The sequence below is a fragment of the Vibrio sp. 10N.261.51.A3 genome (assembly GCF_041471965.1).
GTDB classification, from domain to species: domain Bacteria; phylum Pseudomonadota; class Gammaproteobacteria; order Enterobacterales; family Vibrionaceae; genus Vibrio; species Vibrio crassostreae_C.
In genome coordinates this window covers 1-57,671 of record NZ_JBFRPK010000095.1, presented here as the reverse complement: position 1 = coordinate 57,671, position 57,671 = coordinate 1, and the positions used below count along the sequence as shown (strand labels likewise).

Genomic DNA, 57,671 nt, shown 5'->3' with positions numbered 1-57,671 from the left:
TCCATTAAATCATTGGGAATAGCTGTCAGATCATTTTCAGCGATGTAAGTGAAGCCACACTCCAAGCCACCTTCCGATCGCCAATGTGCTTGCCTGCCTTGAACTTCATTTTGAGCCACTTTCATCTGATGGAAAATGCTTCGATAGGAGCCTAGCGTCACAACTAAGGCTCCAAGCAAAAGCACAGATGTAATCAACAAAGTCACTACGCCATACTGCTTTGTATACCTCCTCATTGCCAATTCCTCTGCTTAATAGAAACAGACACTGACTTAGTCACCGCAGCAGTTGGAATTGATGCGGTTATACTAATATCTGTGAGCGTGCTCTTTATCGAGTTCTGCTCTAATACCCGAGACGTAATATTGAACTCATCGACATCCATAATGGTGTCATCAAACAATGAATAGCAGCCAGTCACCTGTTCAAACGTGGGGATCGCCTCAGATACTGTAGTGCCCTTCTCACATATTTGCAGCTTGGTGCCGTTTTTTTGGTAAACAATATTGCGGTGGTTTTTATTGCCGCTCGAACCCTCTCTGAAATAAACAAAACCCACCGCAGCGCCACCACTCACTTGAATCGTATTGCCTGCACCAGATAACTTGATTGAGTAGCCGTTTGAGCCATCGTATCCCGCTCGTTGAATGTCTTCTTTCATCACTTGTATGGTGCTGGTTAGGTTTTGTAGCAGCAGTAACTCAGTGCCTTTGTCCTTGGCTATTCTCTGCCCTGTAATAAAAACACTGCCGATAATAGAAATCGCGAACACGCCAATCACTGAGGCCACCATCAATTCAATCAGTGATGTTCCTCTTTGCTTGTTAGGCGCTGCTACTATCGGCTTAACACGCATCATAGCCATACTGCGCACTCGACTCACCACACACTTTTATGCGCCCAGGAGGGCTAGATAATTTAATCAATAAACGGTCGGTTGAAGATGCATTAGGAGAAAGGTAGATCGTGCCTCTTGCTGGTCTCCCCCTGACACTCTCAAAGCTGATTCTCGCCCCCGTATAGTTGTGAGAAAACGACACATCTCGAAACGGTTGACCCGATAACATCACCAGCGTTTCGCCAGAGAGATCTTCGGTCGGCTTCAACAACAGACTCCATTCCCCTGTTGATTGCTCCTCATTTTTATCCATAGAAAAATGCACCCAAAGATCTTGATTCCTTTTAACCGATTCAGACTTGGCCTGAATAAGAAAGCCATTCAACTCTCCGGCGAGTCGCTGCATCTTGACGGTTTCAGTAACCGAACTAAAACTCGGGGCAGCCGCAGCTATCAGTATCGACAGCACCGATACCGTTACTAACAGCTCTAATAAAGTAAACCCGCGAGTCATTTCCCAAATTCCTATGTAATTCAGTGCGTAACCGTATTTAATCTTGCAGCGATGCTACCACCAGAGAAGAATGGACAGAGTTATGAAAGGAAACTACTCGCGATGATTCGAAGAAATATATGCAACAGCAACAACATAAGCATGAGAGGGATGACATTGATCGAGTTATTGCTGGCTGTGGTAATCGTGGGGATACTCGGTGCCATTGCCTATCCAAGTTATACCAACCATGTTACCAAGGCTCATCGAGTTACAGCGATGGCCGACATGACCAAAATACAACTGGAGATAGAAACCCTATACACGGGAAACTATGCGTCGGCAGCAGTGAATATTATTTCTGGAGGAACATGCTTGTTTTGTGATACCGATTCTAGCCGATACACGTTCGCTATCTCAGCAAGCAGCAGCACCTATTCAATTCAGGCTGAGCCGCATGCACCACAGACAAGTGATGACTGTTTAGATTCGACGACTGATATTTTGGAATTGCACCACTCGGGCATTTCGGAGCCAGAAACGTGTTGGAAGTAACAAGAGCAACCACCAAAGGGCTCTAGAATTTATCTGATAAATCTCGACTCTTTCTTCTCGAGCTTCTTTCCCCCTGATCTACAGATACAAAAAAGCCTGCTAAACGAGCAGGCTTTTCCAACTTTATCAATAACTTAAATCATTAAAAACTCAAGGCATCAATAACCTAAGACATCAATAAATTGATTACTTAGTTAGGTCATCGAAGAAGTTTTTAACGCCGCTAAAGAAACCTTCAGACTTTGGCTTATGCTTGCTTGCCGCTTCACCACCACAGGTTTCTTCGAATTCACGCAGTAATTCTTTCTGGCGAGCGCTTAGCTTAACTGGAGTCTCAACCACTAGCTTAACGATTAGATCACCCACACCGCCACCACGAACGCCTTTCACGCCCTTGCCACGCATACGGAACATACGGCCCGTTTGTGTCTCTTCTGGTACCTTAAGGTTTACACGACCATCCAGTGTTGGAACTTCAACTTCACCGCCTAGAGCAGCCATAGAGAAGCTTACTGGAACTTCACAGTAAAGGTTATTGCCGTCACGCTCAAAGATGTTGTGCTCTTTTACGTGTACTTGTACGTACAGGTCGCCAGCCGGAGCGCCTTGCTCTCCCGCTTCGCCTTCGCCTGATAGACGAATACGATCGCCAGTATCAACACCAGCAGGGATCTTAACGTTAAGTGTTTTCGTCTTCTGTTTGCGACCTTGACCATGACATGAGTTACATGGGTCTTTGATGATCTTGCCTTTACCGTTACAAGTAGGACAAGTCTGTTGAACCGCAAAGAAACCTTGGCGCATTTGTACTTGGCCGTGGCCATGACAAGTGCCACACGTTTGTGCAGAAGAACCCGCTTTCGCGCCGCTGCCGTCACAAGTATCACACTCTACAAGTGTTGGTACTTCGATTTCTTTAGAAACACCACGAACCGCTTCTTCTAGAGAAAGTTCCATGTTGTAACGTAGATCTGAACCACGTTGTGCACGCTGTTGACCGCCACCACGACGACCGCCGCCGAAGATGTCGCCAAATACGTCACCGAAGATATCGCCGAAGTCACCTTGGCCACCGCCGCCGAAACCACCGCCGCCGCCCATGCCACCTTGTTCAAAGGCTGCATGACCGTATTGGTCGTAAGCTGCTTTCTTTTGAGAATCGGTTAGGATCTCGTACGCTACTTTTACTTCTTTAAACTTATCTGCTGCGGTCTCATCACCCTGGTTACGGTCCGGGTGGAATTTCATCGCTAAGCGTTTGTACGCTTTTTTAATATCGCGCTCTGATGCATCGCGGCTTACGCCTAATACTTCGTAAAAATCACGTTTTGACATGTTCTAGGTCACCAAAATAATTGCTACTACCGAATGATCACTTCAGTAGTCTGTGTATCAATCTAGATAAAAGTTCTGCCGGCTGAAATGCCGAATAAAGCTATTATCTAGATCGACAAGTCTAAATACAAATTTACGGGCGTGAGAGTTACCTCTGACGCCCGCAATAATAAGTCTTTGAGACAAATTTCTAAGAAGATAGCTTGAGTCCTAAGTGGAAGCGCGGAGCCTACGTTAGTAGGTGGACACTTCCGATAACGAAATCAGGCTACTCTGCGACGAACTTATTTTTTGTCTTCTTTAACTTCTTCAAACTCAGCGTCTACAACATCGTCGTCTTGCTTAGGTTGTTCACCAGCGTCAGCACCAGCTTGTTCAGCTTGAGCTTTCTGTTGAGCAATTTCCATTAGCTTTTGAGCTGCTTGCATAAGTTCTTGAACTTTAGCGTCGATAGCTTCTTTATCGTTACCAGACTTAACTTCTTCTAGTGCAGTGATAGCCGCTTCGATTTTAGCTTTCTCGTCTGCAGGTAGAGCTTCACCAGCTTCTTCTACTTGCTTCTTAGTGCCGTGAATCATTTGGTCAGCTTGGTTACGTGCAGTTACTAGCTCTTCGAACTTTTTGTCCGCTTCTTTGTTAGCTTCTGCTTCTTGTACCATTGCTTCGATCTCTTCCTCAGACAGGCCGCCTGATGCTTGGATAGTGATCTTCTGCTCTTTACCTGTTGCTTTATCTTTAGCAGATACGTTCAGGATACCATCAGCATCTAGGTCGAATGTTACTTCGATTTGTGGCATGCCACGTGGTGCTGGTTGGATACCTTCTAGGTTAAACTGACCAAGAGACTTGTTGTAAGTCGCTTGCTTACGCTCACCTTGAAGAACGTGGATAGTTACTGCGTTTTGGTTGTCTTCAGCTGTAGAGAACACTTGATCCGCTTTAGTAGGGATAGTTGTGTTTTTCTCGATAAGCTTAGTCATCACGCCGCCCATCGTTTCGATACCGAAAGATAGAGGAGTAACGTCTAGTAGTAGAACGTCTTTAACGTCACCAGCTAGTACACCACCTTGAACAGCAGCACCCATTGCAACAGCTTCGTCAGGGTTCACGTCTTTACGTGGCTCTTTACCGAAGAATTCAGTTACTTTAGCTTGAACCATAGGCATACGAGTTTGACCACCAACTAGGATAACGTCAGTGATTTCGCCTACAGATAGGTCAGCATCTGCTAGAGCTACTTTTAGTGGCTCAAGAGAACGTTGAACTAGGTCTTCAACTAGAGACTCAAGCTTCGCACGAGTCACTTTGATGTTCATGTGCTTAGGACCAGTCGCATCAGCAGTAACGTAAGGTAGGTTTACGTCAGTTTGAGTAGTAGAAGAAAGCTCGATTTTCGCTTTTTCTGCTGCTTCTTTAACACGCTGCATTGCTAGTGGATCAGCTTTAAGGTCGATACCTTGCTCTTTCTTGAACTCATCTACTAGGTAGTTGATCATGCGGTTATCGAAATCTTCACCACCAAGGTGAGTGTCACCGTTAGTTGAAAGAACTTCGAAAGTCTTCTCGCCTTCTACTTCATCGATTTCGATGATAGAGATATCGAATGTACCACCACCAAGGTCGTATACAGCGATAGTGCGATCACCACCTTGCTTGTCTAGGCCGTAAGCTAGAGCAGCAGCAGTTGGTTCGTTGATGATACGTTTAACATCTAGACCAGCGATACGGCCAGCATCTTTCGTTGCTTGACGTTGAGCATCGTTGAAGTAAGCAGGAACAGTTACTACTGCGCCAGTTACTTCTTCGCCTAGGAAATCTTCAGCTGTTTTCTTCATTTTCTTAAGAACTTCAGCAGATACTTGAGGAGCAGCCATTTTTTGGCCTTGCGCTTCAACCCATGCATCACCGTTGTCAGCCTTAACAATGTTGAAAGGCATGATTTCGATATCGCGTTGAACTTCTTCATCTTCAAAACGACGACCGATTAGACGCTTGATAGCGAACAGTGTGTTTTGAGGGTTAGTAACAGCTTGACGTTTTGCAGGTTGACCAACTAGCGTTTCGCCTTCTGTGTATGCGATTACTGATGCTGTTGTGCGTTCGCCTTCAGCATTTTCAATTACGCGTGGTTTGTCGCCGTCAAGAACAGCAACACAAGAGTTAGTAGTACCTAAATCAATACCAATGATTTTACCCATCAGGCCATCTCCGAAATATTTTCTATTAAGTTTTTGCTATACCCACATATGTGGGGGTGGTAATCAGGGAATCAACCCTAATACACAAAATTAAAGTGCAAATGTAATTTGCTTTCGTATGCACCATAGATAAGGGCTGCAAACTGGTTTTCAAGGGAATAAGTAAAAAAAATCTATTTTTTCCCGTATCTTTTTACATAAAGGTAAAAAGTGACCGATCCCTTGCCAATTAAGGCTCCAATGTTGAGAAACTCTCGCATTTGTCGCCACATTGAAACCTCAACCCTATTCCAGATGCCATAAAAAAAGACCTTCATGTGGAAGGTCTTTTTCAAATAGATATTAATCAGTTAAATATTGTTCAAATGGTGACTGATTCAGCCATATTATTGGTTGAGCACTAACTGGTAGAAGCTCGCTTGAGTGTAATCACCCGCTTCCATACCACGCCATTCACAGGCTGAGCTCGACTTCTTAGTGTTGCATTGATTGTATGCGCCCGCCTTGAAGTACATCCAGTCCTGTCCATAACCAAGGTCGATATCATGCCCCTGATACTTACCCTTGGCCAAATCAACATCATACGTCTTCACAATAGGATCGGCTGAGTTTGGATTCTTAGTAAAGGTTAAGTGCATGATGTTATCTTTGATATTCACATCGTATGAGAACACTTCACCTAGCTTGATGCCATCAGCAGGGTCCGAGCTGCCTTTTTTCAGATTGTATTGACCAAATACATCATGGCGAATGTCTTTACGAAGTTTCTTTCCGTTTTCATCCTTCGCGTTTTTCATCTCTGTCGGCGGGTTGAGCTCGTAGTTCCATGTTAATGAACCATGCTCATGCTCTGGTAGTTTACGGTAAACAATTTTAAGAGGTTCATTGTCCGAGCCGTGAATTTGCCCGATGACGACTGAAAATGCGCCTGTTTTATTGTAGTTACCACTGGTACTCACCTGATCGACAGAAAGCGTCGCCGTCATTTGGCCGCCAATAGAGCCAAACTCTTCCGCGTTCTTATGGCTTGAAATCGCGAAGTTGTTGCTCGGCGCAGAGTAGCTATCCGCTAGCATCGCTCTTAGCTCACTACGCGTGTTTTTACTGTTTGGCGTCGTTGGAGCTGTATTCGGAGCCACAAACACCATCGCACCAGATTCAGCATCCGTGTAGAACCATTTAGGGTGAACGTAAGGCGTGTCTACATTCGACAGTTCCTTTTTACCAATCTCCAGCGTTTTACCTTTTCTAGACCCTTCAGTCGTCAGCTCCGGTAAGTTAATTTTCCATTTAGATAAATCGAAGTTTTGTGCTGGTGCTTTTGCAGGGTCAAGATTGAACTGTTGACCAATATCGTGATTAGAAGCAAGAGCGGGAGCGGCTAAAAGGCTGGCAGTCAGTAGGCTAAGGTAAGACAGCTTCATTATTGGGTTTCCTTTATGTCGTCATAATGTAGGTTGCCAGAACAATAAAATAATATTGTATTATTATATGTGATCTATATTAAAGATTGAAAACTGATGGCCAATTCGGCACGAGTAAAAAGAAAAAATGAGACTTAACACCAATCAAAGATATTTTTAGCCAGGTTATCAGATAGCCCAAAGCACTTATCATCAGAAACAAAAAAGCCCCGCTCTGGTTGAGCGGGGCTTCGCAGTTATTGAGTCTTAATTAAGAATTAAACTTCTGCTTTTTGCAGCTCAGCTTCTTCGTTAGCTTCAACGCCAATTTCGTTTTCAGATTTAGCAACGATAGTGTTCACCGCTGTGTCACCCACTACGTTTGAAGAAGTACAGAACATGTCACAGATACGGTCAACAGCAGCAACAATCGCTAGACCTTCTGGTGGTAAACCTAGTTGGTGCAATAGAACACCGACCATAACCACACCACCACCAGGAACACCACCAGCACCGATAGAAAGTAGCAAGATAGTTAGACCTAGAGTAAAGATATCAGCAGTGTTGATTGGCTGACCGAATGCGTTTGCTACGAACATAGTTGCTAGTGCGATGTAGATAGATACACCAGACATGTTCATTGTTGCACCTAGTGGTACACCGAAACCTGCTACTGACTTAGATACGTTTAGTTTGTCAGTAAGAGTACGCATTGTTACTGGGATTGTTGCATTCGAACTTGCTGTAGATAGTGAGAATAGAACTTGCTCACGAGTTGCACGTAGGAACTGCTTTGGAGAAATACCAGTGAATGAACCAACCATCATTGGATAGAAGAAGAAAATCCAGAACACAAGCATTGCAACCACAAGCGCCACATAGCCAGCAACTGACATTAGCGTGTCTGCATCCAGTGTTGCGCCCAGTTGAATCATCAGAGCAAATACACCGTAAGGCGCCAAGCTCATTACTAGGCCGATAAGCTTCATCATGATTTCGTTAGCCATCTTGAATGTCTTGATAGCTGGGCCACCACGAGAATCAAGCGCTTGAATAGCAAGACCTGTCAAAATTGCCATGAAGATGATTTGTAGCATGTCGCCGCTTGCGAACGCTTCTACAGGGTTGCTAGGAACGATGTTAACAACAAGAGAGAAGATGTCTGGTGTTTCAGTTGTTGTAAGCGCAATTGTCTCAGAAACCGTACCCGCTAGATTCGCACCTGCACCTGGTTGGAAAATAAGACCAATCGTTAGCGCTGCTGAGATCGCGATGATGGTGTTAATAATGTAAAGACCAAAGGTTTTACCACCGAGACGACCAAATGAACGAATATCTTTTAGCTCAACAATACCGCAAACAATAGATACGTATACAAGAGGAACTACAAGTAACTTGATAAGTGATACGAACATACCACCAGCACCTTCTGCAGCACCAAGTAGATACGTATCAAAAATAGCAATACCGCTGAATAGGTACTGAATAGCAGTACCAATAAGTAGACCAGCAAACAAGCCTACAAAAATTTTACTTGAGAGCGATTTATCCATCGTTCTTCTCCAGTTTGTTGTGTTTGAAATTTGTACTTTTATAGTTATATATGCGATCAAAATCGCTATATGGCAGTGGATTTTACATACAAAGATAACAATTAAAAGTGTTTATTTACAAAAACATCACAAATGTGACATCAAAACATTTACTCAATAACAACCAGCTTCATAACACAAAACTCTAAATCGCTGATCTGAATGAAATAAAAAGAACGACATTCTTAATGCGGTTTTGATGCTTATTTACGTGGACTCTCAAGTTACAGGCATAAAAAAAGAGAGGCATATGCCTCTCTTTTTATTTTACGCAAACCAGTGATTTATTTTGTCGCTGCGACTAACTCAGTCAATGCACCAGTCAATCACTTGGCAACGTAATTCGTCATTACTTAGCAACCATAACCATCGCTGGGCGAACCACACGACCGTTTAGTTCGTAGCCTTTTTGCATCACAAACATAACCGTGTTCGATTCGTGATCTGGGCTTTCTTGAATAGACATCGCTTGGTGGAATTCAGGGTTGAACGCTTCACCTTCAGGGTTGATCTCTTTAAGACCAAACTTAGCAACTGTGTCTACGAACGTTTTGTGCGTTAGCTCAACACCTTCATACAGTGGCTTAACCACTTCGTTTTCAGCGTCTGCCGCTTGCATTGCACGCTCTAGGTTGTCGATTACAGGAAGCAGACCTTCAGCAAACTTGTTCAAAGCGAATTTACGCGCTTTATCAATTTCTTGTTCGCTACGGCGACGCATGTTTTCAACTTCAGCTTTCGCGCGAAGAACAGAATCTTGCTGCTCTTTCACTTTAGATTCGCTAGAAAGCAGTGCAGCTTCCAGTTGAGCGATTTTTGCTTCCTGCTCATCAGCAGCGTCTTCATTCAGTTCAGCTTCTTCAACTTTCTCAGCTTCAGCGATGATCTGATCTAGCTCTGCTTCGGTTACTTTGTTTTCTTCGTTGCTCATGATATCTCCAGAATTCGTTTTCAATGCAAGTGACAGGCGTGTTTGCGCCCCAAATTGATATAAAACACTCGCATAGACGTTCAACTTGCCTTTATTATGGGGATGAAGAATTTTGATTCAAGCCTAATTCGTTTGGAAACGTTATGAAAAAGCCATTTGAAGTCATCGCCATTATCGGTAAACCTCGAGATCAGCAAGCAATTCAGACTCATAGAGAGCTCTATCAGTGGTTAAGTGCTGAGGGTTATCAAGTGTTTGTTGATGACAGACTCGCCACTATTTTAGACGACATCCCAAAAGAACATTTTTCTAGCCTGATTGAATTAGGTAAACGCGCCGATCTCGCCATTGTGGTCGGTGGTGACGGAAACATGCTCGGTGCCGCTAGAATCTTGTCACGTTTCGACATTTCAGTGATTGGTGTTAACCGAGGTAATCTTGGTTTCCTAACCGATCTCAACCCTGAAAACTTCCAGAGCGCGTTGACTGATGTTCTCAAAGGCGAGTTCATGGAAGAAGAGCGCTTCTTACTTGAAACGGAAATTCATCGTCACGGCCAGATAAAAAGCCACAATGCAGCCCTTAATGAGGCAGTACTGCACCCCGGACAAGTGGCGCACATGATCGAGTTCGAAGTGTATATCGATGATAGCTTCGCCTTCTCACAGCGCTCTGATGGCTTAATCGTCTCAACACCGACAGGTTCAACCGCTTATTCACTTTCTGGTGGCGGCCCTATTCTGTCATCAAGCTTAAATGCAATTTCATTAGTACCAATGTTCCCGCACACTCTTTCAAGCCGCCCACTAGTGGTGGATGGAAAGCGTCGTATCAAGCTGATCGTATCGCCTGATAACCGTGGAACTCAGGAGGTGAGCTGCGATGGTCAAATCTCACTGCCTGTTTCTCCTGGTGATGAGATCCACATTTACCAAAGCCCAAATGTGCTCAAACTGATCCACCCTAAAGACTACAACTACTACCACGTTCTACGTAACAAGCTAGGCTGGTCGAGTAAGCTGTTCTAAGTGAAAAGCGAACGATTTTAAAAGGCTGACGACATTCGTCAGCCTTTTTATTGCCAGTAAAAGCCCGTCGGCTCTAGCTTCTCTGCAGTTCCTTATACCTCCACTCCCAAGAGGGAGGAACGACTGAGTTGGGAATCTATAGCGGTTTCAGTGATCTACGAACAACCTCAATTCTGATAACGGTCGCAAAAAATTTTCACCTGTCGACTTTACTGTATAAAGAAACAGTATATACTGAACTTATATACAGTATTGTTCAGTTATACAGGTAAATAAAAATGCTGGCTCATTTAAGTGTTAATAATTTCGCTATTGTTAAGTCTTTACAGCTAGAACTATCTAAAGGCATGACAACAATCACCGGGGAAACTGGTGCGGGTAAATCTATCGCTATCGATGCTTTAGGCTTATGTCTTGGGGGAAGATCCGATGCAGGAATGGTTCGACAAGGTGAAGAAAAAACCGAAGTCAGTGCCGCTTTTTTACTTGAGAACAATCTGCATGCAACCCGCTGGTTAGAAGACAACGAATTGCTTGATGGTAGTGAGTGCATCCTGCGCAGAACCATCTCAAAAGAAGGTCGTTCTCGTGCATTCATCAACGGTAGCCCTGTCCCTCTTTCGCAATTGAAATCACTTGGACAACTGTTGATCAACATCCATGGTCAACACGCGCATCACCAGTTGATGAAAAGCGATTATCAAATGGCCATGCTTGATCAATACGCAGGCCACTTGAACCTATTGAAATCGACACGTAATGCTTACCAAGCATGGCGACAAGCGGATAACCACTTAAAAGAGTTACGTGAGAATAGCCAGCAAAACCAAGCTCAAAAACAACTTCTTGAATACCAAATCAAAGAGTTAAATGAGCTGTCTATTGGGGAGGAAGAATATGAAGACCTCGAACAAGAGCATAAGCGCCTCTCCAATAGCGGAGAACTGGCCACAACCTGTCAGCAAGCTATCGAACTTATTTATGAAGGTGAAGAAGTTAATGCGCTTGGTATTCTGCAATCGGCCAATAACTCCTTAATTCAGTTAGCTGAGCTAGATGAAAGATTGGCCGAGTTACCGAACTTGCTTTCTGAAGCCATTATTCAGATCGAAGAGACCAACAACGAGTTAAGAACCTACCTAGACAGCATTGATGTTGATCCCGGTCGTATGGCTTACGTTGAGGAGCGTTTCTCTAAAGTGATGTCGATGTCTCGTAAACACCACGTGTTACCTGAAGAGCTGTATAAGCACCATCAAGACTTACTACAACAAGTTGAAGCGCTTGATTGCTCTGATGAAAAATTGGAAGAACTGGCCAACGAGGTAGAAAACCAATACCAATCGTTCGTTGCTAAATCAGAGAAGCTTCATAAATCTCGCACTCGTTACGCAAAAGAGCTCAACAAGCTGATCACGCAAAGCATGCACGAACTGAGCATGGAAAAAGCGCAGTTTGCCATTGAAGTGAACAACACCAACACACACCCTTCTCCATTGGGTATGGATAACGTGACCTTCATTGTTTCGACCAACCCAGGCCAACCAATGCAGCCGATTGCGAAAGTGGCCTCTGGTGGTGAGTTATCACGAATCTCATTAGCGATTCAGGTGATCACAGCGCAAAAAGTGGATACACCAAGCCTGATTTTCGATGAAGTCGATGTGGGTATCAGTGGACCAACCGCTGCGGTTGTCGGAAAAATGCTACGTAAGCTGGGCGAATCGACACAAGTTATGTGCGTGACTCACTTACCTCAAGTTGCCGGTTGCGGTCACCAACAACTTTTTGTAGCGAAGAACACGAAATCAGGTAAAACCGAGACTCAAATGCACACGCTTGATGAGCAACAACGCGTTTCAGAGCTTGCTCGACTGCTTGGTGGCAGCCAGATTACCGAATCGACGCTTGCCAATGCAAAAGAGTTATTAATCGCAGCATAGGTTACATATTCAGCAACTTTCTGATAATTTACCGAAAATTCTTGGCAATTTTGCAACTTAATTCAAAATTGCCAGTCATAACAAGCTCAAAGCGCAAGGAGCTTTTTACTTCTTGCTGGAGCTTGTTTATTATCAGGCAGTATTTTAGCGAAGAAAGATCTCAAACTATGCGAATTAAAAAGTGGTTAGTTGCAGTTCCACTTGCACTAACAATGTTGACCGGTTGCTCTCTGTTAGAGAAGTTGGTTTATCGAATTGACATCAATCAGGGTAACTATGTTGAACAGGAAGCTGTCGATCAGCTCAAGTTTGGCATGACAAAAACACAAGTTCGTTACGTTATGGGCTCACCTATGCTTATCGAAAATGGCTACCCAGATACGTGGTACTACATTTACCACCACACAAAAGGCCATGAAGACTCGATTCAAAAAAATCTTGTTGTTAACTTTGATGCAACGGGCACCTTAGTGACGATCAATGGTGATTTTGAAGCCAGTGATGAATTCTTCGAAAGCCTTCGCTAGCTTTCAACTAACAAAGCTTTCCAGTCAAAAGCAAGAATCGCAAAAGCCTGCTCATATGAGCAGGCTTTTTAATATCTGCTAACAAATGAGACTGTAGACTGTATTGTCTAACAAACAGATGAAAAAAAGCTCGCTAATGCGAGCTTCTTTATCATTCAAATTTGTTTGGTATTACGATTTAGCCGCCGCTTTCGCTTGTTCAGCACGCTTACGGCGAATCTCTTTTGGATCGGCTAACAGTGCACGGTAGATTTCGATACGGTCTTTATCACGAACCGTCGCATCTAGCTTAACGTTACGGCTGAATACGCCAACCTTGTTTTTCGCTAAGTCGATTTCTGGATACAGTTCCAAAACACCAGACTGCGCAATAATCTCTTCCACAGTCGCGTTCTTGTTCACCACCAAGGTAAACACACGCTGCTCGTGCGGAAGCGCAAACACAACCTCTACGTGGATCATATCTGATTCAATAGTCATGGCTTAGTAAACCTGTTTCGCTCGTTGAGTAAAAGCACTGACCATATTGCTTGTCAGTTCATTGAAAATCTTGCCAAATGCCATTTCAATCATTCGACTAGAAAATTCAAACTCTAGTTTAAGTTCAACCTTACATGCTTGGTCGTCTAGAGGAGTGAAATACCAGCCCCCCTCCAGCTTCTTAAACGGGCCATCTACCAGCTCCATTAAAATTTCAGCACCATCCGCCATTCGATTCGACGTAGTGAATGTTTTACTGATACCAGCTTTAGAGACATCAACCGAAGCCACCATCGCGGAATCTGAAGATTCGATCACACGAGAACCAGAACATCCTGGCAAAAACTCAGGATAACGAGCAACATCATTGACCAAGCTGAACATCTGGTCGGCACTAAAAGACACTAATGCTGAACGAGTAACCTTTGGCATATAGACTCCTGTTAAAGACAGCGTTACATTAACACAAACTGCAATTTTAATTGTATTGGGCCAGAGCGCAAATAAAAAGGATTCCCCAACTAGGGTGCAATCCGTATAATGAGGCCATTATGGCAAAGAATAAATCAAAATCAAAAGCCGGTAGTAATACCATTGCGCTTAATAAGAAAGCTCGCCACGAATATTTCATCGATGATGAGATAGAAGCGGGGCTTGAGCTACAAGGCTGGGAAGTAAAATCCCTACGTGAAGGCAAAACCAATATCGCAGAAAGCTACGTCTACATCAGAGATGGCGAAGCATTCATCAGTGGTATGACGATCACTCCGCTAACTCAAGCGAGTACTCATATCGTGGCGAACCCAACACGCATCCGTAAACTACTAATGTCGAGAAAAGAACTCGATAACCTTATCGGTCGTATTAACCGTGAAGGCATGACACTTGTCGCAACCGCACTTTACTGGTCTCGCTCTTGGGCGAAGATTAAAGTTGGCGTAGCGAAAGGTAAAAAGCTGCACGATAAACGTACTGATATGAAAGAAAAAGATTGGGCGAGAGATAAAGCACGAATTATGAAGAGTAATTTGCGTTAATTTTAAGCACTTAAACGCACAGTGCTAGACAGGCAAAGCTTTTCTGGTACTATGCGAATAACACTTGGGGCTGATTTAGGATTCGACAGGAATTTTGAAGTCTGAGGTGCATGCCGTGGGGCGGTTGGCCACGTTAAAAGCCGCAAAAAAATAGTCGCAAACGACGAAAACTACGCACTAGCAGCTTAATAACCTGCTCAGAGCTCTCTTACCCTAGCTTCCGCTCGTAAGACGGGGACCAATAAGAGATCAAACCCAAACTAGCTAGCGCGGCTTCTCCCACCTGAGAGGAAAAGCGCGAATTATAATTCAGGTTAGCCTTTAACTAGCGTGTCGGTTCGCAGGTTGCTGGTGAAATTAAAGATCGACTAAGCATGTAGTACCAATGATGAATGATTTTTGGACGCGGGTTCAACTCCCGCCAGCTCCACCAAACGTTTGGAAAGGGCGGTAAGTCACTGATTTACCGCCCTTTTTGTATTTATAACTTCGATATTAGGCTGTTTGTACTACATTTTGGTACTAAGACATGCACTATTTATCTATCTCGAAATCCGGTATTTGGCAGTTCCGATATCAGATCCCCTCTGAGCATCGACATCGGTTTAATGGATTCCATGAGATCAAGCGCTCACTGAAAACATCCAACAAAGACAAAGCTATTCTTTTAGCGTTAGAGCTAGAGATACAGGTTCGTCGTACCATTTTAGCGCCAACTATCAACGCAACATCACCTCAAGTAAAACCTCTCAACCAAGATAAAACACCCACCGCAACGAAAGCCAAACAAACTAAAACGCTATGCCCAGAAAAGATGCTGGAACGCTTTTGTAGCTATAAAGCTCAGCATATATCGCCAAAGGCTGTTGGAATGCTGAAAGCTAAGTGCCAAACCGTTCTTGGTTTACTTGGAAAGTCCCACCTCCCTGAGATTCGCAGACGTGATGCAGAAGACGCAGTGCAGCTATTACGGCAGTATCCCGTCAACATGAAGAAACACCCTCAGTTCAAAGGTCTAACAGCCAAGGAAGCGGTTAAACTCAATAATAGCCTCGATATGCCTACACTGAGTGAAGAGTCAGTAAAAGACTATTGTCAGAAGATGTCTGGGTTCTTTGAGTGGTGCCACTTGAACGAACTCACTGACATCAACCCATTCAAGGCAATCCGCTTTCGCAAACAGCGCAGAGACAGTGAAGCAAAAAACGCCTATACAAACAGAGATTTACAAAAAATATTTAGTACCGAGATTCATACTAAGCGACAGTTCAAACACCCCTACTACTACTGGCTACCAGTCCTTGCCAGCCTAACGGGAGCTAGACTGAATGAACTCTGCCAGCTCTACAAGTCAGATATTTGCCAACGAGATGGAATTTGGGTAATTCATATTGATGACCGACATGAGGGACAAAAACTCAAAAACTTGACGAGCCGTCGTGTTATTCCAATTCACCGAAATTTGATAGAACTAGGCTTCATTGAGTACCTACATTCAGTAAAACACGAGCGTGTTTTTCCTGAGCTGAAGGACTCACGAGACGGCTTTGGTAGCGCCGCTTCTAAGTGGTATGGCCGATTTAAAAGCAAGCTCGGTTTTGGAAAAGGCCACGACTTTCATTCCTTCCGTCATACTGTTGCTACGCAGTTCAAACGAAAACAGGTTTCACATATTGCCGCTGGTGCAATCTTAGGTCACACCTTAAACAACATTACCTACGATCGTTACGGAAAAGAACTTGATGTTAGCCAGCTTCAAGAAGTAATTAACCTTATTGAACTTCCCCGCTTAACTAAAATTTAAATTGATATAAACGCTTGACTCGTTTTTTGGGGCGTGAATTCACGCCCACTTTAAATTATTTTCACGCCTAAAAAATAAGCACTCAATAGGAGTGGTAATTTAAAATCATTTACAATCAACAGCTTAAAAAAACTTGACCATCATCAAACTTATCGAGTAAGGGTTTTTAGCATGACTGATTTTTTACTATTCGGACGTGAACCTTCCCTTTAGATTAAATGGAAACCAACGGAAGAAATAGGAGATTCCAATGAATCTATCCACTGTCACAAATAGCATACATCTTAACTATAACCCTAATATCGTGGCTCTTGAGCTTGATCTCCCTATACAGAAAAGCAAGAAAAACGCTAAGGCAATGACTTCTTATGAGCTGCTAGATGCTTATACAAAATCTCGAACTCAGCTAGCAAGTGCAAACCTAAAGAACATTCAAGAAGATCACCAACGCATCACTAAGACACTTGGTTTTTTGGATTTTACTGATTTAAAAGATCTTGACTACGCAGGTTCAGAAGCCGTTGGTAAAGCATTAACGTATCTTCCTGCGAACTCAGAAAAATACGCAGAGCTAAAAGGTCTATTCGGGTTCGAATTAGTTGCTAAAAACTATTCATTGCCAGAACCTTATCCATGTATTTCACAGTCCACTAAGAAAGGCTATATCCAGAAGTTCTCTTCATTCTTGAAATGGGCTAAACGTCATGGTTATGTTGATGACAATGTCTTCTATAAACTACCTATTGGTAAAGTTCATGAGGGCAAAAAACGTTTCCCTTTCGATGGCGAGCAGCTCACTAACATTTTTTCTATGCCAGATTATTCGGAGCATAAATACCTCCACCCGTACTATTATTGGGTCCCTTTGATCCAGCGCTATAGTGCATTAAGGCTCAACGAAGTCTGCCAATTTGATGTCACCGATATCAAAAAAGTTGATGGTATTGATTGCTTCTTAGTACAACAAGTGTTTGATGGTCAACGAGTAAAAACTGAATCATCAATCCGAGTTGTGCCTATCCATGATGAGCTAAAAAAGAAAGGTTTCTTGTCTTTCGTTGAATCGAAGAAAAGTGGCCGCCTATTCCCCGAGTTAACTTTAGTTAAAGGTTATTACTCGAACAACGCTTCTAAATGGTTTGCTCGCCGTCGGAAAAAACTAGGATTAGGCAAAGGCTTTGATGCCCACTCATTCCGCCATACTTTTATCAACGAGTTGAAGCAAAAAGAAGTTTCTAAAGAAATCATTGAGTGTATCGTCGGTCACTCACATGAATCTGAATCATTCGACACCTATAGCTACCAGTACAGCCCTGCCATACTAGCTTCGGTTGTAAACATGATTGATACATCACATACGGCTTCTGTACTGCCTTACATGCAAAAGAAAGCAGCAGCTTAACTCTTAATTTAAATCCTCTTTGATCCTATCCCCAAAATGCGGAGGGATCACTGTTACCTGAATAAAGGAAAACATTACATGTACGTTTATAACACCGACCGAACCATTCGCACCAAATACCCCCTTGAACGAACTTATGCCGATATTTTCGGTAACTACCTATCGTTCATCCTCTCCGTCGAGTACCTACAGTCTAACGGTGACTGGAGTGAAGCAGGGTTGCGTTGGGTAATTAATTGCAACAGCAAGGAATACATAATGGAAAACGGCTTCAAGGATTTCCCACACCGAGTATCTTGATATCAAATTTTAATTGTTTGGCAGATGTCAAAAACATCTGCCAAAGCTTGCTAGCAACGTTCGTAAACTATATTAATTGATGTTGTGATCTTTGACCCTTTCTTCTTTTTCTTATCAAAGTCAACCACTTCAAAGGTTCTATCCCCCCTCCATTTAGCGTAATTATCTACCTCCTTAATCGCCTTATTAAATACATCTCGGCGAAACGTATTTATATCAACGTATTTGTCACCATGTACGCGCACAATTACACCAGCCTCGTCTAACTGCTCTTTCTTTTTATCTCTCTCACGGTGACAACGATACGCTTTTAGCAATAAGTCTTGTGAATCATCAAAGATAAGAGCTTCCTCTTTGGTCAAACTGCTATAGCCTTTTTTATTAGCAAGACTGTACCAGTTCAAACTTTTAGCGTATTTTTCCAGTTCAGACAATTTAAAGTACCAAGGATTTTCAGAAGATCCGGAGTTTTTTTTCACTTCAGTAAAGACGATATCAATGCTGCTATTGATACCAAAAAAACTACGCCAGCGAGGGACTGAAAAGTTCACACGACCTCGATCAACGAGTTCATGCTGCATGCCAAGTCGGCTATAAAGTAGATCATAGAGTCGTAAGCCAGCCAGTGATTTAAAGCTACTTAATCGGTCGAGAAACATTGTGTTATAACTAGATGTAGCAAACAGGAGGGGCAAAAACTTTACGTTAAATGTAATAGTGACTAGCGGTTTAGAATCGTCGATCTCAACCTTTTCGATAGGGTGACCAATAAAGGCACCAATAGGTAAAAAAGCTAGGTCATACTCTTCAGGCTGGCTAAAAATAGAAAGATGCCTTGTTGCATCACCTACATTTTGACCAATCTTCTGCTCAACATGAACCTTTTCCCTAAACTTAGTCCAATCTGAGATTGTAACTTCCTTCTCGGTTGATATATGAATTTGCTCAGCTTGTCGTAAAGCATCTGCATACTTATCTTTATTGTAAGTTTTTCTTCTCTTTGAGCCTTTGCGACTAACTGTGCAAAACTGACTCATATCTTCAAACGAAAGCGTAACTTTCCTTTCTTCTTCTTTAGAAAATGCAGATGCAACTAAATCAGGAATCTCGTCATTGGTTGCTCGGTCATGCTCGTTCCAAAGATCGGAATTAAACTGATTAACATGGAAAAGTTGCTGCCATCCACAAATAGCACACAGCAAAGACTTGTATGACAATATATTGATATTTGGGGGGGATAGATGTGTGAACGTCGCCTGAGAAAAAGAGTTATTGACAACGTACCATGGCTTTTCTTTCAATGAGGCTAAGTGCTCAATCGTTGGAGTATTTGACATAATTTAAGGTGTTATAGTTTTCTTTAATAATAACACAATGTCGTAATACTCTCACTCGCAATGTCGTAATTTTCTCATGTGGAAATTTCAAAATGTCGCAATACTATCACATAAAAAACAACCATTGACTTATAATGCATTGATTATTAAACCATTCCAGCCTAACCACAATGCCACGTAAAATTATTTAATATTTAGAAAGATTTATTATTATATAAGGCAATGTTGGCACATTCCCCCCGAGTTGCTTGCACTAAATTGAAAGAATAGTCTGAAAGATTATGTAGATACCACCTAACTTACAAGGTGTTTCAAAGACAAAAACCTAGATTTTGGGTAAGATGACAGCAACTAACGTCATAACCTAACCCATAGGCACATCATGGTTCGTGAACACCAACAAGAATTACAAAAACAGCTCTGGAACATCGCTAACACTCTGCGTGGCAATATGTCAGCCGACGACTTCCGTGACTACATTCTAGGGCTTATCTTCTACAAGTACCTATCAGACAAGTTGAACCGCTACTGTGATGAACTACTTACTGAAGATGGTATCAAGTTCGTAGAATCTGATAATGAGTTGATTAAAGAATTGCATGATGAGTGTGTCGAGAACCTTGGCTATTTCATTGCCCCTAAACAGCTATTCTCAAGCCTTGCTAAGCGTGGCGAGAAGTCTGAGTTCATTCTTGATGAGCTAAGCCGTGTCCTTAATGACATTGAGCAGTCCACAACAGCGGCTGATTCTGCGGACGACTTTAACGGACTGTTTGAAGAACTCGACCTTAACTCTAGCAAGTTAGGTAAGAACCCAGACGCTCGCAACAAGCTTATCTGCCAAGTGTTGGTTCATCTAGAAAACATCGACTTCCAAATCGACAACACTGAGATAGACCTACTGGGTGATGCCTATGAATTCTTAATTGGTCAGTTTGCCTCTGGTGCAGGTAAAAAAGCAGGTGAGTTCTATATAATGCCATCTACCTCTTTACTGCCTAAATGCCACCTTCCTTTGGCAGCATAAACTGTTACCACTCAATCGGTGTTAAAGTCGATTTCAAATAAAGTGGATGAGCAGGTTCACCTGATTTATTGACTTTCAATACGTTTATTTCTGGAACTAAAGCTCGAACATCCTCAGAGCGATTCAAAAACACACCATCATTTCCCCATGCACCAACAATAACGCCTGCACTTTTAGATAGTCGAGTCAGTGTTTCGTCATTTTCATCACCGATAGGGTTTGTTGCTCTTTTCATGTCTTCTGGCTGAGTAGCTCGATAGGCAAAAAGGTTCGCCATACATAAGCCACCATACCCCCATGATTTGGCGAAATTAATACAGCGTCGAATAGTAGGATCATCTTCAGTTTCATCTGCCGTTGATGGATTAAGTCCTATGAACATCGCATAGGGCTTTGACTCATCCCAGGTTCGCCAAAGTTCATAACGATAAGTACTACAATCAGATAATCTTGCTGTTTTCTTCATATCAATCATCCACAACTTCAATCGTTACATGCTGAGCACCAAGGTATGTGCCTTCATCCACTTCATAACGCAGGGTTTCATCGCAATGTGGACAATCAAAGGCTTCGTTTGGCTCGATGCATTCATCTTCTAGCCAGTCCCAGCCAATATGCTTTTCACAAGTTGGGCATCTCATTTCAACAATCCTTATTCATTCAAATACAACTCAGCCATCCCATCTAAACGGGCTTTCACTTCTTTCCAGTGAGGCATCACGCTAGTTAGTAAGCGCCAAAACTTGTCACTGTGGTTATGCTCAGCGATATGGCAAAGCTCATGTAGGATCACGTAATCAATACACTCTTTGGGCGCTTTTATTAGGTGAGGGTTGAGCATCAGGTTCCCTTTGGCTGAACAACTTCCCCATTGCTTAGTCATAGGCAGTACACGAAAGCTTGGGATACCATCAACCCAGGTCGCTTGAGGTAATAACTCAGCTAGGCGCTCATGGAAAATACGTTCAGCTCGAACCTTGTACCAGTTGCGCACTAGTGCTTTAACCATGGCAGCTTTGTCATCGTTGAACCTCGTCAAGGTGACAAGTAACTTACCGCGAGTCATTTTTACCGTTGGCAAGGCATCTGCATCTTCAACTACCTTTAGTACATAACGACGACCAAGATAGAACTGCATCTCACCGCTGACGTAGTGTTTAGGCTGGACATGCTCCAAATGACCTCGAAACTCTTTCAGGGCATCATAAATCCACTTGGCACGCTTCATTACCGCTTGGTGAATGTCCTCAAGCTCAGCGTCTTCTGGGGTACTAACCGTGACATCGCAGTTGGGTTGCACCTTGATGGTAATGCTTCGCTTCTTTCCTTGTTTGATAGGCTTACGCAACACCTCATAGCTCACAGCCTCATCTCCATAGATGAAGCTGTATTCCTCTTTGTTGCGTTCGTCAGAGACTGTTGATGCCATTAATGGTGACCTGCTAAACCTAAGCGAGTGATTTGCACCACTTCTTCGGCAATGACTTGCGCTTTATCGACCCCTAAATCGGCAAACAGTAACGGAAGCACCTCTAGATTGATCTGGTTTTCAATCTCTGATGGATTGATTGAAAACTCTGCTACCGCTTTGCGCACTTTCTCGTCAATCTCTACTGCATAGTTGAAGCATTGATCCTCAGTAAGACCTTGACCTTCACAACCATGCTTTAAGAACAGTCCAAAGTAAGCTTGTACATGACGCTTAATTTTTGGATCTAGCTCTGTGAAGCGATCGGTTGGTAACCCCTCGACTTTGCGCTCTTTCACTTGCTCTTCAAAATCAGCAAATAGGAGATATTGCTTAACAGGCGCATCGAACATCTCTTTGGCTTGCTGAATTGCTTGTTTAAGCAGTTTCGAGAAATACTCTTGTGCATAAGGGTCGTCGGCAAGGTCTTGCTCAATCATCTTAGTGACACGACCAGTGATCGCATCTTTCTTATTGCGAGCCTCATCGTCACTTAGCTCTTCTGGTTTTATATCCTTACCCATGTTGCCAACTAGATAAGCGCCTTTAGACTCTTGGATCTCAACGCCACCGATGTGCTTGTCTAACATAGTGCGAATACTCTCAGCGTACTCGTCGTAATCAATGGTCTCTTCTGCTTGCTCACGGACAACTTTACGCAGCGATGTCATGCTTTTTAGTGTGTCTTTATAAATCTGGCGCTTATCATCAAAGCTCTTGTCTTCAAAGTAGGTGGCTGATTGCAAAGCGACTTTTAAACAATTAGCAAACGCAGTGAGTGTGCTATAAAAATCTTGGCGTTTCTTTAAGTTTAAATCGGTAGGCTGACCATCTACATATTCTATGTTCGGCGCAAATACCCGTGCCATTGCGTGCGGATCTTGGGTGTTTTTTACATCAATAAAAAATGCCCACAGCTCACTGTATAGACCAGGCAGTTTTTTATATTCGGTGTCCATTCGGCTGTATAAGCCTTTAAGATCGTCAATATCAAATCCACCTTGGGTACGCTCTGCCAAATCTTGGTAGTCAGCGATGGTGGCATCTAGCTCTTTTAAGATGCCTCGGTAGTCGATGAGGTAACCAAACTCTTTCTTTTGATGTAGACGATTCACACGAGCAATGGCTTGGATAAGGTTGTGCTGTTTAAGCGGCTTATCGATGTAAAGCACGGTGTTCTTGGGTTCATCAAAGCCCGTTAAAAGCTTATCGACCACGATCATCAAGTCAGGGCCATCATCTTTACCAAACTCTTCAATGATATGCTTGGTGTAATCTTTCTCATCTTGGCCAAAATCTGAGTCCAGTACGTTCTCTTTCCACCAATTCTGTACCACATCTTTGCTTTCTCCATCGACTGTATCGTGCCCCTCACGGGTATCTGGTGGTGACATGGCAACAACCGAGGTCACTTTACCAATTTGGTCGAGAAGCTTCTTATATTGGATAGCAGAGGATTTTGAGTCACAAGCAAGCTGACCTTTTAAACCTTGGCGCTTAAAGTTTTGGAAATGGTCTGAAATATCATGAGCGATAAGCTCGATACGTCCTTCGGTTTGATAGATTTGACCTTTTTGAGCAAATTTCTTCTTCAAATCGGTACGCTGTTTTTCAGTGAGCTTATCGGTGATGCGATCAAACCAAGCATCGAGCGCTTTGTCATTGGTACTCAACTCTGGCACGCGCTCTTCGTACAACAGCGGAGTAACGGTTTTATCTTCTACCGCCTGTTGCATGGTGTACGAGTGGATGATTTTACCGAATTTGTTTTCGGTCTTATCGTCTTGCAGCAAAGGTGTACCCGTAAAACCAATATAGGCGGCTTTTGGCAGGGCTTGCTGCATACGAATGTTGTTTTCACCGTTTTGACTGCGGTGGCCTTCATCAACCAGCACTATCATGTCAGGGCTGTCGTTGTAGCACTCATCAAGCTCTATTGCGGTGCCAAACTTGTTGATGATGGAGAAGATAATACGCTCATTGCCTTTACCAATTTGCTCAGCAAGGCGTTTACCCGTTGTAGCCATGGCAGTTTTACGATCTTTTTCAGACAAGGCTCCGCCAGAGGCAAAGGTACGCGCTAGCTGATCTTCCAAATCCACACGGTCAGTAACCACTACCACACGGCATTTAGCGAGTTCTTTAATCCAAATCAGTGCCTTGGACAAGAACACCATGGTGAACGATTTACCCGAACCTGTGGTATGCCATATAACCCCACCATTACGTGCGCCTTGCTCATCAAAAGAGGTTACACGCTCAATTAATGCTTTAATGCCAAAGACCTGCTGATAACGGGCAACGATTTTGCCCGCTTTTTTATCGAACAAGGTGAAGAGTTGGGTCAGTTCCAGAAGGCGGTCATGACGAAGTAGTGATACCAATAAACGGTCTTGGTCTGTCACCATTAAATCACCGCCAGCAATCAGTGATAGGTATTCATCACGAACTTTGGCAGAGCGGTGACCAAACAGCTTATCGAGCTGCTCTGGTGCAAGTGGCGTATTTTTAAGACGTTCAAAAGTGGCTTCGGTGATCTCTTCTTCTTTCCACTTCGCCCAGAATTTACTTGGTGTGCCGCATGTACCGTATAAACCTTCATGTCCATTCACCGACATTAGCAATTGGCTATAGGCAAACAGATGTGGGATCTCATCGACTTTTTGATTGCGGATGTTTTGTGAAATACCCTCGGCAACAGTTGGCTTGCCCTCATGGGAAGAATCAGGACGTTTGGCTTCAATGACTACCCAAGGTAGGCCGTTCACAAAGCAGACAATATCGGGAATACGATGACCCGTTCCATGCGCATTTTCCACTTCTAGCTCTTCGGTAAAGTGGAACTGGTTGTTCTCAGGGGTTTCCCAATCAATGACATTGATCGTTGGGCTGGCTTTCTTGCCATTAACAAACTCGGTCACGCCAATGCCATAGGTCAGAGCGTTATATAGTTTTTCATTCGCCGCTTTCAGCCCTTCATTCATGGCAGGGTTGGCAAGCTCATGGATAATTTTATCGATAGCCGCTTCCGATAAGTGATGATCTTTCCCCATGAAAGAGTAGGTTTTGTGCTTGAGTACATTACGCAGCACATCAGGCAAAATAACGGTAGAAAGGTTACCGCGCTTAACCACACATTCATTTGGTGAAATGAACTGATAACCAAGGTTAGTGAGTAAGGTTAACGCTGGAATTTTCGCGCTTTGTTCTTCTCGGAAGTTGGGTAAGTTGCCTGACATTGTCGTCCCTTATTGTCGATTCGTTTTTATTATCGTTATTGTTGTTAATGTAGTTTACGTTTTTTGGCCTGATTGAAGTCGATGACGTTATCGGGTGTCTCTTCGTTGAACGTGTCAGGGGCAATCTCTTGATAATACTCATGGATTGCTTGGCTGAGTTCGGCATTCATCCCATCAAAATAATCGTCGTCGGGAATCCCACGCTTAACCATTTCGGCATGCATCATTTGTCGGCGTAGAGATCCAAATAACTGGCGGATGAGCTTGTCCTCATTGTCACCCAATTCGCTATAGGTCTGCATCCAGTCAATGAACATCTCTTCGTCGGGATGAAAGTGGTCTTTCTTTTGTTTGGTCGAGCGAATCAAACTGTTTATCCACTCATCAAAGCTGGCGCACTCTTCGTGGCCGTCAGGGAGAGAACCTACTTGGTAAACTCGATTTTCAAATTGCCAAGCGACATCATTAATGTGGCTTTGTACACTGCGGTCACCGCGTTGACAAAAGAACGGCTTAGGATGAAATTTGATGAACTCATTGAACATCTCTTCAAAGCTCTCTTCATGGCACATTTCAAACTCTTCACCAAAGAATTGCATGTTGTTAAACAGCCGTTCCAGCAGTTGGTTGGTAAACTCGAGCCAATCACCTTTTTTAATGCCGACAAACACCATGGCGTAGCGGGTTTCGACATGCATGGCAATCAGCACTTTTTTGCGTTGAACATTTACCGCATGCACCAACCAAGCACTCACAGGTGGTGTCGGGGTATTCAACACATTCACGGCTTGAGAACCACTGACAGAATCCGTCGGCGGTTCTTCCAATGGGGATATTTTTTTGCCATTGCGCTTGACGGTGAAAAAGTCCGCAGCGGCTTTAGTGCAGTTAAACACTAACATTGTGTAATACCTAGTTTTGATAACGGCAATAATGAGTGGCGCAGGGCGTCACTCATTGGTCGAGAGTTAAGAGATGCTTTACGCCGCAACGTCTTCCTCCACTTTCACTCTTCTTTTTCCAGTAAGAAGTTGTTGCATCAGCGCCTTTTTCTCTTGCTTAAAGTGAGAAAGTTTAGTTTCAAGCACTTCAATTTCTTTATCAGCAGCGGTTAAGATTGAGGCGATTTTTTGTTGCTCTTTTAAGCAAGGAAAGCTCCACTTTATCTTCGCAAAATGTGGATACTTTAGATTCCAAGTGTCGGAAACAAGCCCTTGGGAGTTACGTTCAAATACATGAACCAGCCTAGGAAGCTTGAAAAGGTAAGAGGCATACATTGGGGCAACATTTTGTTGCGGAATTAGAATCGTATAAGCAGGGCTAACAATACCTTCCTTATTGGAGATGCTAGATCGACCTTGCCACATTCTCATCGTGTTATAACCGATATCATTTACGCAAATTCGACGATATTTAGACTTATCATCATTAGAGGTGTTTTTTCTCCCAGTATCTTCCTGGTACACAACACCATCACTGGAGGTAATTGAAAGAAGAGGTAAATCATCACGCTTTGTTTCAACACGTTCAGCAAATAATTCACCTAATTTAAATTCTTCCCACTCCCCCTCAAACGCCTTACCCCCCTCAGGATTAACCAAACGCTTCTTACCCGTCAAAAGCTGCTGCATCAAAGCTTTTTTCTGCTGTTTACTGGTTGCAATCAGCTTTTCAGTGGTGCTAATCGCTTTGTCCCATGTTGAGAGGATTTTGGCGATTTTGTCTTCTTCTTCTCTTGACGATGCAACCATCAATGGAAGCTCAGCTAAAATCGCCGTATTCATATTTGGCATCGTTTGGCCGACAGCATTCTGCTCTAGCCATTTTTTCACAGCATTTTTCTGTAGAAAATAAGACAAAAATAACGGTGAATGAGCTTTATTTGGTGTCGCTTTCAAACAACCTGTGCCGCATAAACTTCTTGGATAGTCTGATTCAATTAATGCAAAACGAGAGACATCGCCACGGCGACTAAAGAGCAAATCACCAGATTGAAGCGTATGTTTTTTAAGATCATCAGCACGGTGCTCTGGTATCTTTGCTGCTGATTCATTATTAGCTCGATAATTAATTAGGTCTTTAGGCATAAGTACAGGTACGCCCTCATCCGTGTACTCATGAGCATGCAATTGGCTTCCGAATGGGCCTGTTTGTAAGCTCCCAGAGCATACTTCGCCTAGTGAAGTTAATTTCCAACCATTAGGCACCATAACCCAACTCCTCTAGGTAACCCGCCATTTCCGCTTCTAGATCAGCTAACTCATTTTGTAGCGCTAAACGTTCAGTGCGTACCGTTACCAAATCAATCTCTTCTTCTTCCTCAAAGGTATCCACATAACGAGGAATGTTGAGGTTGTAATCGTTTTCGGCAATCTCTTCGAGGGTCGCTAGATACGAGTATTTGTCGGTGGTTTCACGCGCCTTGTAGGTATCAACAATCTTCTGAATGTTATCGCTCGTTAATACGTTCTGGTTCTTGCCCGATTTAAACTCACGTGAGGCATCAATAAACAGTACCTTGTTATCATCTTTTTGCTTTTTGAAGATAAGGATTGCAGCTGGAATGCCCGTGCCAAAGAACAGTTTTTCAGGTAGGCCGATTACTGCATCTAGCAAGTTTTCATCAATCAGTTGTTTACGAATTTTACCTTCTGATGAAGCGCGGAATAGCACTCCGTGAGGTACAACTACACCCATGCGACCAGTTTGCGGCTTAAGCGTTTCAATCATGTGTGAGATAAATGCATAGTCACCTTTGGTCTTTGGTGGAATACCACGGCGGAAGCGACCAAAGTGGTCGTTACCTGCATCTTCAAAGCCCCATTTATCTAGTGAGAATGGTGGGTTGGCGGTTACTACATCAAAGTGCAGTAGGCCACCGTCTTTATCCTGAAGCTTAGGGTTACGAATGGTGTCGCCCCACTCAATGCGGTGGTTGTCTTCACCGTGTAGGAACATGTTCATCTTGGCTAGCGACCAAGTAGAACCAATCGCTTCTTGACCAAACAGTGCGTACTGCTTAGAGCCTGCAAAGTTGTTTTGTACTTGCTTACCACACTTCATTAATAGTGAGCCTGAACCACAGGCAGGGTCACAGATGCTATCGCCTTGTTGTGGCTCTAGGATGATAGATAGTAGGTCAGACACCTCAGGTGGGGTATAGAATTCACCCGCCGATTTACCGCTGCCAGCAGCAAAGTGTTTAATCAGGTACTCGTAAGCGTTACCAATCACATCCAGTGAACCCACACGGCTTGGACGCAGGTTTAGCGTGTCTTTACCGAAATCTTCTAATATATGACGTAGGATGTCGTTCTTCTGCTTTTCATCACCGAGCTTGTCGGTGTTAAAGCTGATGTCCTGGAATACATTCTTTAGCTTGGTGCCATTAGCTTCTTCAATTGCGTGTAGTGCTTGGTCGATGCGAGAGCCGTTGCCTGCCTCAAAACGCGCTTCGTACAAGTCCCAGAAGGTCGCTCCTGCTGGAATTTTGAAAGACTGTTTCGACATCATCGCAGTGATCATCTGTTCGTTGCCATTGAACTGCTTTGATAGCTCATCAAACTTGTCTTGGTGTACGTCAGAGATGTACTTCAAAAATAGCATGGTTAGGATGAAATCTTTGTAGATAGAGGGGTCTACTGTGCCTCGGAAGGTGTCACAAGCAGCCCAAACGGCTTTGTTGATCTCATCTTGATTGATTGGTGTGTGTACCATTGTTTCCCAGCCTTTAATTATTTCGTTTTAATTCGTGTGAATTTTGGATTAAGTCAGTAGCAATAGCATTAAGCTGCTGCTGACGGTTGTTGATAAGCTTATGAAGCAGCGCATTCTCTTTGATGGTGGCTTCATAAAGTTTGGCAATCGTGTTTTGAGTTTCAATGTCGGGCAGTGCGATGGGCGTTGCTGCAAGCACAGGTTTTCTGATGCTTATCTGAAAGCTGCCTTCGGCACTGCGCTTAAAATAGATTTGCACAGGCGATTGGTTAAGCTGCCATGTTAGAAACTGTGGGTTGACCTTTTCTTGCCATTGCGGTTTTACCCTGAGCAGAAACAAGCTTGGCGCACAGGTGGTGCGCTCTAATTGCTTACTCACATAGCTTGCCAGATGTTTCGAACCTTTGGCGCTAAATAACACATCACCTTGCTTGAGCCAGTCGGCATCCCGTTTACCTGTCAGGTCGGTGGTGATCAAATCATCCGTTATCAACTCACCTAAAGGAGAGATGTCTTTAGCTTGTACGGCTTTAACGCTGCCACTAGGGATGGCTCTGATCGCCCCTCTAAATGGGTAACCCGCTTGAATCGTGACACAGTCGTTGAGTGTTACTGATGTAACCGTTTTCTGAACACTCATCTCTGAACGCTTCCTTTTGGAGTGTTCAAGATTGCTTGCTCATTACTTTCAACCATTTGGCTGAGCCTCTTAGTTATTTCATGTTTGATATTGTGGCATCTAACAAATCTCGCGCAATGATTTTTTACAGTAATTGTATGATGCAAATAAAATTTTGACATTAAAGCCTATCTCACCTATCTTTTTATTGCAGTAAGTGAATGGTGCAAGGTGGTGTAATGGTAAGTGTTGTTAAAAATGAGGTGAATCTGGGTGATTTGCCGTACTTCAATCAGGAGTCTCGTTGTGGGCAGCCATTACGCGAGGTGTCGTATCATTGTGATCGCGAGATCAGTAAGTTTCCTCGTTTACGCTCATTGACTCGTATTCACGATGTATTGGAAATGAATTTGTTTCTAGAGCATCGCTATAAAGGGCAGTTTATGCCTCCCAAGCGTGCCAATCAAACAAACAACCTTGGTGGGGTAAGTGTGTTGACGCTTAGCTCAACGGCCTATTCATTAAGCATCTTCCTGTCATGGCTTGAAGAAAACAATGTAGCGTGGCAAGAAGTGATTGCTATTGCCCCTTCAGAAAAAGCCAAGTATTGGCTCCCTGTGTACCGTTTTCGCAAACACTTAATTGATCGAGTCGCCGCCAAAGAGATCGATCGTGACTCTGCCAATCTTTATATGAACCATATTCGCCAATTTTACGAGTGGGCACTCAAGCAGCGCCGCATCGATAAAATTCCTTTCGAATACAAAACTCAAGTTATTAAGAAAAAGCGCAAAGATGGGGATATTGATTTTCTATTTAGTGGTCAGTTTGCTCAAGAGCGTGGTATCACGGTAACAACCACCGACTTGCTCATACCTAAGAAGTACAAGCAAAAGTCCTTTAATCAGAATGAATTAGCGCCTTATAGCCGTGAAGAGTTGGAACTGCTTTACCCCAGCATTTAAACAAATTCAAATCATCAACCTTGATACGGCGGAAGCCCTCGAACGATTTCCTTGGCGACAATAGTAACAATCGCTTTCGCCTTCCTTTGCTTTTCAGTCATAAATCTATTGCAGTTTGAATAGGTCAGAGGCACGACAGGTTCGCCCTCAACTACATCTTCTAACGATGTTGCATCTACGCAGTATTCCGTAATTTTAAGCACCCACTGATATCGACGAGATCTTTCTTTAACATCTTGTTTAGTCAGATATTCAGCTTCAATACACAGACGAATCACTAGCTTTTCTATTGTGGTTTCTCGGCACTCTTGAAGCTTTTCTTCTTGTTTTTGAGCAAGCCTTGTAGCGGATGTAACGGGGGTTTCTTTCATAATAGGTTTTCTTTAAGGGTAATGAACTTTCGTTAGACCCTCAAATCGACGTGCAGAACTCAATAAAAAGAACATTTTTTTAAAAATTTAAGCTATTGAATTAAATAGAAAACAGCCCTCCCAAGCAACGTTAAAACGTTGATTTTGCAACTAAAATTTACTTGCAAGTAATTTTTGAGCTTATTTTATTCAACAATACGTGGCATAGTAAAACAATCAAAACCAAATGAGATATCTACGATGAATAAGTTAGAAGTGATACTGGCATGCGTAAACATACCGATTTATATGGACGTTGAAGAGAACGACAATGGCGAGTACGAAGCGTGGTATTACGATGTAGCTGAAACCTTTAGCACCAAAGATCAACTAGATAAGATCGTTGATGAGGCAAAAACTTCTTTTGATAATATGCTCAATGATTTATTAGAAAAACACGGTCTTAGTGCTCACCCTAGCACCAATGACTCTTGGGATATAATGCAAAATTTAACCGATATTAGCGGTCAAGTATGTCAAATTTGCATTGGTACTGTTTCGCACTTTGGTGATATTCACCGCCTTACTGAAGAACTAAGAGAGCAAATCCAGAGTTCCCAATAAGACTTACTTTTATATAAATGGGCGATAACCCATATCGATCCCTTATTGTCAAATACCTGCTAATTGAAATAGAAAACATGACCCCATTAGAACACTACATAAACACTACGGTTTTTCCTCCTTATTTTCTAATTGAAGTCTGTGAAGAAGGCTACCAAGCATCATACTCTTATGATGTAAAATTTATCCAGACAATAGAGCAACTTGAAATGTTTCTTCAAGTTGCTGCTGATGCTTTTGCTGACCTGCTAAATGGGCTGTGTAAGGAGTATGACTTAACTGTAATTGAAGTATATGGCGGCAGTTGGAAAATTCTGGAAAATATAAGAGATAAAGAGACTCAACAACCACAGGTTTGTATTGCTAAAGTGTCCCATTTTGAAGAAATAGAAATGCTAGCCAATGATCTTCTGTTAGATTCATTTTTTCCTAATGATGACAACTACCTTGAAAAACACCGCTAGCTTTAAAAAGGGTAGTTAAGAAGGGTCTCCCTTCTTGCCAGTGGACAACGAAAAGCGAAGCCGTTGTCCTATCTGGAACCACTACTGAATATGTATGCTTACAGTCCAGTAGTTTGTACAAGTTAAGGCAAAAGCCTAAAATTTAAATAAACATCCAATATGCTAAAAAACTGGACTGTAATAACCCAACCCGTCCGCCTCGCTACTGATGGCGTCATGATGCGCGAACGTTACCTGTTAAACACCAAACACGCCAACCACTGGTGCACCGAGGACCTCGTATCACTCTTCGGCTGTGCCAATAACTCCAAGCGCATTGCTCTTGCAGGCGAACAATTCAGGCTTAATCAACAGTTAAATAACCGCCATGGAGGTCGTCCGTTATCAAGCTACGCTATGGAATATTGCCTTACGTTGCCAAAAGGCTACAGACCTAGTTATGAGCAATGGCAATCTATTGTCAAAGATTGCTGTTTAGCTCTCGCAAGGCTTTGCAAGCTCAACAAATTAGAGTTCGCACAATATCGCCAGCAAATCCGAGCTGTATTACACCAACAAAAGCAAGACGGAAAACGCGGCAGCGGTGATCACGTCCACTTAATTATTGGGAAGGTCGTTGGCAAGCGAGTTCTGAAGGAGCTTCAGCAGAAGAGAGCCACTAAATTAATCAAGCAAGCTTTCAATTCTGCTGTTTTAAAACATGTCGGGGTAGATCATCGAAGTTATGAACCAATTGAAGCTAAAAAAGGCAGGAGGCTCTCGACTTGGCAATATCAGTATGAGAAAGCCAATCAAGCTTTAGAGGTAGAAAAACTTATCGCGAAAATGCAAAGTCAATTTGATAAATGGCTCAAAGCCAAGGAAGAGCATAACGACAGGCAACAACGACGCCAAGAAAACCGACTCATAAAAACCTATGAATCCCTCGCCTCTCACTCATTATCGAAGCAGCAACAAGAGCAATTAAGTAAAATAAAACAAATAATAAAATAGAACTTATGCCTTATTACAACGGAAAATGGCACCGATATTCTGAAGCTGAAAGGCGTGAATATGGTCGCCAACAAACAGAAAATTATCGCCAAGTTTGGCATCAAAAATGGATATCAAAAACTGGGTTGAAGCAAGAAAAAAACTGGACTGACGGTATGATTAAACAGTTTCTTTCAGGAAAAGAAGAAAATGCTGGGAAGAGCAAGGCTTATAAACGCTCCCTCATTGAGAGAGTCGAGAAAACCAAACCGTTTAAGGTAATTATGGTTGAACGAACTAAAAGGCAGCAAAAAAGACGACTGCACTAAACACTAAGCCAAAGACGCCAGTTCAACTCCCAAACAGGGAGCTGAACTGGCGTCATCGCTTTTAGTGATAATGAACCTCCCCATAAAGCATGTTCTTATGCCCTACCAATGCTCTAAGTTCCAAAAAACTACTAACTTTGTAAGGTTATATTACTAACACATTAAGTAACAATCACTTAATTGATAAATTAGCATATTAATTCAATTGGAAAGAAATAACATTTAATGAAAAAAATTCTACTCGCCAGCATCATTGCTAGTACCTTAATTGGATGTAACAGCTCTGATGATAAAAACGATGGTGGCACTCCTCCTGTCAATCACGACACCGTTGTCAAAACTCTAACTGCTTTAAGCGAAAATAACTTTTCAAATATCAATGATCAAGATTCTTTCCCTCATGACTATCTGGATCTGTCAAATGATGGCGATTATTATCATTGCACTATCAACCCATATCTATCCCATAGCCTATGTGCGGAAGAGCAAGACAATCTACCGACTCTAGGAGCGCTTTCTCGCTATGTCGCTGGCGATAACGATGGTGAGCTGATAAACGTTTATTTCAATGATCCAGATAACAACAATAAGCAACCACCTCAAGAGTTGCTTGAAGCTCTTGATATGATCGAATCGATTGTCGGACGCACTATGTTCAACCGTGGAACCAGTTCTGATAGCACAGTACAAAGAGTGGTGATTGAAGAAGAACATGATGATTCTAATTACGACGCATATCTGGTCTATGCAGATGCTTACAATGCGAATATAAATGGCGGCATCATTGTTTCTACTGGAACTTACGGCACAGATAAAGGCGAAGGATACAACTGTGGTAACTGGACAGCTACCCGACATGGTAATTCAGGGAAACACGTAATTAATGCTCAAAATGAATACCTCACTGACTCTGGGTTTAGCTGGATTCATCTTCCTGATGAAAGCTATAAGTGCATAGCACCAACGAACCTAATTGTTCATGAATTTGCACACGCTCTTGGGTTTACTCAATTCGGAGATGAAATAGGAAACGGTGACTCTCAACATTTCCCGGGATTTGGCATTGACGGGATGTGGGACGAGCGAGCAGAAGCTGTATTGCATGCCCTGTACAATATCCCTATAGGCACTTCTGCTGATCAGCTTGAAACTGAATATAATAAAATTAAAAAATAAAACAAATCTATACAAAAGGGCTGATAATCAGCCCTTTATTTTTACCTCCAGAGATACCTACTTAATGATTTTCGCCACCAGTTCAACTCTGATGAGGGAGCTGAACTGGCGTCCTTAATTTAGGATAATAGACTTCCATCTTGATACTGGCCTTATATGGTACTAAGATGAGGTACTAAAGGGTTAATCTCAAAAACCACAAACACCCTAACCTATTGAAGTCACTGTTTTTTAAGGCAGTTGAAGGCGACTCCCGCCAGCTCCACCAAACGTTTGGAAACAGCGTTATTTCAATAGGTTAGCGCCTTTTGGGATAGCGCTGTTTTTGTATGGGTGCCACAGTAAAGTGCCACACTTCATAAAGTCTATTCTCTTCCTTTCCCCTATTCAACACCTTGCATTATCATAATAACCTAACTATCTGAGTGTAAGGCGATTATCAATGGAAAGAGGTATTGTTCTATCTCCTCAATTTGAGTATCCAGAAACAGGTGGGGCTTTATTTCGTTCTGCTACTGATGATTTTGAGTTACGTAAGTACCTACTTTATTGGGATAAGATTGAAGTTCCTAAATGCTCCTCGATAGAGTTTGATTGCTGGCAGTTCCAAGAACTAGAAAAAGCTGGTGCGTTACAACGAACTCGACATGGAGAAAAACCTCGCTCGCTTTAATGTATCTAACTTTATGACTGCTGAGATTGTTGATTGCACTGGTGTAACCCTAAGCAAAAAGGCTGGAGATGAAATCCTTGCTTCACATGAAGCAATTTTTAAACAGCTCAATGAAGCACATCCAGGCTTATGGTCTAAGGCTCAAATCTCGGATAGCATTCTCACCACAACTCCTGTAGATAAAGAGAGTATTGAACTGGAGCTTCAAGGTTTACTACCCGTCCCTACTGTTAGCACACACTTCGATTCTATACTTGAATTTAAGTACAAGCATCATGATGAACTGCTCGCGTTCCGTAGTTACCTAGATGAACTCTACCAGTCAGTGCTAACTGCTGGTGACATACCTAGAGCAAAAAATACCGCAATGATTAAGCTGGAAGCTTCCATTAGAGATGTCAATCGCACCTTAGAACAGTCCAAAATAGACATTAGTGTCGATAGCCTTCGCTCTGTGATTTCAGATACAACTGGTATCCTAGGCTTAACTCTTGCTGCACTAGGTACAGCATCGCAATTTGGTTTTGACCCGTTAAAAGCTGGCTTAGCTGGTGCAGCAATAGGAATTGCACCAAAACTAATACGCCAATCATCCGACTCCACTCCAGCGGAACTCATGTACCTCAAGAGCGTGAGAAGAGAGTTTAAACCAGCTTAATACTCTCTAGCGTCAAGGAGCCGATACAGTGTCGCACGACCTATTCCTAACTCCTTGGCTGCTTTAGCTTTAGGTACACCGTTATCCAATAGCTTCTGCACATCCTCTTTCGTCACCTGTGCTTTCGGTCTACCTATGTGTTTACCAGCTGCCTTCGCTGCTGCTATCCCCTCAGCCTGACGCTCTTTAATCAATTCCCTTTCCATCTGTGCCACTGCTGCCAGTATCCCTAGTACACCTTTCTGCGCTGCACTCATTACACCATCGAATCTCATTCCTTCCTTGTGGAACTGTACCGATACACCTTTCTGGTTCATCTGCTCCACCAGCCCTACAGCATCACCTGCACCGCTACGACAGATACGGTCTAGGCTGTGAACATGCAGCACATCACCATCCCTGACATAATCCAAGCACGCCTGTAGCTGTGGTCTGTCTACTGTCTTAGCTGATACCTTTTCCTCGAACACCTTATCCAGTTTCACATCTGCTAACTGTCTGCTGGTGGACTGCTCTGCTGTACTAACTCGAATGTAACCTACGTTCGCCATGCTTACTCCTAGTGTCTCAAAACCTCTTAACACTTACAGGATTGCATGTATCAAAACTCTAAGTCAATGCTTTTGAGACAACCTTAGATACAGTCTCATAAGGTATAGTTTTTTATATATCCAGAGTCGCTCTATGAAACTTACCGCACTGCTTAAAAAGAACCTGAGCTAGGACTTTTTACCTCTAAATAAAACCAGGCAATAACAAGTTAAAAATAAAAACCATCATGCCACGCAAAAACAAGAACATAACACCACCAAACAAGCCAAAAACCAATTTAAAATTGACATTATATGCTTAATTAGTGATATTTTATGCCAATCTTAATTATAGCTAAAAACTGACAATGAGCACGACAACCACAACATCGGATACCATCCAAAATAAGACATGGAAAATGCCAGATACTCTGGTGCTAATTTTCTTTATCGCGTTGCTTGCGACTGCAATGACATATGTCATACCTGCAGGCATGTTTGAAACACAAGACATCAGCTATGTTTCTGATGGTGCAGAGAAAACTCGTACCGTTCTAGATCCAGCTTCATTTGCCTATCACACCGACCCCCAAGGCAACCCGATTTACAATACTGTCGGACTATTCGCCAGCGGTGGTGATATCGGCTTAATGAACTTCGTATTTGAAGGTTTAGTGTCTGGATCTAAGTGGGGTTCAGCAATCGGCGTTATCATGTTTATGCTTGTGATTGGCGGTGCTTTCGGCATTGTGATGCGCACAGGTACTATTGATAACGGTATCTTGCGTCTCATAGACAAAACCAAGGGCAGTCAATCTCTTTTCATTCCAGTATTGTTTGCACTGTTCTCGCTCGGTGGGGCTGTATTTGGTATGGGTGAAGAAGCCGTCGCCTTTGCCATTATTATCGTGCCGCTAATGGTACGTATTGGCTATGATGGTATTACTACGGTAATGGTGACGTACGTAGCGACTCAGATTGGTTTTGCTGCTTCTTGGATGAACCCATTTTCTGTTGCTGTTGCCCAAGGCATTGCTGGTGTACCTGTCTTATCTGGGGCATCGGTGCGTATCGCTCTATGGGTTTTCTTCACCGCGCTCGGCATCGCTTTTACGATGTGGTATGCGAATTCGGTAAAGAAAGACCCTTCGAAATCTTACAGTAAAGCTGGTGATGTTTACTTCAAGAAGCAACAAGGAGACTTGACTCAATCACGTTGGAATATCGGCGATACGTTGGTGATTCTCACCGTGATAGCGAGCATGACCTGGGTTATTTGGGGTGTAGTGGTTCACGCATGGTACATTCCTGAAATTGCCTCTCAGTTTTTCACTATGGGATTTGTTGCTGGCTTAATCGGTGTTATTTTCCGATTAAATGATATGACCATCAACGACATGGCCGATTCATTTAAGGAAGGCGCAAGTGTGATGCTAGCGCCCGCTATTCTTGTGGGTAGTGCTAAAGGTATCTTGCTGATTTTAGGCGGCGGCAGCGATGCAACCGAGCCAAGCGTACTGAATTCAATCTTAAGCAGTGCGGGCGGTGTGATTAGTGCATTGCCAGAAGCGATGGCTGCTTGGCTGATGTTCGCCTTCCAAGCTATTTTCAACTTCTTTGTAACGTCAGGATCAGGGCAGGCAGCTCTAACGATGCCATTAATGGCGCCACTCGCCGATTTAGCAGGTGTGACTCGTCAAGTCGCGGTTTTAGCATTCCAGCTAGGTGATGGCTTTACCAATATCATCGTCCCAACATCAGCTTCTTTGATGGCAACACTAGGTGTATGCCGCATTGACTGGGGTGATTGGGCAAAATTCTGCTGGCGCTTTATCGTGCTGCTATTCTGCTTGTCGAGCGTTATTATTGTTGCGGCTCACCTGCTGGGTTTTGCATAACAGCGCCTTTCAATATTTACGTGTATCTCAATGGGCAGTTTACTGCCCATTTTTAATCACAGCTTTCAATAACAATCATCCAACACAGACTCAGAATAGATTGTGAACCAGAGACAAAGGAAACTAGTGTGAGAAAAACTACTTATACCAATGATGTTCTAAATGGACACCCTGTAATATCTCAACTCAATGTTGATGACTTACCGATGGGATGCCATCGTTTCTGGTTTGAGGCACAAACTAACGGTGTTGGTCAAAATCATCATTTACCTGTGGTCGTCTATCGCGGTGAGCAAAGTCAAAATGCTCGCAAAATAATGGTAACGGCAGGCGTTCATGGTGATGAATTAAATGGAGTTATTACCGCACAGAAGGTCATTCAAAAGCTCGTAAACGAGGAGATACACGGCACAGTCATCATTATTCCGATGATTAATGTGTCAGGTATGTTGATGCACAGCCGAGATTTTATTTCATCGGATCCGGATGCATCCCCAGCAAACCTTAACCGTATATTCCCTGGAAACCCGAACGGTGATGCCTCACAACGTTTTACACATTCAATTTGGCAGAACCTACTCAGCCATAATGCGGATCTTGCTATCGATCTGCATACCCAAACTCGCGGAGCAGAGTATCCTTTGTATGTCTTTGCCGATTATCGAATCCCCGCAGCAATCAAAATGGCTCGATTGATCAATCCTGACTGTATTTTTGATGATCCAGGTGATGATGGCGTTTTAGAAACGCAGCTCAATAAAAGTGGTACGCCCGCTATCACCGTCGAGGTTGGTTCTGGAAAGGTTTTACAACCCGACCTCATTGAGCGTTCAGTGAATGGCGTGATGAATATCCTGCACTCGGAAAATATCATCTCTACAAAGATAGATCAGCCTCACTATGCCTGCTTTGAAGGCAAAGAAACGGTGACCATTAGAGCCAATGTCGGTGGTTTCGCTCTCCCTCAAGTTAAGGTCAGTGAATCAGTACAATCAAAACAATTGATTTCAATTCAATATGATAGTTTTGGTTCTGAGAAACAACGTTATTACGCCCCTGCTGATGGCTATGTACTCAGTGTCAATCAAGATCCGATGCGTGAACCGGGCGCTTTGTTAGTCAGACTATTGAAGTAACACGTCACTTCATCAAATGGCTCTTTACTGATGGCATTTGAGTCGTTAACCCATATTGTGAAAAGGGGATAACTCGGCAGAGCTATCCCCTTATTATTACTTATAAATATTAATCACTTACTGTGATCGGTATGACTATGATTAGTATTACTGCTGAGAAAGCCCAGTACCACTGCGCCAACCATGACTGCACAAACAATGGCAAATAGACGTGTCATTTGTGCCGAGAGGGACGCAGATCCTGGGTGGCTGATGATCTGATAAGCCAAGGTCGTAAAATTAGTAAACAAGAGCTGATAAATCGTCAGATTCGCCTGCCGCCTGATAGCAAAACACGCAAGTTGCAAACCACACACCAAACTCACGCCATAAATAACCAAGATTGGAGCGCCTGACACCATCATGATCATCACAGGTAACGTAAACAGAATGCCAACGCCAGTGGTGACAAGCTTGTTTCGGCTGAATGTACGGTGGTCGTGATTCGATGGGCTTTTCAACATACTGCCAAGCGTAATCGCAATCAACATCGTTTGTGACACCGAATTTCCTACCAAAATCGCCAGCACAACCACAACCGCGGTCGCTTTAAATGCAACCATGATATAGTCACCAGTAGTGGGCGCATTGGAAACGGCCGCAGTCGGAAGGACATTCACTTCATCCCCCGGGAACAACCAGAACCCCAAGTAAGTGACGATCAAAGCTATCACCAGCTTTTCAAAGAACAATAGGGGCAATCCCGCCATTGGGAGATGCATCTGCTTGCTGACCACCACCATCACGATGACCACGATAATGGTCAGTGTCGCGATGATATCTTTTGTATTCTGATGGCTACGCTGATAACTCCAGAACAGCAATAGCCAGCAATAGAGGACAAAACCGGTTGGCGAATCGACCAATACACTACCAAAAAACACCACACCAAAGCTGATTAAGATTAATGCAACAATCACCTTTAATATTAAATTAATCGGTGGTTTGGATGGCATCAATGTCATGAACATCACAACAAACATGGGCGACAAAACAGCGAGCATCTGCCCACTTTGTTGATGGTAGAACAATAGCGAAAGCGGCAGTAACACCAATCGAATAATGGAGTTAGCTGAGCTATGAAACATAAGTCCACACGCTTAGAATTCTCATCCAAAGCTGAGCAAGCCACTCACCTGGGGTACTTTGCTCTGTCATGACAGCCACTGTGGCTTGTGAACCAAAACGAATGTTGCTTGGAACCTCACCATGATCAAACACAATATTGACTGGGTAGCGCTGCGCGGCAATAGAATTGGTGTCTGAATTTAAAAAGCCAGTCTCTTGGTCAGTGCTATTGCTGCCACCCGTTCCCCAACCAATGCTATCAACCGTGCCGTATAGCACTCGCCCCGGTAACGCATCCAATACGATCTCAACTCTTTGCCCGACTTGTATATGCTCTAGCGAGTTTTCTCTGTATAACGCAGATATCCACACCTCTCGCGGATCAACAAAGGTCAAAACAGGTGAGCCTGCGGTTGCTCGCTGGCCTACCGTCAGTTGTAGGTTACTCACCACGCCATGAGAAGGAGCCATCACTTGGGTTTTCTGTAAGTTGAGCTGAGCCTGCTCAAGGGCTGCAATCGCCGCCAACACTTGTGGATTATCACTCCCTTCTGGCCCTAACGCTTGTTTTGCCTGAACCAAAGAGGCTTCTGCGGCTTTCAATGACGCTTCAGCACGATCACGATTCTCTATGGCGTTGTCTAATTCAGAGCGGCTAACCAGCCCTTTACTGGCGAGTTCACTCACTCGACTCGCTTGCTCTCGAGAATTATCCCGAGCCGCAACCGCCTCGGTCACTTTCGCTTGTGCAACGTTAACCGCCGCTGTGCTTGCGCCAATATTTTGGCCTACTTGAGCAAGATTCGCTTCAGCGGAACGCAAACTGATCTGATAGTTTCGAGCATCAATTTCAAACAACACTTGGTTCGTTTCAACGACCTGATTATTTTCAGTTTGCACAGACGTGATATTGCCAGAAACTTCAGGAGCAATACGCACAATATAAGAGTGAACACGGGCGATCCCCGTCATTGGTGTGACGCGGTCGGCCCACAAACTGTAAAGCCACACTACTAAAATAACCGAAATAATAATTAAACTAAGCTTACGCGAAGATTTTTCTGCTTTTGACATGCTCTCTCTCTCGATCCGACAGCACGATTTACTCGCCTGCCGAATACGATGTTTTAAAAATTAAAGTGAATTCCACTTCATTGTAGTCTAGTCGATCTGTCTCTTGAGTAAAAACAAACGATTACTTGAAATATTGTCACGGCAACAATTAACAATCAACAAAAAGCCACACATCCCATTAATGAAATGTGTGGCTGTTTAGATCTGTTCTGCTACGAACTTAGATAAGTTTAGGGGTTACTCCATATCACCTAACAAGTAATCTTCATCGCTGCTCACTACTGCACCGTGCTTCAAGAAGTTCTTACCTAGGATCATGCTGTATTCGAAGCGAGAACGGTCTTGAAGGTTTACCCTCACCTCTTTCTCTAGGTCTCCGAGCTTAACCTTCATTTCTACCACAGGGCGAATGTTCACCTTCTCGCCTTTCTTGGCTTTAATGCGCATTACATCAATCACTGGCTTGGTAAAGTCTTGCTTATCGCCGTGGTTGTTTTGATAGGTAAAACTCACCATGTCTTGGCCATCTTTCTTAAATCGTTTGATGTTGACTGCGTTCATTGAGCTTACATCCGCACCAGTGTCGAGCTTGGCCGGAAACTTCATGCCGTTCACTTCTACTACTTCAATATGCCCAACTTTAAACAGTGGTTCGGCTTTCAGAAGGTAATCAGAACGCGTATTAACGTAAACGCCCTCTTTTGCCATCTTCTTGCCTAAAATAAAGTACGCTTCTTTCTCATTTGTATTGAGCACGTCGATGGCGAACTCTTGCGTACGCACTTTTCCAGACACCGCAAACTCACCACTTACAACAGGGCGAGTATCATCCCCGACTTTAAGCTTCTTAATAATTGGCTTGGTCACCTTCTGCTTCTCACCATTTACATCCGTAAGATAAAATTCAACGGAAGCATCTTTGCCTTTACCTGTCATTTCAAAACTGTCGACCTTCAACAAAGGCGTATTGACAGTGAAAGAAGCCACAGCCTTAAGCGGGAAATCATCTAAGGTGATGTCCTCTTCCGGAGAGATAATCATAGGCTCACCAGACTCAGCCACATCACTAAAGTTCTCTGAACCTTCGGATAAAATATTCTCAGCACTGGTATCAATCATGAAGAGTTCGCTGGCTGTGTTGGTTCCAAATCTCAACTGCGACTCACTACTCGAGCGCTCACGTAGGTACACCAGAACGTCTTTTGTGGTGTTTTCATCGAGTTGAACAGGCACATACACCAAAGGTCTCTTCTTACCGCTCACGCTTAACATACGAACCAACGGCAATGTCATCTCTTTTTGCTTGCCGCCGTTGTCGAACATATCAAACGTCACTTCTTTGTTCTTTTTGTCTATGTCGATGTTTTTTGCATGCAAAATGCTGTAGCGGTTCTTTAAAGAGAAAGTCGCATTTATCGCCATTCCCGAGATAGAAACCACCTCTTTACGGCCTACCACCGTTGCGTTTTCTTGCTCTTGTAAATAGTCATAACCTGCAAACACCAGCGCGTTATCCGCAAGGAAGGTTTTACCAATCAGCACTGGCGCAGAGAAGTGGCTTCTGTCGGTCAGGTTAACGTCGGTTTTTAGCTCTTGGTCTGCAATGGTGAGCGACATTTTTACGGTAGGGCGAAGCAAAGGCGTGCTGCTGGTGCGGCTGCGTATCATGCTGACACGCTCTAAAGGCGCTTCGATTAATACCATGTCTCCCGTCCGCGGGTTTTGAACCTTAAAAGACACCACAGCCTCATATTTCGCAAAGGTACTGCCATCCCAATCATCGTAATCAACATCGGAATTGTTCAACAGGTCTTCGGTTAACGCCGCCATCAACTCTTGGTCTTTGAGATTTTGGTAATCGGGATTAGAGCTCTTCACATGAATGTCTTCAGCATGCATAGAAGTGGTTTCCGCACCGGTATCAATTTTACCAATGAAAGGAACGTCTTTTAGCCCTTGAACGCTAGATAGGTACACGTTCTCAGTGCGACCTAATACCGACTTACCATCGAGTTCGTAAGTGGGATTTTGAGTGGTAGGTGAAGTGTCAGTAGCCAAAGTGTATTGTGAAAAAAGTAGAGTGCTTAAAAGAGTTAGAGCCAAAGGTATCTTTTTCATTAGTTGGTCCGTTGTGATCAGTTCACTAATAATACTGGCGTTTGCGCGAAGAGTTCCCCCACCAGCAATGGTTCTCACATAACGTTAACGCTATGAGTTTTTAAATGACAAACCGATGACTTTGCGCTGCATTCGCTTATCGATTATTGACTAATGGATACCCAATAACCTTTTCAATGCTCTGTGTTCTATTGAAGAAATGAATACAAAAAAGGCCAACGACGAGCGCTGACCTTAGCTATTCAAAACACACCTGAAGCGAGTTTAACTTGCTAAAACACAAACGGTTCTAGATAAACATAGCACTAAAAAGTCCCGACTGTTTTCTTTGCACAGATAGCTCGAGCTTTTTCTGCGTCCTCACCTTTATTTTTGAGATAGCACTGTCGATAAGATTCGACGTAGCGCTCAAATAACACCTCGGCTTCAGGTTGTGGTTTAGAGAGCAGTTGGTTAACGAACTTTCTTGATCCAACCTCAAAATGCTGAGTATCGATTGGGCTATTCCAATCCCCTCCCCAGATCATAAATCCGTGATGGGCAAACAGCTCCACCACATCTTCAGCCATGCCGCGGCGTTCAATTTCATCACGAGCACGAAAACGAGTACGGTTCACATAACGAGTCGCAGATTGTGAAGGCTTTACCGTGATTCTTCCGTTGCTATCAAACTCTAAGAAAGGGTTTTGAACTGGGTTGATGTCGATTGCCACACCATAGGCATGTTTCGACCAACCTCCTCCGCCTGTAATAGGACGAGCGTTAAAGGCGCTGCTGTTGTTCGCATCCATTGAGGCGCTATCATCACCTCTGAATTCACGCATTAGGCGAGCGGAATGAAGAGGAAAATTGCGCTGTTTGAGCTCTGAAAAGATTTGTTCAACAGCAGGCGCAATAACATCAAGCACGATCATATTGCCCTGTTGCGTTTCCCCTATGAAACTAATGAAATCGAAATCCACTTTGGATAGTCGCTCACAACCAACGGGCGCGCCACTACTCAAGACATTGTTCTTTTTCATCATGTCGCATTGCCATTGAGATATAGGGGCAACTTGGGCATAACTCGCAACACTGAGCACAGTGGCCAGCAAGCCGACAATAAAACGTTTCATATCAAAGACTCAAAAATAGTAAGAGTGAAAAGTAGCAGATGTTGGAAAATAGCATAAGTTGAAAAATAACATATTAAGCCAAGTGGAGCGCCCGCTTTGTTAGCGCGTTTTATCCCAATAGACAATCTCTCGAACTCGTCCATTCTGGTCGACATCCGCTTCTCCACCAACATCAGAAGGTTCAGGTAAGGTCGATAATTTCGGTGCGTTATAGGCAACTAACATAAGTACGAACGCATCGTAAATATCGTCTATCGCCACGTCTTTACGCTTGGTATTTGAAATGGCCAGCGACAAACCTTCACACCATTGAGGGACGAGTTGCTGAATAATAGAAAGCCGTTCCTCTTTGCCTTCTTGCGTTCGTTTTGAAAACGTCAGCGGTTCGTCTTTCAATGCTGCAAACACCACTTCAGGATGTGATTCCCTGATAGAAAGATTGGGATGAGTTTCAATGAGCTCATCAAGCTCGCGAATCTTGGGCACAATTCCCCAAGTCTGTTTAGAAAACTTCTTATCAAGCTGCTCCACATTGGCACTGCACGCCGCAATGTAATCGGTTTGGTAAACCGCCTCACGACACGGAACCGGAAACACCGAAGAACCACGTTTGCTGGTTAGAAAACGCCTTGCTGCTTTGTCACACAAACGATCTGGAGTTTGTGCATCACTAAAACCAATAGGCATATCGATAAGCGCCGTTGAACCGATAAGATCACTCGCTAGCTCATCGAGGGTGTTTACCACTTTAAACGCAGGTATCTCATTGTCAGAGACAATCCAAGCGATCCAACCCGACTTGCAGCCATCAATTCCGATGTAATTCATTATGTTCTCGATGATTAGTTTGTTGAGGGTTATTTGGGATAACTAGCCCACTTAATGATCAGTGCCACTCACTAATCAGCAGTCTGCTTTTTACACCACGTACCTGCAAGCCCATTGCATCGAACACCTCTTCAAAGTCTCGACACTGCGCAGGGATGTTAGGTAACGAAAGCGCGGCTTCTGAAAAGAATTGTTGTTCAAAATGAGCCGAATCGTTCCAAGCGAGTTGCCACCACTCTAGAATCCTCGACTTAGACGAGCGCAGCTTTTCAGCCGTAGGAACTTTATCACTTTTACTTAAGTTCTCTTTGCTTGTAGTAGGAAAGAGGTTCCACTTATCGTTGTTTGGCCAGTAAGCGAAAGGCAAACAGTGATCAACGTGATACTCATTTTTTAATGATTTTCCACTCCACACGCTGACAATGTCGGCACGATCAGATCTAAGTTGCTCGACACGTTTACGCACATCGCGAGTATCATGGTTTTGATCGATCCATACCAAGCAGTCGTGATAAGTCTGTAGTGAAATGCTTCGCTGTCGGTTCAACTCGAAACGCTGCATCTCCATGATCCATTGATTCACCACCAGTGGTTCAATCCAAGAGTGGTAGATTCTAAAGCACTCCCACAGGCTTTCATCGAGAGTGAAATAACCAAAACGTTCTAAGAACTCACTATCAATGACCAGTGATTCTCGGCTCTTCCGTCGTTTGTGAGGTGGGTATATATCGAATAGTCGGTTGTCTTTCGAGCCTTGATAAATGAAAGTCACAGGTCCTGATTTAATGGTGCTGATCGTTTGTGAAAATAGCTTTTGTAGAGCCTTAGCTTCATCGCCGAGAAACATAGCGCCTATCGCTAGATCATCAGCACTTAAGTGTTTGAGTTTATTCCACCCATCCTCTTTTACAAACCCAAGTCCCTTCGTTGTGTTGCTATTTTGCTGAATCCCTGCGCCTTCTATGTCGATATCAATCAGTCGCTTAAACTGCCTAACCCAATACAGAGCAACCAAGCCCACTGGTAGAGAAATTTTTCCATCAGTTCGATCAATCACAGCGCCTGAATGCGCATCAGCAATTCGCAGTAATGTTCTCAACAAAGCCAACTTGTATGTGGCCGACTTGTTGTCATTCACAATAATGTGGCGCACCTTGTTCAAATCACCGGAGCCATCGTCTGGCAATGTCATCACCACGGTTTGCCACCACACTTCACTGCGGTTCAATGTGTCTTGGCTATCATCGACATGACGAACCAACAAGGCGCTGTTTTTTGACAAACGCTCGAGCTCTTCAACCGAGACTTCATAGCCTTGTCGACTGTCTTGAAACTCCCCATGACGTAGAGTGATCACCAACTTGCCATTTGGAGCTAGCAAGTTAGACAACTTTCTAAATGCGCGCTCTCGATGAGACGGAGCGAGATGCATCCAAACCGCACTGACCAATATCAAGTCAAAACGCATTCCGAGGTTTTCAGTGCGGCTAAGCGAGGGAAGTGAATCATCAATCCAGGTAACACTTGGGCCTGTATATTTCGAGCCTTGTTCGCGTAATGAAGCACTTGGTTCTATCGCAATAACATCAGCTCCGGCTTTGTGCATCCATAGCACATCACGACCGCATCCAGCACCGACATCTAATACTTTATCGCCCTCTAAAGGCCAATAAGCTTGCCAGCTTTTATGCACCGTCTCGAAGGTCACTGAGTTGTACTGCTGGCAAAGTGTGTGAGCATTTTTATCGTAAAAAGGAATCGATGAGGACATATGCGCTATTGGAGTAAGGAGTCTATCTCAATAGTAATGGGGAGCTTAGGCGATTGCTAGCAGCTCATGTAAGTTCAGCCACACCAATCAGCATTTATCGTTAGTGACTGTTTTATATCAATATCCACCTAATGAGTTCATCAGGCGAGTCACACCTCGAATTGATCTCGTCAGAAAAACAAAAACAAACGAGGTGCAAGCTGACGTGCGAACAGAGATAATTGTTTGAAGATGATTAACTTGCCTCAAGCACCAAACCGATAGAAAACTAATGAACACATACTCGCACATAGATACCCCATTCAATCTGCGCCACACCTGTTGGTTTTGTGGTGAGCCTTCCAGTAACCTTGTTGAATTCCCTAAGACAGCGCAGGCTGTTGCCAAGATAGGCCATTCACCGATAGCACTGCCGGCTTGTAATGAGTGTGCGAGAATTAACTATTCAAAGAATCTAACCTCAATTTGGTCAGTGCGCGATCAGATAAAACACACTCTGATAGACAAGTACGCTAAGCACCTTGGCATCGGTGAGAACTGGACGGAGCAAGAGCTTATTGATTCTGATTTCTCGGGTTCGACGCTCGGTGGGTTTGGGCGCAGCGCTTGGAAGATGTATCAAATCGCCAAACAACGCGTCGATTATAAAGGCTGGCCTTTGTCGGTTGATGACATCCCACTTGAGGTATACGACGAAACCAGTGGCTTTGAGTTTGACGGTACTCGTTATGCCTCAATCAATTCATGTATCGACTATTTCACCAAGGCAGCAGGCGTAGACAAAGAGCTGTTGTCGCAGCTTGTCGACATCGTTTCATCAGACCGATTTAGCTACGCACTGCGAATCACCAAGCTGAACAAGAATGTCTCTAATACCAAGCGCTCGGAGATCGTCGAAGAGGTGCTGCAACAGGAGTCTGAACAAGAAGAGATACTGCTTGAGCAAGCTAATTCAATGTTTAACCCAAACGTCGAAGAGGTGAATATTTCAGGCTCAATAGCGCCTGTATTTGCCATTCAGTGGGCGCTGGCTAACAAGGTTAAAGATTTAGCCCACCTTTGTGCTCTCGAAGATGAGTATTTTGACTATTTCGAGCACCTCGGCGGCCCTGCAGCTTTCATGTCCTATAACGGCCTACAACTCTATTTAGAGTCGCGTCAAGATCCTGAATGGGTAGAAGAGTTGGATCCAAATAAACAGTATTGGTGAACATGCCTCGCTACTGGTGAACACGTGTAAGCTCGATAATCGTGTCAAACACCCATTGTTAGTCCTTGTTTTATATAAAGATCTAAAAACAGAACCCTATAACAGTTAATTGTTGCAATTCGGTTAAATAGAGTGAAAACTTCAAGCATCTAAAACTATTTAATCACTGCCATCTGCGGTGAGTAAGGAGTGAATTGTGCTTGCTGTTCTTCGTATTATTTTGGCTACGGTGTTTATTATTTTCACCACTCTATGTGCTTTTGTTTACTGCTTGTTTAGCCCCAAGAACCCCAAGCATGTGTACGTTTTCTGTCGTTGGTTCAACCAACTCCAAAAGATCATCGGTGTAAAACTGGTGCAACGCGGCCTAGACAATGCCCCGACACCAGAAAACAGCGTCTACATCTCTAACCACCAAAGCATATTGGATTTTGTGACCGATCCAGGAATGCTAAGACCGCGCACCGTTTCATTGGGCAAGCGCGATTTGTTGTACGTGCCTTTCTTTGGCCTGCTGTATTGGATCACCGGTAACATCATGATTAACCGCGAAGACAAGTCCAAAGCACGCGATACCATCAAGCAAGTGGCGGAAGCGATTCATCAGAGAGATCTGTCTGTTTGGGTTTACCCAGAAGGAACCCGAAGTAAAGGGCGTGGATTGCTGCCATTCAAAACAGGCGCTTTCCGAATGGCAATTGAAGCTGGTGTGCCTATCACCCCGATGTGTACTAGCACCACGCACAATAAGATCGACTTTAATCGTGCCAATAATGGCATTGTGATCACCGAGATGTTGGAACCTATCGATGTGACTGGCTACAAGATCAGCGACGCTAGAGAACTGGCCAATCGCTGTCACGCACTCATGGCAGAGAAAATAGCAGAGCTTGATGCCGAAGTGGCTCGTTTAGAGGCGCAGCAAAAAACAGAGTTGGATTCAGATCGTTCTTCTACGAACTAACTCGCAACGAAACCACTGAGTCATCGCTCAGTTACTTAAAAAGACACTCAACGATCGCAACTCTCATTGTTCTTGTTTTACTTGCTGGCGCTTATCCGCAAAATAAAAACAGGCGTTAACGGCTTTATAGAGCAATGGGAGCAAACGATGGAAGTGATTCACCATGGTGGCAAACATACTGTCACAGGATCTTGTCACGAGCTAAGAGATTCAGGCCAAGCGGTGCTCATCGATTGTGGCCTTTTTCAAGGTTTAGATCTTCAAGGTAAAAAGCTTCAAGGTGCGGACACTCGCCCTCTTGATATTGAATTTGAAACATCCCACCTCAACGCTCTGCTGCTGACCCATACTCACATTGATCATATTGGCCGATTACCTTGGTTACTCGCCAGAGGATTTAATCAACCAATTTATTGCACGCAAGCCACCGCCGAACTCGCCCCTTTAATGATTGAGGATGGTTTAAAACTGCAAGGGCTCAGTAATAAACAATCGAAGCTGATACTCAAAAAGATTCATTCGTTGATAGATCCCAAGCCTTACGGCGAATGGTTTCCAATCACGTCTAAACAGCAAAACAACGGAAAGGATCATCATAGGCCAAATACTCTGCATGCTCGATTTCAACCTGCTGGGCACATCTTAGGTTCCGCCTATATCGAGATTAAGTTACCTAACCAAGAAGTAGTTGTGTTTTCTGGCGACTTGGGCCCGAGTAACACACCACTGCTGCCGGATCCCAAGTCACCACAGCAAGCCGATTATCTGTTTATAGAATCCACTTATGGCACCAGTACACATGATGATATTGCTACGCGATCTGAGCGTCTCAAGGCCATTATTGATCGTTCACTGCTCGATGGTGGCGTTATTCTAATCCCAGCTTTTAGTATCGGCAGAACTCAGGAATTGCTGTTTGATATCGAACACCTGATCTTTGAGCATCAACTCAGTAGCGATATTCCTATTATTCTCGATTCTCCGATGGCTAAAAAAGTGACGCGTTCATACCGACGTTTTAAAGAGTTGTGGGGACAAGAAGCAAAGCTGCGTCTTGAACTGAAACGTCACCCACTCGCTTTTGAGCAGTGCATTACCGTTGATGGACATAGAATGCACAAGAAAATCGTGAATCGCCTCAAGTCGACAGGTGAACCCGCAATTGTGGTCGCAGCTTCTGGAATGTGTCAGGGCGGCAGGATAATGAACTACTTATCCGCCTTACTTCCCGATAAACGAACCGATGTGATTTTAGCAGGCTATCAAGCTCACGGAACGCTCGGGCGAGAGCTACAACAAGGAGAAAAACAGGTTTCCATCGATAACCAACACGTTGAGGTGAAGGCTCAGATCCATAGTATGTCTGGCTATTCTGCCCATGCTGATAAAGAGGATCTCTACCGATTTATAGAAGGCATCGCGACGCCACCGAAAGAGGTGCATTTGATTCACGGCGAGCCAAATACTCAATCTGAGTTCGCTCAAGAATTACAGGCGCGAGGGTTCATGGTTGTTTGAAACAGGCATAAAATTAGCCACTTTCACTAGGTAGATATTAAAGCCTCAATTATCAAACCTTCAAAAAACACAGTCTCTTAGACCTGCTAGCTCACCCGATGCAGGTGATATATTCCAACCGACTTATCCCACCATGCCTATATCAGCTGTTTATGCTAAGCGGCTTTAACCGCTGTTTTTCGCGATTTCATTTCTTATGCGTACCTCAAATCCCCCTTTCTGTATTAATCACTATTTATTCATTTTTCAAAACACAAAAAATCACAACCAGTTGCATATCAGGTTAAATGGAATGATTATCGAATTAGCACTAAGCATTAACAAACCCCCTCTATAACTTGCTTTATGTCACAGTAATCCTAATGCGCAGTTAAATAATTTAACACTCGGGTTACAAGTGAAGTATTGTGTTGTTCGAAAAACAATCATAAGCAAAACTAACAGGGAAAATACTCATGCAGTCATTCGTTGATTTTTTGAATGGAATAATCTGGAGCCCAGTACTTATCTACCTATGTTTAGGTGCAGGTTTGTTCTACTCCATCATGACTCGATTTGTTCAAATCCGTCACTTCTTTGAAATGTGGCGCTTGCTACTATCGGGTAAAAGCTCATCAAAAGGCATCTCGTCTTTCCAAGCTCTAGCCGTTTCGCTATCTGGCCGTGTAGGTACAGGTAACATTGCTGGTGTTGCTGCCGCTATAGGTTTCGGTGGCCCAGGTGCCGTATTCTGGATGTGGGTTGTAGCCTTCTTTGGCGCCGCAACTGCTTACGCAGAATCTACGCTAGCGCAAATCTACAAAGAAGAAGACGAAGGCCAGTTCCGTGGTGGTCCGGCTTACTACATTGAAAAAGCAATGGGTCAGAAGTGGTACGCATGGATCTTCGCTATCGCGACTATTTTTGCATGTGGTATTTTGCTTCCAGGTGTTCAGTCAAACAGTATCGGTAATGCTGTAGAAGCTGCATTTGGCTCAGGTGACATGATTGAAACAGCTGTCGGTACATTCAGTTTCGCTAAAATTTTCACCGGTACTGTTGTTGCTATCATTCTTGCTTTCATCATCTTTGGTGGTGTTAAACGTATTGCGAACTTCACACAAATCGTTGTTCCTTTCATGGCATTGGCTTACATCATCATCGCGTTCGTTATCATTCTGCTAAACATCAGCCAAGTGCCAACTGTTTTCGCAATGATTGTTGGTGATGCATTCACACCTATGGCAGGCTTCGGTGCTGCAATTGGTTGGGGTGTTAAGCGTGGTGTTTACTCAAACGAAGCGGGTCAAGGTACTGGTCCTCACGCGGCAGCGGCTGCAAGTGTTGATCACCCAGCTCAGCAAGGTTTGGTACAAGCGTTCTCTATCTACATCGATACTCTTCTAGTATGTTCTGCTACAGCGTTCATGATCATCATCACTGGTGCATACAACGTTCACGGCGGCGCTGAGGGTGTGTTCCTTGTTCAGAACCTAGCAGCAAACATCGGTGCGAATGGTCCTGTATTTACACAGCTTGCTATTGAAAGTGCACTACCAGGCATTGGTAAGCCATTCATCGCATTTGCTCTGTTCTTCTTCGCATTTACAACGATTCTTGCTTACTACTACATCGCAGAGACGAATATTGCTTACCTACGTCGTACCATCAAGATCCCTGGCATGATGTTCGTACTTAAGCTTGTTCTTATCACTGCAGTTTTCTATGGCACAGTTAAAACTGCTAACCTTGCATGGGCAATGGGTGATGTTGGTGTTGGCTTGATGGCATGGTTAAACATCGTTGGTATTCTGATCATCTTCTTCATGTCTAAGCCTGCGCTTAAAGCTCTAGCAGACTACGAAGAACAGCAGAAACAAGGTGTGACAGAGTACACATTCAACCCTGTAAAACTAGGCATTAAAGGTGCAACTTACTGGGAAGAGAAGTACAAGCGTAAAACAGGCAAGTCTCCTGAAGCAGAAGCTGCAGACACTAAACCTGTAGAGCAACCTTCAGCTTAAGCTTGTGCCTTAACAAATGGATTGCTTTAGCAAATAGCTCGCTTTAACTCGCGCTATTCATAACGCATAAAAAAGGGGTTAGCCATTTCGGCTAACCCCTTTTGTTTTATTCATAACCAATAAACGGCTTATAACAAACTAACTGTTCCCGAGTTAGAGTATTAAGCAGCGATTTCTTGTGTTGCCATTTGAGGTGCTTTCTTCTCACCGATAGGCAGTACTGTGCGGCCGTATTCGTTGTTGATTACTTGTGCCATTGCAAAGTAAATAGCTGAAGCGCCACAGAAGATACCTTCAAAACCAGCGATAGTGCCGATTAGTTCGCTGCCAGTAAAATCACGAGCTGCAAGTAGGAAGAACAAGATAGTTAGTGAACCGAATACTACTTGCTTCGCCACTGGGTAGCATAGAGAACCGATGAACATGAAGCCTGTGAAGATGCCCCATAGTAGTAGGTACCAACCCATAAATGCAGCAGGGCTTGCAGGTAGGCCCATGTAAGGCATCACGATTAAACCAACCAAAGACAACCAGAATAGGCCGTAAGAAGTAAACGCAGTTGTACCGAACGTGTCACCACGTTTGAAACACATTGTGCCCACGATAACTTGGCTCAAACCACCGTAAAAAATACCCATAGCAAGAATCATTGAATCAATTGGAAAGAAACCTGCGTTGTGGATATTAAGAAGAATAGTGGTCATACCGAAACCCATTAAGCCTAGTGGCGCTGGGTTAGCTAGTTTGGTCGACATTGCGAATTTACCTTATTAAAGTGGTTAATTAAAAAAAAACAATAAAAGTTATCAGAAAATTTTAATCTATAAACCGTACAACTAGGTAATCCAGTTATCGAAAACTAAGATTGTGTAAATGATCTTATGGAAAATTAGTTTCATAACAACGCTAATTAATTCATAGAACCTATAAATGAACAAATTCCCTGTCGCGCTATGAAAAAGATGCGAGTAACGAGATGCGAGATGCGAAGAGCGCGTTCAGATTGAGCAAGCGAGAAACTAAATTGCAAACACGAGTAATAATAGGGCGAGCTTTTCGTGACTTGTTTACTCCATTAAATCTCGTATCTACTTGGACAGATTAAATTACGCTTGTTGTGGTTTAGATTCAGACACTTGAGATTGAACGTCTGAAGAAGCGTTTTTACTCGCATCGCGCTTGGCTAACAACGTCACGACAATCAACTGAGCAACAAGAGCGCCTAACACAACCAATGCACTTCCCGTAAAGCCTGCGACTACAAAACTAATCAGAGCAATAGAGCCGTTCATCAATGCGTAAGGAAGCTGCGTCTTAAAGTGTTCAAACTGATCACACCCTGCCCCGGTTGAAGAAAGAATCGTGGTTTCAGAAATCGGTGAGCAATGGTCACCAAACAAGCCACCAGACAACACAGCGCCAATTGCGACGAGAAGCGGAGCATCTATCGCAATCGCGGTTGGAATAACCAATGGCATCATTATCGCGAAGGTTCCCCACGACGATCCCGTTGCGAATGAAATGATAGCCGATAATAAAAACGCGACCGCAGGTACTAACCAGTAAGGGAAACCGCTCTGTGCTTGCTCAGCAATATAAGCCGCTGCACCCAACTCTTTACCAACGGTGCTTAATGCCCAAGCCAATACCAAGATGATCGCGACTGGCATCATGTTTCCCATGCCTTTTAAGTACACAGAAACACCATCAGACAACTTTCTTACACCGTAGTAAGCCATTAACGAAATTAATGTAATCGCCGCAAAGAAATAAGCCGATGATAACGCCGCTCTAAATGATGAACCTGCGACCTTTTGGAACGGGAAACCTTGTGGTACCAGCATGGTACACAACACCACCAGCATCACTAACAATGGTGCCCAGACAAAAGATGCCTTTGCATTTTTATGCGAGAACGGATTTAGTGATTCGTTATTCACGCCAGAGTTAATTCCCGCCTGGCAATCACGCTCAGCTTTTGCCATTGGCCCAAAATCTAAACCTTTAACGGACACGAGCGGAACGATGAAAATCGCGAGGAATGCGTAGAACTGAAAAGGAATCGCACCGATGAACGCATCCCAATCGGACATGTTGACATTCAACGCCGTGAACTCTTTCTGAATAAGGCTCATGATATACACGCCCCACCCAATGAAAGGGATAAGAATAGCAACGGGCGACGAGGTTGAATCAATGATGAATGCTAGCTTCTGTCTAGAAAGTTTCAGTTTATCGAAAAGGGGACGAAAAACAGGGCCAACAATTAAAGGGGTGCCTAAGTCTTAGAAAAATATAACGATTCCACCCAACCATGCTGACAATTGAGCTTGGCATTTATTGCTTACCCACTGAGTCACTCGCTTTGCAAACGCGACGCCACCACCGGACTTTTCCATCAATGCGACAAAGCCACCGATGAATACCAACAGCATGATCACACCAGCGTTATAGCTGTCGGTAAGTTGAGGGACTAGGTAACCTTTCACCATGGTACCAAACGTATCAAGCGGGTTAAGTTCGCTAAACATGCCAGTCAGCATTGCAACACCACTCAGCACACCAGCAAAAAGGCCTATCACCACATTCCTTGTCGCCAATGACAACACCAAAGTAATCACAATGGGGATGAGTGACGTGATATCTGTCTGTTCCATAGGTACACCTTAACCCTAAAATAAGAGAATAAATATAAATTAAATTTGAATATAAATTCACAAGCATCATTTGTACAGAACTTTATCCTCTAACTGGATAATTAGTCTTTAAATGCGCTTCAACATAGCCAAATAGACCAATCACCCTGCTTAAATAGCCAAGTTCGAAACGAAAAAAAGCCGAAAGTAGACACTTTCGGCTTTTGATTATTTATATCATTATGGTCGTACTACTGAACTCGTCGGTTAGACCGCTTTTCAGTATTCAGACGATCAATTACAACTAATTTCATCCCAGAACCAATTCGATTGAACTGGGCTTTCCCATACGCCCGGGCCGTTTTTAGCCACGAAGCACTTGCCGTTATGCGTCACTTTGTCGCCATTACTCACTTGGCTAACACCGGCTTGCCACGTAATAAATTCAGATGGATCGACAACCACTGGCGGTTCTGTCACAGGTGGTTCAACGGGTGCAGGGTCTACTGGTTCTGGATCGACAGGGGCAGGATCAACAGGCGTTGGATCTGTCACAACTGGTGGTGTTGGCTCGCCCGCTACTAGTTTCCAAGGGCCACCATTGGCAGGGTCATCCCCTTGTGTCCACCATTTCGCTTCATAGGTTGCGCCGTTATGCGTCACTTGGTCACCCGCGTTGTAAACCTTGGTCGCACTCCAACCATTACCACCCGGATCAGTACCAGGATCTACCGGATCCAGCTTATCGACCACTTTCACTTCAGGCCAACTCGCATGAGAACCATAAAAGTTGGTCACACACTTCTCGTAATCGCCAGCCACCAGTGCGGAATAAGCAGTTTGAAAGCCCACTAGCTCACACTCAAATGAATACCCTTCTGGGCGGTCTGCGTAGTATTTCCAGTTACCATCCCAGTTGGTGTACAACACATCCGTTGCTCCGTTGAGATTCAAGCTTCCGTAAGGCGTTTGCTGCCAACATGTATTGGCTTCATCGGCTTCTACAGGAATTTCATAGTGCGCGGCTAACCCTTCCCAGTAACGAATACGGTTAACGGGTTGGCCTTTGTCTTTGTTCTGCTCGCCACATTCAATACCACCATTGATCACGTTGATTGTGGTACCAAAGCCATAGCCAATACCCGCATCCAATTCACGTTGAGATGGTGTCCATGTTCGGTCAATTACATGCAGCATTGCCGGTTTAGGCGCTTGTGGTGTTAAAAAGAACCAGATAGCAGACGCTAAGTTCAACCAAGAGTCCGCCACTAAGCCCGGATTGTTGAGAAGCACCGTCGCATCGCCATCGAACATCACTTCAGAGAACGCGCCGTAATTAAAATGGTAAGAAAGCTGTTTAGCACCACGTCCGAAGTAACCCTGCCCCGCAGCACATGGCCAACGGGCATTCTGCCAATCATTCTGACCACAACCTGTGGTGTAACCTTCTTGGCCTTCAGACCAACCCATTTCGCGAACATGCACCAGCGCTTGCTGCCACTCTTCTAGAGCTAATGGATTATCAGAGGTGTTGTCTATCGCGATATGCCCACCCGTCTCTTGTGAAAAGTGAGCAAAGGCCGTGATGATGGATTTTTTACAGATAGCATCAGAATCACGGCCATCGGTGTACTCTCCACAGAAGGCTGGGAATTTGCCAATTGCACGTAAGAAGCGAGTGTAGGTGTATTCTGGCGCTGCCATCTGAGTGAGGAAGTTCCATTCCGATTGAGGGAACACGCGCTCTACACGCTTTATGTTTTCAGGATTCGAGGGGGAACCGGGTTCAATCGCTTCAACGATTGTATTCGGGCGAGTTTGAAGGGCCTGTGACCAGATCGCATACATAGGATCGGATGTTTTCGCTTGTTCAGCAGCTTGTAGAGCCGACTTTTCAACAAGGTAACCATTCGGGTTTTGCGGATCAGGTTGAATGTTCAAAGACGCATGACTTTGCGCTGCCAATGTGCAGCCCAGTACTGTCGCCAAATATTTGATTTTTAACATGATGGATTCTCTTATCTGTCCTTAATAAGTCCATCAAAGAGTATGCTTCACATGTGGAATGGCCTAGCTGTAGCTGTGTGAATTTATAAAAAGTGCGAGTGATCTTTTTGATATATGGCTCAACACAACAAAGCGTCTCAAGGTTTCTTGAGCTGATATCTAGTTTCCAACTCATTTGGTTTCTAGTTATTGTTCATTTGATTTCGAGGTATTGCTCATAAGCCTTTAATGTAATGAATCAATATAATCAATCGAAATCGAGTAGGAGGAGG

General features: G+C 43.7%; 51 protein-coding genes, 1 other RNA gene and 2 pseudogenes (1 of these 54 running past the window's edge). 24 read left to right on the top strand and 30 right to left on the bottom strand.

Annotated elements, in window-relative coordinates:
* The 3 genes in view from AB4371_RS20125 to AB4371_RS20115 are tightly spaced (each overlapping or abutting the next) and all read right to left on the bottom strand, a layout consistent with a single transcriptional unit that may run on beyond the window.
* On the bottom strand, nt 1-236 hold the beginning of the coding sequence (locus AB4371_RS20125) for a hypothetical protein (RefSeq protein ID WP_372150566.1). The gene continues 1,069 nt to the left of window position 1, outside the view; 236 of the gene's 1,305 nt are visible here — the first part of the coding sequence; the start codon lies at nt 234-236; its stop codon lies off the left edge, out of view.
* Complete coding sequence (locus AB4371_RS20120; protein WP_372150570.1) at nt 233-865, bottom strand: PilW family protein; 633 nt, start codon at nt 863-865, stop codon at nt 233-235. Before AB4371_RS20120 ends, AB4371_RS20125 begins: the two co-directional genes overlap by 4 nt.
* Nucleotides 846-1,352 carry a GspH/FimT family pseudopilin gene (locus AB4371_RS20115; protein ID WP_372150565.1) on the bottom strand — a complete coding sequence of 169 codons (507 nt, stop codon included), beginning with the start codon at nt 1,350-1,352 and terminating at the stop codon, nt 846-848. Before AB4371_RS20115 ends, AB4371_RS20120 begins: the two co-directional genes overlap by 20 nt.
* Before the next feature lie 102 nt (nt 1,353-1,454).
* Here AB4371_RS20115 and AB4371_RS20110 point away from each other — a divergent pair, with 102 nt between their 5' ends.
* A complete protein-coding gene (locus AB4371_RS20110) occupies nt 1,455-1,886 on the top strand; it encodes a type IV pilin protein (RefSeq protein WP_372150564.1) in 432 nt (143 codons plus the stop codon).
* 186 nt (nt 1,887-2,072) lie between these two features.
* Here AB4371_RS20110 and dnaJ read toward each other — a convergent pair whose 3' ends face one another.
* The 5 genes from dnaJ to grpE form a co-directional block, all read right to left on the bottom strand.
* Entirely contained in the window at nt 2,073-3,221 is a 1,149-nt protein-coding gene (dnaJ, locus tag AB4371_RS20105; RefSeq protein WP_017059869.1) for a molecular chaperone DnaJ, read from the bottom strand.
* A gap of 284 nt (nt 3,222-3,505) precedes the next feature.
* On the bottom strand, nt 3,506-5,419 hold the full coding sequence (dnaK, locus tag AB4371_RS20100) for a molecular chaperone DnaK (RefSeq protein WP_017067645.1): 1,914 nt from the start codon (nt 5,417-5,419) through the stop codon (nt 3,506-3,508).
* A gap of 386 nt (nt 5,420-5,805) precedes the next feature.
* Complete coding sequence (locus tag AB4371_RS20095) at nt 5,806-6,843, bottom strand: polysaccharide lyase family 7 protein (protein WP_017072010.1); 1,038 nt, start codon at nt 6,841-6,843, stop codon at nt 5,806-5,808.
* Nucleotides 6,844-7,100: 257 nt separating this feature from the next.
* Nucleotides 7,101-8,375, bottom strand: a complete 1,275-nt coding sequence (locus AB4371_RS20090) for a dicarboxylate/amino acid:cation symporter (protein ID WP_371722135.1) — start codon at nt 8,373-8,375, stop codon at nt 7,101-7,103.
* A 388-nt stretch (nt 8,376-8,763) separates the two neighbouring features.
* Nucleotides 8,764-9,345 carry a nucleotide exchange factor GrpE gene (grpE, locus tag AB4371_RS20085; RefSeq protein ID WP_017069543.1) on the bottom strand — a complete coding sequence of 194 codons (582 nt, stop codon included), beginning with the start codon at nt 9,343-9,345 and terminating at the stop codon, nt 8,764-8,766.
* A gap of 143 nt (nt 9,346-9,488) precedes the next feature.
* On the opposite strand from grpE, the gene nadK reads away from it, so the two are divergent.
* The 3 genes from nadK (at nt 9,489) to bamE (ending at nt 12,843) form a co-directional block, all read left to right on the top strand.
* On the top strand, nt 9,489-10,373 hold the full coding sequence (gene nadK, locus AB4371_RS20080; protein ID WP_017066747.1) for an NAD(+) kinase: 885 nt from the start codon (nt 9,489-9,491) through the stop codon (nt 10,371-10,373).
* Nucleotides 10,374-10,651: 278 nt separating this feature from the next.
* Complete coding sequence (recN, locus tag AB4371_RS20075) at nt 10,652-12,316, top strand: DNA repair protein RecN (RefSeq protein ID WP_017059862.1); 1,665 nt, start codon at nt 10,652-10,654, stop codon at nt 12,314-12,316.
* 167 nt (nt 12,317-12,483) lie between these two features.
* Nucleotides 12,484-12,843 carry an outer membrane protein assembly factor BamE gene (gene bamE / locus AB4371_RS20070; RefSeq protein ID WP_010438918.1) on the top strand — a complete coding sequence of 120 codons (360 nt, stop codon included), beginning with the start codon at nt 12,484-12,486 and terminating at the stop codon, nt 12,841-12,843.
* Nucleotides 12,844-13,014: 171 nt separating this feature from the next.
* Here the strand turns inward: bamE and AB4371_RS20065 are convergent, their stop codons facing one another.
* Both AB4371_RS20065 and AB4371_RS20060 read right to left on the bottom strand, forming a co-directional pair.
* Nucleotides 13,015-13,323: an RnfH family protein gene (locus AB4371_RS20065; RefSeq protein WP_017069541.1), complete on the bottom strand. Its 309-nt coding sequence runs from the start codon at nt 13,321-13,323 to the stop codon at nt 13,015-13,017.
* A 3-nt stretch (nt 13,324-13,326) separates the two neighbouring features.
* Nucleotides 13,327-13,755: an SRPBCC family protein gene (locus tag AB4371_RS20060; RefSeq protein WP_010438915.1), complete on the bottom strand. Its 429-nt coding sequence runs from the start codon at nt 13,753-13,755 to the stop codon at nt 13,327-13,329.
* 119 nt (nt 13,756-13,874) lie between these two features.
* On the opposite strand from AB4371_RS20060, the gene smpB reads away from it, so the two are divergent.
* The 5 genes from smpB (at nt 13,875) to AB4371_RS20035 (ending at nt 17,866) form a co-directional block, all read left to right on the top strand.
* Entirely contained in the window at nt 13,875-14,360 is a 486-nt protein-coding gene (smpB, locus tag AB4371_RS20055; RefSeq protein ID WP_004735156.1) for an SsrA-binding protein SmpB, read from the top strand.
* A gap of 66 nt (nt 14,361-14,426) precedes the next feature.
* Nucleotides 14,427-14,793, top strand: a transfer-messenger RNA (tmRNA) gene (gene ssrA, locus AB4371_RS20050).
* A 96-nt stretch (nt 14,794-14,889) separates the two neighbouring features.
* Nucleotides 14,890-16,164 (top strand): tyrosine-type recombinase/integrase, encoded by a 1,275-nt coding sequence (locus AB4371_RS20045; protein ID WP_372150563.1) that lies wholly within the window; start codon nt 14,890-14,892, stop codon nt 16,162-16,164.
* A gap of 250 nt (nt 16,165-16,414) precedes the next feature.
* A complete protein-coding gene (locus tag AB4371_RS20040; protein ID WP_372128793.1) occupies nt 16,415-17,566 on the top strand; it encodes a site-specific integrase in 1,152 nt (383 codons plus the stop codon).
* A 78-nt stretch (nt 17,567-17,644) separates the two neighbouring features.
* On the top strand, nt 17,645-17,866 hold the full coding sequence (locus tag AB4371_RS20035; protein ID WP_372128791.1) for a hypothetical protein: 222 nt from the start codon (nt 17,645-17,647) through the stop codon (nt 17,864-17,866).
* A 50-nt stretch (nt 17,867-17,916) separates the two neighbouring features.
* Here the strand turns inward: AB4371_RS20035 and AB4371_RS20030 are convergent, their stop codons facing one another.
* Nucleotides 17,917-19,203 (bottom strand): hypothetical protein, encoded by a 1,287-nt coding sequence (locus AB4371_RS20030; RefSeq protein ID WP_372128790.1) that lies wholly within the window; start codon nt 19,201-19,203, stop codon nt 17,917-17,919.
* A gap of 382 nt (nt 19,204-19,585) precedes the next feature.
* Here AB4371_RS20030 and AB4371_RS20025 point away from each other — a divergent pair.
* Nucleotides 19,586-20,176: pseudogene (locus tag AB4371_RS20025) on the top strand (type I restriction-modification system subunit M N-terminal domain-containing protein); the annotation flags it as partial.
* Between the two features lie 58 nt (nt 20,177-20,234).
* Here AB4371_RS20025 and AB4371_RS20020 read toward each other — a convergent pair.
* The 8 genes from AB4371_RS20020 to AB4371_RS19985 all read right to left on the bottom strand — a co-directional run bounded on the left by AB4371_RS20020 (nt 20,235) and on the right by AB4371_RS19985 (nt 29,294).
* Complete coding sequence (locus AB4371_RS20020; protein ID WP_102322500.1) at nt 20,235-20,696, bottom strand: DUF1643 domain-containing protein; 462 nt, start codon at nt 20,694-20,696, stop codon at nt 20,235-20,237.
* Between the two features lies 1 nt (nt 20,697).
* Nucleotides 20,698-20,871 carry a hypothetical protein gene (locus AB4371_RS20015; RefSeq protein WP_170963342.1) on the bottom strand — a complete coding sequence of 58 codons (174 nt, stop codon included), beginning with the start codon at nt 20,869-20,871 and terminating at the stop codon, nt 20,698-20,700.
* An 11-nt stretch (nt 20,872-20,882) separates the two neighbouring features.
* Complete coding sequence (locus AB4371_RS20010; RefSeq protein WP_102322481.1) at nt 20,883-21,659, bottom strand: M48 family metallopeptidase; 777 nt, start codon at nt 21,657-21,659, stop codon at nt 20,883-20,885.
* On the bottom strand, nt 21,659-24,937 hold the full coding sequence (locus AB4371_RS20005) for a type I restriction endonuclease subunit R (RefSeq protein ID WP_372150562.1): 3,279 nt from the start codon (nt 24,935-24,937) through the stop codon (nt 21,659-21,661). The genes AB4371_RS20010 and AB4371_RS20005 overlap by 1 nt, the downstream gene beginning before the upstream one ends.
* A 44-nt stretch (nt 24,938-24,981) precedes the next feature.
* Complete coding sequence (locus AB4371_RS20000; RefSeq protein ID WP_372150561.1) at nt 24,982-25,839, bottom strand: DUF6933 domain-containing protein; 858 nt, start codon at nt 25,837-25,839, stop codon at nt 24,982-24,984.
* Nucleotides 25,840-25,917: 78 nt separating this feature from the next.
* On the bottom strand, nt 25,918-27,147 hold the full coding sequence (locus AB4371_RS19995; protein ID WP_372150560.1) for a restriction endonuclease subunit S: 1,230 nt from the start codon (nt 27,145-27,147) through the stop codon (nt 25,918-25,920).
* Nucleotides 27,137-28,654: a type I restriction-modification system subunit M gene (locus AB4371_RS19990; protein WP_372150559.1), complete on the bottom strand. Its 1,518-nt coding sequence runs from the start codon at nt 28,652-28,654 to the stop codon at nt 27,137-27,139. Before AB4371_RS19990 ends, AB4371_RS19995 begins: the two co-directional genes overlap by 11 nt.
* Before the next feature lie 13 nt (nt 28,655-28,667).
* Nucleotides 28,668-29,294 carry a restriction endonuclease subunit S gene (locus tag AB4371_RS19985; RefSeq protein WP_372150558.1) on the bottom strand — a complete coding sequence of 209 codons (627 nt, stop codon included), beginning with the start codon at nt 29,292-29,294 and terminating at the stop codon, nt 28,668-28,670.
* Between the two features lie 218 nt (nt 29,295-29,512).
* Between AB4371_RS19985 and AB4371_RS19980 the strand changes: the two genes are divergently transcribed.
* Nucleotides 29,513-30,238, top strand: coding sequence for a hypothetical protein (locus AB4371_RS19980; protein ID WP_372150557.1), 726 nt, complete (start codon nt 29,513-29,515; stop codon nt 30,236-30,238).
* A 14-nt stretch (nt 30,239-30,252) separates the two neighbouring features.
* On the opposite strand, the gene AB4371_RS19975 is transcribed toward AB4371_RS19980, so the two are convergent.
* The gene (locus AB4371_RS19975) at nt 30,253-30,609 is read right to left on the bottom strand and encodes a hypothetical protein (RefSeq protein ID WP_372128785.1); all 357 of its coding nucleotides are present in this window, start codon (nt 30,607-30,609) and stop codon (nt 30,253-30,255) included.
* A gap of 240 nt (nt 30,610-30,849) precedes the next feature.
* Here AB4371_RS19975 and AB4371_RS19970 point away from each other — a divergent pair, with 240 nt between their 5' ends.
* The 7 genes from AB4371_RS19970 to AB4371_RS19940 all read left to right on the top strand — a co-directional run bounded on the left by AB4371_RS19970 (nt 30,850) and on the right by AB4371_RS19940 (nt 35,484).
* Nucleotides 30,850-31,212, top strand: a complete 363-nt coding sequence (locus AB4371_RS19970) for a hypothetical protein (protein WP_372128784.1) — start codon at nt 30,850-30,852, stop codon at nt 31,210-31,212.
* Nucleotides 31,213-31,289: 77 nt separating this feature from the next.
* Nucleotides 31,290-31,676 carry a hypothetical protein gene (locus AB4371_RS19965; protein ID WP_136982748.1) on the top strand — a complete coding sequence of 129 codons (387 nt, stop codon included), beginning with the start codon at nt 31,290-31,292 and terminating at the stop codon, nt 31,674-31,676.
* 159 nt (nt 31,677-31,835) lie between these two features.
* Entirely contained in the window at nt 31,836-32,669 is an 834-nt protein-coding gene (locus AB4371_RS19960) for a hypothetical protein (RefSeq protein ID WP_372150556.1), read from the top strand.
* 5 nt (nt 32,670-32,674) lie between these two features.
* Nucleotides 32,675-32,977, top strand: coding sequence for a hypothetical protein (locus AB4371_RS19955; protein WP_372150555.1), 303 nt, complete (start codon nt 32,675-32,677; stop codon nt 32,975-32,977).
* A gap of 225 nt (nt 32,978-33,202) precedes the next feature.
* On the top strand, nt 33,203-34,153 hold the full coding sequence (locus tag AB4371_RS19950) for a hypothetical protein (protein WP_372128781.1): 951 nt from the start codon (nt 33,203-33,205) through the stop codon (nt 34,151-34,153).
* Nucleotides 34,154-34,595: 442 nt separating this feature from the next.
* A complete protein-coding gene (locus AB4371_RS19945) occupies nt 34,596-34,826 on the top strand; it encodes a hypothetical protein (RefSeq protein ID WP_372150554.1) in 231 nt (76 codons plus the stop codon).
* Complete coding sequence (locus AB4371_RS19940; protein WP_372150553.1) at nt 34,801-35,484, top strand: DUF6236 family protein; 684 nt, start codon at nt 34,801-34,803, stop codon at nt 35,482-35,484. Before AB4371_RS19945 ends, AB4371_RS19940 begins: the two co-directional genes overlap by 26 nt.
* On the opposite strand, the gene AB4371_RS19935 is transcribed toward AB4371_RS19940, so the two are convergent.
* On the bottom strand, nt 35,481-36,035 hold the full coding sequence (locus AB4371_RS19935; RefSeq protein WP_017071865.1) for a recombinase family protein: 555 nt from the start codon (nt 36,033-36,035) through the stop codon (nt 35,481-35,483). The genes AB4371_RS19940 and AB4371_RS19935 overlap by 4 nt on opposite strands.
* 398 nt (nt 36,036-36,433) lie before the next feature.
* Here AB4371_RS19935 and yfcC point away from each other — a divergent pair, with 398 nt between their 5' ends.
* Both yfcC and AB4371_RS19925 read left to right on the top strand, forming a co-directional pair.
* A complete protein-coding gene (gene yfcC / locus AB4371_RS19930) occupies nt 36,434-37,912 on the top strand; it encodes a putative basic amino acid antiporter YfcC (RefSeq protein ID WP_017071864.1) in 1,479 nt (492 codons plus the stop codon).
* Nucleotides 37,913-38,040: 128 nt separating this feature from the next.
* Nucleotides 38,041-39,048 carry a succinylglutamate desuccinylase/aspartoacylase family protein gene (locus AB4371_RS19925; RefSeq protein WP_017059743.1) on the top strand — a complete coding sequence of 336 codons (1,008 nt, stop codon included), beginning with the start codon at nt 38,041-38,043 and terminating at the stop codon, nt 39,046-39,048.
* Nucleotides 39,049-39,161: 113 nt separating this feature from the next.
* Here the strand turns inward: AB4371_RS19925 and AB4371_RS19920 are convergent, their stop codons facing one another.
* From AB4371_RS19920 to AB4371_RS19895, 6 genes are all read right to left on the bottom strand, one after another.
* Nucleotides 39,162-40,175 (bottom strand): multidrug DMT transporter permease, encoded by a 1,014-nt coding sequence (locus tag AB4371_RS19920; protein ID WP_372150552.1) that lies wholly within the window; start codon nt 40,173-40,175, stop codon nt 39,162-39,164.
* Complete coding sequence (locus AB4371_RS19915; RefSeq protein ID WP_017059741.1) at nt 40,165-41,229, bottom strand: HlyD family secretion protein; 1,065 nt, start codon at nt 41,227-41,229, stop codon at nt 40,165-40,167. Before AB4371_RS19915 ends, AB4371_RS19920 begins: the two co-directional genes overlap by 11 nt.
* Before the next feature lie 237 nt (nt 41,230-41,466).
* Entirely contained in the window at nt 41,467-43,347 is a 1,881-nt protein-coding gene (locus AB4371_RS19910) for an ATP-dependent zinc protease (protein ID WP_372150551.1), read from the bottom strand.
* Nucleotides 43,348-43,652: 305 nt separating this feature from the next.
* Nucleotides 43,653-44,462 (bottom strand): M15 family metallopeptidase, encoded by an 810-nt coding sequence (locus tag AB4371_RS19905; protein WP_372150550.1) that lies wholly within the window; start codon nt 44,460-44,462, stop codon nt 43,653-43,655.
* Nucleotides 44,463-44,561: 99 nt separating this feature from the next.
* A complete protein-coding gene (locus AB4371_RS19900; RefSeq protein WP_372150549.1) occupies nt 44,562-45,290 on the bottom strand; it encodes a DUF429 domain-containing protein in 729 nt (242 codons plus the stop codon).
* A gap of 58 nt (nt 45,291-45,348) precedes the next feature.
* Nucleotides 45,349-47,061, bottom strand: coding sequence for a class I SAM-dependent methyltransferase (locus AB4371_RS19895; RefSeq protein WP_372150548.1), 1,713 nt, complete (start codon nt 47,059-47,061; stop codon nt 45,349-45,351).
* A gap of 271 nt (nt 47,062-47,332) precedes the next feature.
* On the opposite strand from AB4371_RS19895, the gene AB4371_RS19890 reads away from it, so the two are divergent.
* From AB4371_RS19890 to AB4371_RS19875, 4 genes are all read left to right on the top strand, one after another.
* The gene (locus AB4371_RS19890; RefSeq protein ID WP_065584646.1) at nt 47,333-48,271 is read left to right on the top strand and encodes a hypothetical protein; all 939 of its coding nucleotides are present in this window, start codon (nt 47,333-47,335) and stop codon (nt 48,269-48,271) included.
* Nucleotides 48,272-48,467: 196 nt separating this feature from the next.
* Nucleotides 48,468-49,235 carry a 1-acylglycerol-3-phosphate O-acyltransferase gene (locus tag AB4371_RS19885; protein WP_372097112.1) on the top strand — a complete coding sequence of 256 codons (768 nt, stop codon included), beginning with the start codon at nt 48,468-48,470 and terminating at the stop codon, nt 49,233-49,235.
* Nucleotides 49,236-49,382: 147 nt separating this feature from the next.
* A complete protein-coding gene (locus AB4371_RS19880) occupies nt 49,383-50,753 on the top strand; it encodes an MBL fold metallo-hydrolase (protein ID WP_372150547.1) in 1,371 nt (456 codons plus the stop codon).
* Between the two features lie 455 nt (nt 50,754-51,208).
* The gene (locus AB4371_RS19875) at nt 51,209-52,756 is read left to right on the top strand and encodes a sodium:alanine symporter family protein (RefSeq protein WP_017069529.1); all 1,548 of its coding nucleotides are present in this window, start codon (nt 51,209-51,211) and stop codon (nt 52,754-52,756) included.
* Nucleotides 52,757-52,917: 161 nt separating this feature from the next.
* On the opposite strand, the gene AB4371_RS19870 is transcribed toward AB4371_RS19875, so the two are convergent.
* From AB4371_RS19870 to AB4371_RS19860, 3 genes and pseudogenes are all read right to left on the bottom strand, one after another.
* Nucleotides 52,918-53,511, bottom strand: coding sequence for an acetate uptake transporter (locus AB4371_RS19870; RefSeq protein ID WP_010440610.1), 594 nt, complete (start codon nt 53,509-53,511; stop codon nt 52,918-52,920).
* Between the two features lie 351 nt (nt 53,512-53,862).
* A pseudogene (locus tag AB4371_RS19865) lies at nt 53,863-55,413 on the bottom strand (Na+/H+ antiporter NhaC family protein).
* Nucleotides 55,414-55,686: 273 nt separating this feature from the next.
* Nucleotides 55,687-57,399, bottom strand: coding sequence for a glycoside hydrolase family 19 protein (locus tag AB4371_RS19860; RefSeq protein WP_372150546.1), 1,713 nt, complete (start codon nt 57,397-57,399; stop codon nt 55,687-55,689).
* Between the last annotated feature and the right edge of the window lie 272 nt (nt 57,400-57,671).

Bases quoted from the DNA above. Each gene is read 5' to 3' on its own strand.
- AB4371_RS19945 (WP_372150554.1), top strand. From the start codon at position 34,596: ATGGAAAGAGGTATTGTTCTATCTCCTCAATTTGAGTATCCAGAAACA.
- nadK (WP_017066747.1), top strand. From the start codon at position 9,489: ATGAAAAAGCCATTTGAAGTCATCGCCATTATCGGTAAACCTCGAGAT.
- AB4371_RS19870 (WP_010440610.1), bottom strand. From the start codon at position 53,511: ATGTCGACCAAACTAGCTAACCCAGCGCCACTAGGCTTAATGGGTTTC.
- AB4371_RS20040 (WP_372128793.1), top strand. From the start codon at position 16,415: ATGAATCTATCCACTGTCACAAATAGCATACATCTTAACTATAACCCT.
- AB4371_RS20020 (WP_102322500.1), bottom strand. From the start codon at position 20,696: ATGAAGAAAACAGCAAGATTATCTGATTGTAGTACTTATCGTTATGAA.
- AB4371_RS19960 (WP_372150556.1), top strand. From the start codon at position 31,836: ATGCTAAAAAACTGGACTGTAATAACCCAACCCGTCCGCCTCGCTACT.
- AB4371_RS19950 (WP_372128781.1), top strand. From the start codon at position 33,203: ATGAAAAAAATTCTACTCGCCAGCATCATTGCTAGTACCTTAATTGGA.
- AB4371_RS20115 (WP_372150565.1), bottom strand. From the start codon at position 1,352: ATGACTCGCGGGTTTACTTTATTAGAGCTGTTAGTAACGGTATCGGTG.
- AB4371_RS19975 (WP_372128785.1), bottom strand. From the start codon at position 30,609: ATGAAAGAAACCCCCGTTACATCCGCTACAAGGCTTGCTCAAAAACAA.
- recN (WP_017059862.1), top strand. From the start codon at position 10,652: ATGCTGGCTCATTTAAGTGTTAATAATTTCGCTATTGTTAAGTCTTTA.
- AB4371_RS20000 (WP_372150561.1), bottom strand. From the start codon at position 25,839: ATGTTAGTGTTTAACTGCACTAAAGCCGCTGCGGACTTTTTCACCGTC.
- AB4371_RS20110 (WP_372150564.1), top strand. From the start codon at position 1,455: ATGATTCGAAGAAATATATGCAACAGCAACAACATAAGCATGAGAGGG.
- AB4371_RS19990 (WP_372150559.1), bottom strand. From the start codon at position 28,654: ATGGTACACACACCAATCAATCAAGATGAGATCAACAAAGCCGTTTGG.
- grpE (WP_017069543.1), bottom strand. From the start codon at position 9,345: ATGAGCAACGAAGAAAACAAAGTAACCGAAGCAGAGCTAGATCAGATC.
- AB4371_RS20120 (WP_372150570.1), bottom strand. From the start codon at position 865: ATGGCTATGATGCGTGTTAAGCCGATAGTAGCAGCGCCTAACAAGCAA.
- AB4371_RS19940 (WP_372150553.1), top strand. From the start codon at position 34,801: ATGGAGAAAAACCTCGCTCGCTTTAATGTATCTAACTTTATGACTGCT.
- AB4371_RS19920 (WP_372150552.1), bottom strand. From the start codon at position 40,175: ATGTTTCATAGCTCAGCTAACTCCATTATTCGATTGGTGTTACTGCCG.
- AB4371_RS20030 (WP_372128790.1), bottom strand. From the start codon at position 19,203: ATGTCAAATACTCCAACGATTGAGCACTTAGCCTCATTGAAAGAAAAG.
- bamE (WP_010438918.1), top strand. From the start codon at position 12,484: ATGCGAATTAAAAAGTGGTTAGTTGCAGTTCCACTTGCACTAACAATG.
- AB4371_RS19965 (WP_136982748.1), top strand. From the start codon at position 31,290: ATGACCCCATTAGAACACTACATAAACACTACGGTTTTTCCTCCTTAT.
- AB4371_RS19880 (WP_372150547.1), top strand. From the start codon at position 49,383: ATGGAAGTGATTCACCATGGTGGCAAACATACTGTCACAGGATCTTGT.
- AB4371_RS19955 (WP_372150555.1), top strand. From the start codon at position 32,675: ATGCCTTATTACAACGGAAAATGGCACCGATATTCTGAAGCTGAAAGG.
- AB4371_RS20060 (WP_010438915.1), bottom strand. From the start codon at position 13,755: ATGCCAAAGGTTACTCGTTCAGCATTAGTGTCTTTTAGTGCCGACCAG.
- AB4371_RS19985 (WP_372150558.1), bottom strand. From the start codon at position 29,294: ATGAGTGTTCAGAAAACGGTTACATCAGTAACACTCAACGACTGTGTC.
- AB4371_RS20015 (WP_170963342.1), bottom strand. From the start codon at position 20,871: ATGAGATGCCCAACTTGTGAAAAGCATATTGGCTGGGACTGGCTAGAA.
- AB4371_RS19970 (WP_372128784.1), top strand. From the start codon at position 30,850: ATGAATAAGTTAGAAGTGATACTGGCATGCGTAAACATACCGATTTAT.
- AB4371_RS20090 (WP_371722135.1), bottom strand. From the start codon at position 8,375: ATGGATAAATCGCTCTCAAGTAAAATTTTTGTAGGCTTGTTTGCTGGT.
- AB4371_RS20095 (WP_017072010.1), bottom strand. From the start codon at position 6,843: ATGAAGCTGTCTTACCTTAGCCTACTGACTGCCAGCCTTTTAGCCGCT.
- AB4371_RS19890 (WP_065584646.1), top strand. From the start codon at position 47,333: ATGAACACATACTCGCACATAGATACCCCATTCAATCTGCGCCACACC.
- AB4371_RS19895 (WP_372150548.1), bottom strand. From the start codon at position 47,061: ATGTCCTCATCGATTCCTTTTTACGATAAAAATGCTCACACACTTTGC.
- AB4371_RS19905 (WP_372150550.1), bottom strand. From the start codon at position 44,462: ATGAAACGTTTTATTGTCGGCTTGCTGGCCACTGTGCTCAGTGTTGCG.
- AB4371_RS19915 (WP_017059741.1), bottom strand. From the start codon at position 41,229: ATGTCAAAAGCAGAAAAATCTTCGCGTAAGCTTAGTTTAATTATTATT.
- AB4371_RS19875 (WP_017069529.1), top strand. From the start codon at position 51,209: ATGCAGTCATTCGTTGATTTTTTGAATGGAATAATCTGGAGCCCAGTA.
- AB4371_RS19995 (WP_372150560.1), bottom strand. From the start codon at position 27,147: ATGGTGCCTAATGGTTGGAAATTAACTTCACTAGGCGAAGTATGCTCT.
- AB4371_RS20065 (WP_017069541.1), bottom strand. From the start codon at position 13,323: ATGACTATTGAATCAGATATGATCCACGTAGAGGTTGTGTTTGCGCTT.
- AB4371_RS19860 (WP_372150546.1), bottom strand. From the start codon at position 57,399: ATGTTAAAAATCAAATATTTGGCGACAGTACTGGGCTGCACATTGGCA.
- AB4371_RS19935 (WP_017071865.1), bottom strand. From the start codon at position 36,035: ATGGCGAACGTAGGTTACATTCGAGTTAGTACAGCAGAGCAGTCCACC.
- AB4371_RS19900 (WP_372150549.1), bottom strand. From the start codon at position 45,290: ATGAATTACATCGGAATTGATGGCTGCAAGTCGGGTTGGATCGCTTGG.
- AB4371_RS20005 (WP_372150562.1), bottom strand. From the start codon at position 24,937: ATGTCAGGCAACTTACCCAACTTCCGAGAAGAACAAAGCGCGAAAATT.
- smpB (WP_004735156.1), top strand. From the start codon at position 13,875: ATGGCAAAGAATAAATCAAAATCAAAAGCCGGTAGTAATACCATTGCG.
- dnaJ (WP_017059869.1), bottom strand. From the start codon at position 3,221: ATGTCAAAACGTGATTTTTACGAAGTATTAGGCGTAAGCCGCGATGCA.
- AB4371_RS20045 (WP_372150563.1), top strand. From the start codon at position 14,890: ATGCACTATTTATCTATCTCGAAATCCGGTATTTGGCAGTTCCGATAT.
- AB4371_RS20035 (WP_372128791.1), top strand. From the start codon at position 17,645: ATGTACGTTTATAACACCGACCGAACCATTCGCACCAAATACCCCCTT.
- yfcC (WP_017071864.1), top strand. From the start codon at position 36,434: ATGCCAGATACTCTGGTGCTAATTTTCTTTATCGCGTTGCTTGCGACT.
- AB4371_RS20010 (WP_102322481.1), bottom strand. From the start codon at position 21,659: ATGGCATCAACAGTCTCTGACGAACGCAACAAAGAGGAATACAGCTTC.
- dnaK (WP_017067645.1), bottom strand. From the start codon at position 5,419: ATGGGTAAAATCATTGGTATTGATTTAGGTACTACTAACTCTTGTGTT.
- AB4371_RS19980 (WP_372150557.1), top strand. From the start codon at position 29,513: ATGGTAAGTGTTGTTAAAAATGAGGTGAATCTGGGTGATTTGCCGTAC.
- AB4371_RS19910 (WP_372150551.1), bottom strand. From the start codon at position 43,347: ATGAAAAAGATACCTTTGGCTCTAACTCTTTTAAGCACTCTACTTTTT.